This is a genomic window from Paraburkholderia nodosa (assembly GCF_001718195.1).
Classification (GTDB): Bacteria; Pseudomonadota; Gammaproteobacteria; order Burkholderiales; family Burkholderiaceae; genus Paraburkholderia; species Paraburkholderia nodosa_A.
The window spans coordinates 56,554-113,035 of sequence record NZ_MCNV01000007.1 but is presented as its reverse complement, the minus strand read 5'-3'; the positions used below and the strand labels follow the sequence as shown (position 1 = coordinate 113,035).

General features: G+C 64.1%; 54 protein-coding genes and 1 pseudogene (2 of these 55 running past the window's edge). 35 read left to right on the top strand and 20 right to left on the bottom strand.

The annotated features are described in order from the left end of the window. From BFD71_RS39100 to BFD71_RS14675, 6 genes and pseudogenes are all read right to left on the bottom strand, one after another. Positions 1-1,064: the 5' portion of a tyrosine-type recombinase/integrase gene (locus BFD71_RS39100; RefSeq protein ID WP_083245261.1), read on the bottom strand. Its footprint begins 457 nt before the window's first position; the window shows 1,064 of its 1,521 coding nt (coding positions 1-1,064); its start codon is at positions 1,062-1,064; the stop codon falls past the left edge of the window. 2 nt (positions 1,065-1,066) lie between these two features. After that, positions 1,067-1,396 (bottom strand): hypothetical protein, encoded by a 330-nt coding sequence (locus BFD71_RS14690; RefSeq protein WP_069264984.1) that lies wholly within the window; start codon positions 1,394-1,396, stop codon positions 1,067-1,069. Between the two features lie 175 nt (positions 1,397-1,571). Further along, complete coding sequence (locus BFD71_RS40500) at positions 1,572-3,737, bottom strand: hypothetical protein (RefSeq protein ID WP_141710669.1); 2,166 nt, start codon at positions 3,735-3,737, stop codon at positions 1,572-1,574. 45 nt (positions 3,738-3,782) lie between these two features. Continuing rightward, positions 3,783-5,771, bottom strand: coding sequence for a hypothetical protein (locus BFD71_RS14685; protein ID WP_069264982.1), 1,989 nt, complete (start codon positions 5,769-5,771; stop codon positions 3,783-3,785). Between the two features lie 147 nt (positions 5,772-5,918). Beyond that, positions 5,919-6,095 (bottom strand): annotated as a pseudogene (locus BFD71_RS14680) (magnesium chelatase domain-containing protein); the annotation flags it as partial. A gap of 210 nt (positions 6,096-6,305) precedes the next feature. Continuing rightward, a complete protein-coding gene (locus tag BFD71_RS14675) occupies positions 6,306-6,563 on the bottom strand; it encodes an accessory factor UbiK family protein (protein ID WP_069264980.1) in 258 nt (85 codons plus the stop codon). 528 nt (positions 6,564-7,091) lie between these two features. Here BFD71_RS14675 and BFD71_RS14670 point away from each other — a divergent pair. From BFD71_RS14670 to ptsP (BFD71_RS14640), 7 genes are all read left to right on the top strand, one after another. Next, a complete protein-coding gene (locus BFD71_RS14670; RefSeq protein WP_028201804.1) occupies positions 7,092-7,430 on the top strand; it encodes a P-II family nitrogen regulator in 339 nt (112 codons plus the stop codon). 40 nt (positions 7,431-7,470) lie between these two features. Beyond that, a complete protein-coding gene (locus BFD71_RS14665; protein ID WP_069264978.1) occupies positions 7,471-8,988 on the top strand; it encodes an ammonium transporter in 1,518 nt (505 codons plus the stop codon). Positions 8,989-9,371: 383 nt separating this feature from the next. Then, positions 9,372-10,661 (top strand): glutamate--cysteine ligase, encoded by a 1,290-nt coding sequence (gene gshA, locus BFD71_RS14660; RefSeq protein WP_069264972.1) that lies wholly within the window; start codon positions 9,372-9,374, stop codon positions 10,659-10,661. A 135-nt stretch (positions 10,662-10,796) separates the two neighbouring features. After that, positions 10,797-11,750: a glutathione synthase gene (gshB, locus tag BFD71_RS14655; protein ID WP_069264969.1), complete on the top strand. Its 954-nt coding sequence runs from the start codon at positions 10,797-10,799 to the stop codon at positions 11,748-11,750. Positions 11,751-12,178: 428 nt separating this feature from the next. Then, complete coding sequence (locus tag BFD71_RS14650; RefSeq protein ID WP_083245260.1) at positions 12,179-12,760, top strand: PTS sugar transporter subunit IIA; 582 nt, start codon at positions 12,179-12,181, stop codon at positions 12,758-12,760. Between the two features lie 85 nt (positions 12,761-12,845). Further along, complete coding sequence (locus BFD71_RS14645; RefSeq protein WP_042270095.1) at positions 12,846-13,115, top strand: HPr family phosphocarrier protein; 270 nt, start codon at positions 12,846-12,848, stop codon at positions 13,113-13,115. 212 nt (positions 13,116-13,327) lie between these two features. After that, complete coding sequence (gene ptsP / locus BFD71_RS14640) at positions 13,328-15,067, top strand: phosphoenolpyruvate--protein phosphotransferase (RefSeq protein ID WP_069265236.1); 1,740 nt, start codon at positions 13,328-13,330, stop codon at positions 15,065-15,067. A gap of 80 nt (positions 15,068-15,147) precedes the next feature. On the opposite strand, the gene BFD71_RS14635 is transcribed toward ptsP (BFD71_RS14640), so the two are convergent. The 3 genes from BFD71_RS14635 to gpmA all read right to left on the bottom strand — a co-directional run bounded on the left by BFD71_RS14635 (position 15,148) and on the right by gpmA (position 18,814). Then, positions 15,148-15,909 (bottom strand): HesA/MoeB/ThiF family protein, encoded by a 762-nt coding sequence (locus BFD71_RS14635; protein ID WP_069264966.1) that lies wholly within the window; start codon positions 15,907-15,909, stop codon positions 15,148-15,150. Between the two features lie 175 nt (positions 15,910-16,084). Beyond that, complete coding sequence (locus BFD71_RS14630) at positions 16,085-17,668, bottom strand: S41 family peptidase (protein WP_069264963.1); 1,584 nt, start codon at positions 17,666-17,668, stop codon at positions 16,085-16,087. A gap of 396 nt (positions 17,669-18,064) precedes the next feature. After that, entirely contained in the window at positions 18,065-18,814 is a 750-nt protein-coding gene (gene gpmA, locus BFD71_RS14625; protein ID WP_069264960.1) for a 2,3-diphosphoglycerate-dependent phosphoglycerate mutase, read from the bottom strand. 212 nt (positions 18,815-19,026) lie between these two features. On the opposite strand from gpmA, the gene BFD71_RS14620 reads away from it, so the two are divergent. The 5 genes from BFD71_RS14620 to BFD71_RS14600 all read left to right on the top strand — a co-directional run bounded on the left by BFD71_RS14620 (position 19,027) and on the right by BFD71_RS14600 (position 22,049). Next, positions 19,027-19,452 carry a rhodanese-like domain-containing protein gene (locus tag BFD71_RS14620; protein WP_042270087.1) on the top strand — a complete coding sequence of 142 codons (426 nt, stop codon included), beginning with the start codon at positions 19,027-19,029 and terminating at the stop codon, positions 19,450-19,452. Continuing rightward, the gene (gene grxC, locus BFD71_RS14615; protein WP_042270085.1) at positions 19,449-19,709 is read left to right on the top strand and encodes a glutaredoxin 3; all 261 of its coding nucleotides are present in this window, start codon (positions 19,449-19,451) and stop codon (positions 19,707-19,709) included. The genes BFD71_RS14620 and grxC overlap by 4 nt, the downstream gene beginning before the upstream one ends. A gap of 227 nt (positions 19,710-19,936) precedes the next feature. Then, complete coding sequence (gene secB / locus BFD71_RS14610; protein WP_042270084.1) at positions 19,937-20,401, top strand: protein-export chaperone SecB; 465 nt, start codon at positions 19,937-19,939, stop codon at positions 20,399-20,401. A 46-nt stretch (positions 20,402-20,447) separates the two neighbouring features. After that, complete coding sequence (locus tag BFD71_RS14605; RefSeq protein ID WP_069264958.1) at positions 20,448-21,446, top strand: NAD(P)H-dependent glycerol-3-phosphate dehydrogenase; 999 nt, start codon at positions 20,448-20,450, stop codon at positions 21,444-21,446. Between the two features lie 69 nt (positions 21,447-21,515). Continuing rightward, positions 21,516-22,049 carry an O-acetyl-ADP-ribose deacetylase gene (locus tag BFD71_RS14600; protein WP_069264957.1) on the top strand — a complete coding sequence of 178 codons (534 nt, stop codon included), beginning with the start codon at positions 21,516-21,518 and terminating at the stop codon, positions 22,047-22,049. Positions 22,050-22,074: 25 nt separating this feature from the next. Here BFD71_RS14600 and trmL read toward each other — a convergent pair whose 3' ends face one another. Further along, positions 22,075-22,545 (bottom strand): tRNA (uridine(34)/cytosine(34)/5-carboxymethylaminomethyluridine(34)-2'-O)-methyltransferase TrmL, encoded by a 471-nt coding sequence (trmL, locus tag BFD71_RS14595; RefSeq protein ID WP_069264956.1) that lies wholly within the window; start codon positions 22,543-22,545, stop codon positions 22,075-22,077. A 42-nt stretch (positions 22,546-22,587) separates the two neighbouring features. Beyond that, complete coding sequence (locus BFD71_RS14590) at positions 22,588-23,418, bottom strand: ComF family protein (protein ID WP_069264953.1); 831 nt, start codon at positions 23,416-23,418, stop codon at positions 22,588-22,590. Positions 23,419-23,505: 87 nt separating this feature from the next. Here BFD71_RS14590 and BFD71_RS14585 point away from each other — a divergent pair, with 87 nt between their 5' ends. The 8 genes from BFD71_RS14585 to BFD71_RS14555 all read left to right on the top strand — a co-directional run bounded on the left by BFD71_RS14585 (position 23,506) and on the right by BFD71_RS14555 (position 30,855). Continuing rightward, the gene (locus BFD71_RS14585) at positions 23,506-24,495 is read left to right on the top strand and encodes a methyltransferase domain-containing protein (RefSeq protein WP_069264950.1); all 990 of its coding nucleotides are present in this window, start codon (positions 23,506-23,508) and stop codon (positions 24,493-24,495) included. Between the two features lie 267 nt (positions 24,496-24,762). Beyond that, the gene (locus BFD71_RS14580) at positions 24,763-25,239 is read left to right on the top strand and encodes a DUF2244 domain-containing protein (RefSeq protein WP_069264947.1); all 477 of its coding nucleotides are present in this window, start codon (positions 24,763-24,765) and stop codon (positions 25,237-25,239) included. A gap of 89 nt (positions 25,240-25,328) precedes the next feature. Continuing rightward, positions 25,329-26,996 carry a cytochrome c oxidase subunit II gene (coxB, locus tag BFD71_RS14575; RefSeq protein WP_069264945.1) on the top strand — a complete coding sequence of 556 codons (1,668 nt, stop codon included), beginning with the start codon at positions 25,329-25,331 and terminating at the stop codon, positions 26,994-26,996. Between the two features lie 122 nt (positions 26,997-27,118). Next, positions 27,119-28,732: a cytochrome c oxidase subunit I gene (ctaD, locus tag BFD71_RS14570; RefSeq protein WP_069264943.1), complete on the top strand. Its 1,614-nt coding sequence runs from the start codon at positions 27,119-27,121 to the stop codon at positions 28,730-28,732. Positions 28,733-28,869: 137 nt separating this feature from the next. Continuing rightward, entirely contained in the window at positions 28,870-29,010 is a 141-nt protein-coding gene (locus BFD71_RS41440; RefSeq protein ID WP_208867222.1) for a cytochrome oxidase small assembly protein, read from the top strand. A 40-nt stretch (positions 29,011-29,050) separates the two neighbouring features. Continuing rightward, entirely contained in the window at positions 29,051-29,629 is a 579-nt protein-coding gene (locus BFD71_RS14565) for a cytochrome c oxidase assembly protein (protein WP_069264941.1), read from the top strand. 43 nt (positions 29,630-29,672) lie between these two features. After that, a complete protein-coding gene (locus BFD71_RS14560; protein ID WP_069264939.1) occupies positions 29,673-29,894 on the top strand; it encodes a DUF2970 domain-containing protein in 222 nt (73 codons plus the stop codon). Positions 29,895-29,997: 103 nt separating this feature from the next. After that, complete coding sequence (locus BFD71_RS14555) at positions 29,998-30,855, top strand: cytochrome c oxidase subunit 3 (protein WP_069264937.1); 858 nt, start codon at positions 29,998-30,000, stop codon at positions 30,853-30,855. 134 nt (positions 30,856-30,989) lie between these two features. Here BFD71_RS14555 and BFD71_RS14550 read toward each other — a convergent pair whose 3' ends face one another. After that, positions 30,990-31,199, bottom strand: a complete 210-nt coding sequence (locus BFD71_RS14550) for a twin transmembrane helix small protein (RefSeq protein WP_028201826.1) — start codon at positions 31,197-31,199, stop codon at positions 30,990-30,992. A 105-nt stretch (positions 31,200-31,304) separates the two neighbouring features. Between BFD71_RS14550 and BFD71_RS14545 the strand changes: the two genes are divergently transcribed. The 11 genes from BFD71_RS14545 to nagE all read left to right on the top strand — a co-directional run bounded on the left by BFD71_RS14545 (position 31,305) and on the right by nagE (position 44,437). Further along, positions 31,305-32,099, top strand: a complete 795-nt coding sequence (locus tag BFD71_RS14545) for an SURF1 family protein (protein WP_069264935.1) — start codon at positions 31,305-31,307, stop codon at positions 32,097-32,099. A 104-nt stretch (positions 32,100-32,203) separates the two neighbouring features. Next, positions 32,204-32,857 (top strand): SCO family protein, encoded by a 654-nt coding sequence (locus tag BFD71_RS14540; protein WP_069264933.1) that lies wholly within the window; start codon positions 32,204-32,206, stop codon positions 32,855-32,857. Positions 32,858-32,895: 38 nt separating this feature from the next. Next, positions 32,896-34,005, top strand: a complete 1,110-nt coding sequence (locus BFD71_RS14535) for a COX15/CtaA family protein (protein WP_069264931.1) — start codon at positions 32,896-32,898, stop codon at positions 34,003-34,005. A 9-nt stretch (positions 34,006-34,014) separates the two neighbouring features. Beyond that, on the top strand, positions 34,015-34,920 hold the full coding sequence (gene cyoE / locus BFD71_RS14530; protein ID WP_069264928.1) for a heme o synthase: 906 nt from the start codon (positions 34,015-34,017) through the stop codon (positions 34,918-34,920). 4 nt (positions 34,921-34,924) lie between these two features. After that, positions 34,925-35,566 carry an SCO family protein gene (locus BFD71_RS14525; RefSeq protein ID WP_069264925.1) on the top strand — a complete coding sequence of 214 codons (642 nt, stop codon included), beginning with the start codon at positions 34,925-34,927 and terminating at the stop codon, positions 35,564-35,566. Between the two features lie 191 nt (positions 35,567-35,757). Next, positions 35,758-36,570 carry a MetQ/NlpA family ABC transporter substrate-binding protein gene (locus BFD71_RS14520; protein ID WP_069264923.1) on the top strand — a complete coding sequence of 271 codons (813 nt, stop codon included), beginning with the start codon at positions 35,758-35,760 and terminating at the stop codon, positions 36,568-36,570. 464 nt (positions 36,571-37,034) lie between these two features. After that, positions 37,035-37,769 (top strand): GntR family transcriptional regulator, encoded by a 735-nt coding sequence (locus BFD71_RS14515; RefSeq protein WP_069264920.1) that lies wholly within the window; start codon positions 37,035-37,037, stop codon positions 37,767-37,769. 76 nt (positions 37,770-37,845) lie between these two features. Further along, on the top strand, positions 37,846-38,949 hold the full coding sequence (gene nagA / locus BFD71_RS14510; RefSeq protein WP_069264917.1) for an N-acetylglucosamine-6-phosphate deacetylase: 1,104 nt from the start codon (positions 37,846-37,848) through the stop codon (positions 38,947-38,949). Further along, on the top strand, positions 38,942-39,949 hold the full coding sequence (locus BFD71_RS14505) for an SIS domain-containing protein (protein WP_069264913.1): 1,008 nt from the start codon (positions 38,942-38,944) through the stop codon (positions 39,947-39,949). Before nagA ends, BFD71_RS14505 begins: the two co-directional genes overlap by 8 nt. A gap of 12 nt (positions 39,950-39,961) precedes the next feature. Next, on the top strand, positions 39,962-42,556 hold the full coding sequence (gene ptsP, locus BFD71_RS14500) for a phosphoenolpyruvate--protein phosphotransferase (RefSeq protein WP_069264910.1): 2,595 nt from the start codon (positions 39,962-39,964) through the stop codon (positions 42,554-42,556). Between the two features lie 120 nt (positions 42,557-42,676). Continuing rightward, positions 42,677-44,437, top strand: a complete 1,761-nt coding sequence (nagE, locus tag BFD71_RS14495) for an N-acetylglucosamine-specific PTS transporter subunit IIBC (RefSeq protein WP_069264908.1) — start codon at positions 42,677-42,679, stop codon at positions 44,435-44,437. Between the two features lie 83 nt (positions 44,438-44,520). Here nagE and cydB read toward each other — a convergent pair whose 3' ends face one another. The 4 genes from cydB to rpoH form a co-directional block, all read right to left on the bottom strand. Next, entirely contained in the window at positions 44,521-45,657 is a 1,137-nt protein-coding gene (gene cydB / locus BFD71_RS14490) for a cytochrome d ubiquinol oxidase subunit II (RefSeq protein WP_069264907.1), read from the bottom strand. A 37-nt stretch (positions 45,658-45,694) separates the two neighbouring features. Then, entirely contained in the window at positions 45,695-47,281 is a 1,587-nt protein-coding gene (locus BFD71_RS14485) for a cytochrome ubiquinol oxidase subunit I (protein WP_069264906.1), read from the bottom strand. Next, the gene (cydP, locus tag BFD71_RS14480; protein WP_256094718.1) at positions 47,268-47,570 is read right to left on the bottom strand and encodes a cytochrome oxidase putative small subunit CydP; all 303 of its coding nucleotides are present in this window, start codon (positions 47,568-47,570) and stop codon (positions 47,268-47,270) included. Before cydP ends, BFD71_RS14485 begins: the two co-directional genes overlap by 14 nt. Positions 47,571-47,758: 188 nt before the next feature. Then, positions 47,759-48,694: an RNA polymerase sigma factor RpoH gene (rpoH, locus tag BFD71_RS14475; RefSeq protein WP_069264904.1), complete on the bottom strand. Its 936-nt coding sequence runs from the start codon at positions 48,692-48,694 to the stop codon at positions 47,759-47,761. A gap of 574 nt (positions 48,695-49,268) precedes the next feature. Between rpoH and BFD71_RS14470 the strand changes: the two genes are divergently transcribed. Further along, entirely contained in the window at positions 49,269-49,652 is a 384-nt protein-coding gene (locus BFD71_RS14470) for a nuclear transport factor 2 family protein (RefSeq protein WP_028201838.1), read from the top strand. A 150-nt stretch (positions 49,653-49,802) separates the two neighbouring features. On the opposite strand, the gene leuA is transcribed toward BFD71_RS14470, so the two are convergent. The 3 genes from leuA to ybiB form a co-directional block, all read right to left on the bottom strand. Further along, on the bottom strand, positions 49,803-51,449 hold the full coding sequence (gene leuA, locus BFD71_RS14465) for a 2-isopropylmalate synthase (RefSeq protein ID WP_069264902.1): 1,647 nt from the start codon (positions 51,447-51,449) through the stop codon (positions 49,803-49,805). Continuing rightward, a complete protein-coding gene (locus BFD71_RS14460; RefSeq protein WP_069264900.1) occupies positions 51,439-51,642 on the bottom strand; it encodes a hypothetical protein in 204 nt (67 codons plus the stop codon). The genes leuA and BFD71_RS14460 overlap by 11 nt, the downstream gene beginning before the upstream one ends. Before the next feature lie 390 nt (positions 51,643-52,032). After that, the gene (gene ybiB / locus BFD71_RS14455; RefSeq protein ID WP_069264898.1) at positions 52,033-52,995 is read right to left on the bottom strand and encodes a DNA-binding protein YbiB; all 963 of its coding nucleotides are present in this window, start codon (positions 52,993-52,995) and stop codon (positions 52,033-52,035) included. Between the two features lie 235 nt (positions 52,996-53,230). Between ybiB and BFD71_RS14450 the strand changes: the two genes are divergently transcribed. Continuing rightward, a complete protein-coding gene (locus tag BFD71_RS14450) occupies positions 53,231-53,929 on the top strand; it encodes a fumarylacetoacetate hydrolase family protein (protein ID WP_069264895.1) in 699 nt (232 codons plus the stop codon). Between the two features lie 44 nt (positions 53,930-53,973). Beyond that, positions 53,974-54,621: a maleylacetoacetate isomerase gene (gene maiA / locus BFD71_RS14445; protein WP_069264892.1), complete on the top strand. Its 648-nt coding sequence runs from the start codon at positions 53,974-53,976 to the stop codon at positions 54,619-54,621. Positions 54,622-54,718: 97 nt separating this feature from the next. Here maiA and ftsY read toward each other — a convergent pair whose 3' ends face one another. Further along, on the bottom strand, positions 54,719-55,876 hold the full coding sequence (gene ftsY / locus BFD71_RS14440) for a signal recognition particle-docking protein FtsY (protein WP_069264890.1): 1,158 nt from the start codon (positions 55,874-55,876) through the stop codon (positions 54,719-54,721). A 283-nt stretch (positions 55,877-56,159) separates the two neighbouring features. On the opposite strand from ftsY, the gene rsmD reads away from it, so the two are divergent. Beyond that, on the top strand, positions 56,160-56,482 hold the 5' portion of the coding sequence (rsmD, locus tag BFD71_RS14435) for a 16S rRNA (guanine(966)-N(2))-methyltransferase RsmD (protein ID WP_069264887.1). It continues 319 nt past the right edge of the window; only the first 323 of its 642 coding nucleotides appear in the window; the start codon lies at positions 56,160-56,162; its stop codon lies off the right edge, out of view.

The window sequence follows — 56,482 nt, the reverse complement described above, 5'->3', positions numbered from 1 at the left end:
CGTGAGAACTCCCTCTCAAGAGAAGACGCTCTCATTGCTGCACCACGAATATCTATAAACAGAATTTCATGCTCTTCCGCAAGCGCTCTCGGCCTGATAGAGAGACTCCTGAGAAAATTTTCGCGCGCAGTCAGCAATTGTTTAATTGCTGACGCTAATTCGAGACTGCATGGCAGGGTGCGGACAAACGGAGGGCCCTCTCTCCGCTTCAATGTGGGAATGTGAAGATTCCGCGAGGACAAGATGTTGATATGAGGCTGGCATTTCATCAGGCAAAGTTCGCCTGGCCGTAAACCGGTCTCCTCCATTATCATCAAGGTGACTATGCGTCGTCGGTAAAGATATTCTCTCTGAAGATCGCGAGCTGATGTCGCCGAGGATGATTCAGGCAAAATTGAGCGCTTGCACTGGGTTTGCGGTGCGGACGCGGCTTCCCATAGGCGCTTGATATGCTTGTCAGGCAACGGAGACTTCGGCACCGGTGGTTCCGATTGCGGTCGGTCAGGGTAAGCAAGCGCCTCAATCATCCTTCCGGTGAAATGCTTAATCTTTTGGCGCATAAGCAGAATGCGAGCGTCATCGTCGTCGACTGTTCCAACCAGAGGCTGGCTGAGGTCGAACTGCCTCTGGTACCAAAATAGGAAGCGAATTGATACAGAGATGATAGAATTCACAGCATTTGCGCCTCGCGCCGACCAACCGTCACGCCTTGTTCCTCTCTCTATAACGAGGCTATCTGTAAAGGCGGAAAAATCAGCGTCGTTAATCTCTCGAAATCGAATTTTTTCTTGAGCGCAGTACCGAACGATGTGTGATATCGCACTCGCTTCAGCCCTGAGCGACCCGCCTCTATCTGCATCTGATGTCAGTTCCGCCGCGCGGTGATCCAAGTACATTTCGACCGGAACACAAGGTTCCCCTGATGGCCAGTAGAAAGCGAACCGCGTATAACCTGACCGTTTTCGCGCGCACCAATCGTTTGATGAAGGAGCACGCATAGCGTAGCTTGGAAAACTTATGTTCCGGACAAGCTTGAACAACTGACGCGCTTCCTGGCTCTTCATGCTTACTTTGCTCGTCTTAGATCAAAAATATCGGCATATAAAGCGTGAAGACGCTTAATCTTCTCCAAGCGTTCAGGCTTGTCTTCCGCGAATTCCCTAGCAAGCGTGACGGCAGAATTAAATGCGCGGTACAGCACCGCTCGAGTTTGGAACTGTTCGTCGTTCCGACCGTCAGCGTCGGCTGCGTGTTGTCGCGCGGCGGCCAAGGGGGATTGTGGCAGCTTCACCGCCGGAGCGGATTTCAGCACCAAAATCCGGAGAGCATCAATTTTCTTCCAACCTCCTGTCCCGAAACAATCTTCGGCGGTCCGCTTCAACGTATTCAAAGACATTGGAATGATGCCGTACGTTGATAGGTTGAACTTGGCTAGTGTCGATTGGCGATTGCAGGCTTCCAACAGAGCTTTGGAGGGCGGGTTAGATTCCGTTGTCTTTTGAAGCAGTCTATATAGACTGAGGACGCTTTCCTGTCTGGCTTGTGAGGAGCATCGCGTAGTCCTTCTCGGTTTAGTGGTCGGTTTCATCGCCGTCTCCAATTACGAAAGCTACGAACTCGCCGACGGCACCGTCATTGGATGCGACTTCAAGCGCGTAAATGTTGCCCTGAAAAGCTTCTGTCAACCAATTGTCAAGATCGGATCGAGGAATGGCGCTAATGCTACGAACGCCAAATCTTCGGCATACGTTCAAGTAAAGATCCTCTGCATTTTGGACAGTAACATCTGATTTTCTTTCGACCCGCCAAAGTTCAGCAGATGCAAGCTGGGCCTCCATGGCAAGGAATCGGTCTCGTGGAGTGTTTTTCTTAAGGTAGACAAATATACTGTGGAGCGACTTGTGTCCGGCCATCCACCTCGCTACATCTAATGCGGAAAAGCCTGCACAAGAAAAGAACGTTACGAGGCATGACTTTCTGGATTCGTGTGGCCGTACATACCAGCGACGACCGTATTCGTCGACAGGAAGTGCGACGTAGTCGCAGAATGTTTCCATGCTACGAATCAGGCTCAGACGATTCAGTGGGGCTGCGATGAGCCCCGCGTTGTGTGCAGAGTCGGGCACATAAAATAGTGCGCTTGCTATGAATGGGTCGGCTTTGGGCTTCAGCGTCAAGATGCCATCCCTCAGTCGCCTAATTGCGAGAAGCGCTCGTGCAACGATGTCAGGGCAAGGCCGCGTCTTTTGCGCGAGTTCGTCAAGGACATGTTGCTTCTCTTGGCCGCGTTGGATCCAATATCCGTCTCGTTCCTTGATGCGAAGGGAGTCGATCTTAAGCAGCCGGACTTCACCTTCTCTCAAGTCGCAAGTTTCGATTAGGATGTACAGCACCGCACCTATCAACACATCAATTAGATCGTGTAATCCTGGCCCCTTGCGCAAATGTTCGTGCGGATTCGGCATACTGTCGTGATGAAATACAGTTCCCCATCGACTGATATTGAGCGTAGCTAGATCTGCGGGGATATTTTCGCGAATCCATTTGTTTCGCTTCTCTCGTTTCTCTGTTTTCCCGGTGTCGTTTGGTTTATGGTTGATAATTCCTGCCTCAACAAAATGACGAGCAGCTTTCAGATAGAAATCAATTAGCGGGTCTGCGTACTTAACGATCCAGCGAATTGATTCTGCCGCGTAGGGAATTGCCACTTCGATTGGCATTAACGGCGTGTTCTCGTCCGGGGAGCCCTCGGTATCCGAGAGTTTGTGATACTTGGAGCAATCTACTCGATTACGGGGGCAGCCATGATTGATTTTTGAGTTCGAGCGGGTAACTACGCCAAGCGTGTAGACCAGATTGTGCAGTTTTCCTGCCGAGCACTTCGAATTTCGAGCGTCTTCCAAGAGTACGGTTTTGTGTGAAAAATATTCAGTTCTGGGTTTGTTGACAGGGATCAGAAGCTTTCCACCTGCCTCAAGCAGTTCGGGTTCGAACTGTCTCAAAAATGCGTTGCATTTTTGAGACGTGAGTTGCTTGTAATCGAATGAAATCAGTTCGCAAAGCCGGCTCCGGTTAAGCGAAACGATGGTTTCGCCCCGTATGGGCGTGCTATCGTAAAAGTCGTTGTCACGGAGCCAGTAGATGATAGGCTTAGTTATCGATTCATGAAGCCTGAAAATGTCCTCAATTTCCGATGTGTTGACTGAAGGATCAGGCGGCGCCAAAGAGCAAAGAGTATGCAGAATTCTCCGAGGGAAATGAAGAGCCATCATGCTTCCCCCCTCGATATACTCATAAAACATTGCGTCGAGGCCAACTTCATCAAGTAGCTCGAATGCATGCTCAGCTGGCTTGTAGATTTCCTCATACTCGAAGAGCCATCGAATGACGAAGTGAAGGTTTGTTATGAAAGTCTTGTGGCTCGAATTTGCCCTCACACCCCATGATGGCAATTGGCGGACGAGAAACGCTATTTTTTGAGACGTTTGTTGAATAAGGGCATTTACTGGCGAATCGAGACTGGACCCATTTGGAAGTATGAAGTCCCAACGAATGGTATCGTTGCCGACGGACTGATCGTCCACTTCGCGGGAACGCCGTGTTTTGATTGTCCATGTGGGTACCCCGATGGCCGGGCCTACCAGCCACGCCGCGTGCCACGGCCCCGCATATTCCCCCATATGCTGGAGTGCAGTCGCCACTAGGCGAGCCGCAGCAAGTTCATCAGAGGTTTTCATCGAGACCGGCATAGTTTCCTCAGAAGAAGGAACACGTGGTGAGCGTTACTGTTTCTTTGCTCGCATCATGAGATCACGCCACTGATATGTTTTTTTTAACTCCCTACATCTTTTCAGCCCTTTGACGTGAGCGTCCCTCATCCGAGGATCGCGATCTTCTGGCAACCGGAACCTCGCCAGCTCGGCAAGTGATATGAGGTCGTCTGGGGTGATTCCGCGCAGCCTGCGAGCGACATGTTCGGAGATGGTACTGTTGTTGAATCCAACTTCCATCGCGCATTCTTGGTAGAGGAATAGTGCCGCCATCGCGTTTTCGGATACTGGCAAAATCAATTCGTCAGATGACTCATTAGCCGTAATCTTGTTTGACGAGGAAACCTTGTCTTTTAAGGCCTTTCCGAGCGGAGAGGAGCGGAAGGGCTCGATTTTCAGATTGGATTCGATGAAATCGTGAATCTCGTCGATGGATTTGAACTCGAGTACTTCTGAAAGAGAAATATCGGGTGGTGTGGCAGTCGCGAGGAACAAAATATGATAACGTCGGATCTGACGAGCATAGAAGGACGCCAGCAGTTCTCCAGGCAAATAATGCTCGATAAATATCTGTTTTGAGTTTCCAAGACGACGCGTTGCCGCAAGAAGAGATCCTGTCCTGAGCCATTCGAGTACTCCCTCGGTAGCGCGAACTTTTCTCATATTTATTGTTGTTCCAGCGAACTCCTTGGCAACTGATGGAAAATAATTTCCGATCCACGCACCACCTTCCCTCAGAATTCGCGTGGTATTGACGTATTCCGGTCTCTCAATGAGCACAAGGCGATTCGACGCTGCCGGATCCGTTTTTTGTCGTCTTTCCCTGACCTCGGCTGTCATGTCTATGAGCATACTCAGACACTTTACTGAGGGCTCGTCGAGTTCTGCATATTTCATTGCGTGTGCCCGATTCTTGAGAAGGCTCACAGTAGCGCTGCTATCACCCAGCGCTACTAGGCGTTCACCTTGTCGACTAATGATCTTGGCGTCGTAAAAGGCGGAGCCGAAGAAAATCGGGTGATGAAGAGTGAGAAAGAGATGTGCGTAGCTATAGTCCATTGGTGTTAGGACACCTAACATCCATCGAATTCGCTGGGACTTTGTAATTTTGGGGCTTACGACAGAAGGGGCGGTAACGGGAAAGCCAAGCGTCGGATATGAGGGCAGAAAATCGCTCTCGCTACCTTCGAAGAGAGCTTTCCTCACATTCCCACTGTGACGGAGAAGTCCCAGCAAGACCCCGAGCGATTGTTCGCTCCTGCCGTTCGCTTTGTGAGCACCATTGTTGTCCCAATCACGCCAGAAGCCTGGGTCATCTAGATGAGGCCTTAACTCTGTTTCGTAATCGATCAAGGACATCAACCGTTGGCCGTAGCGAAAATGGGTGTCAATCATGTCAACCCAGCAACAGGCAGCCACCTCCAGTTCTGCGCGTCGCCTTGAAAGTGTTGAACGTATTTCATCCATATACTCTGGATCACTTCGCACGAGGCTGATATCGACCAAAACTTTTTGATGCCGATCGCCAACTGCCCTGATAGGGGCTTCGCCAAGCAGGCGCGGGGCTGGCTCGTCGTCAAGGCGTACTCTGTTGTTATCGTCAAAAGGAATATCAACGCCGGGCGGGATAACTCGTCTGCTATCGCGCAGGAGGGTGAACCAGAACGCAATCTGTTGCCAAGTTCTGATGCGCGTTGCAAGACTGCTCTCATTCTGCTCAAACCACACTTTGAACAGCGCAATAAGATACTGCTGCCATTCGTCGGCGTCAGCGGGGAGCCCGGCGCACAAACCACGCGATCGCATCGCCAATCGCTCCAGTTGATGCCCTAGGTTGCACTGAGATCCGTACGAAAGCTTGTTGTAATGATGAATAAGTGGCCTGACGAGCTTTTCGGTGTCGTCACGGAAAACTTCGATCACTCTCGGGATGTGACATGTCTTCGAGCGTCCGTCGAGTGAGGTGGCCACCAAAGAAGGTATACCGGCCAGAACGGTCATAACTATCACGACTACTCCTTGATAGTAATTGGCCGTTGTCAGAGTGACGTTGTCAATTTTTTTGGGGCTGGAACGGCGAGCCAAGTCGCATGGCTATCCCTAGTAAAGGCGATTTCTGACGAAAAATATAGTCGGGAAAAAATCGATAATGCGCCTCACCGGGAAATCGAAGCCGCAGTTCGAGAGCGCGGCGCGCACGCGCTCGCGGCTTTCGCGCACTTCGAGGTCGGGCAGCCCGACGATGGAAAACGATGGCAGACCGTTGGCGAGATGGACTTCGACGGTGACTTCGGGCGCGCGGCTGCGCACCACGGCAAGCGACATGGGATTCTCCGGAAGGCTCGCATGCAGAAGTGGCGCGCGGTGTACGAAGCTTCGGACCGGGCTTCGTATGTGTTTCGCGCGCCGTGCATGCGCCAGGCTGGTGAGGCGTATGCCCCTTTACGGTTCCATTGCGACCACGCTACGGATCGCTTGCGGCGGGGCGGCAGGGGTGCTGCACTCAATTGCGCACAGGAGTGCGCAAGGAAATGATCAGGAGGACTGGCTAGTCACCGGCAGCTTCTGCTCGAGCTCGGCCACGCGGCGCTCAAGTTCTTCGAGGCGCTGGCGCGTGCGCACGAGCACCTGCGTTTGCGCGTCGAATTCCTCGCGCGTGACGAGGTCCAGCTTCGAAAAGCCTTGCGACAACATTGCGCGAACATTGCGTTCGACATCGCGCGCCGGCGAGTTCTTGAGCAGATCGCTCATGCGCGACTGCAGATCATTGAATACATCGTTAGGTTGCTTCATTCGATTCCCCTTCGCTGCACAAAAGATGTGCAAGTTTTGTTTCGCCTGTGCCCCGCGGCGGACCGTGATCGATCTTGGTGCGAACTCGCAGGGCCACGGCCAGTGTGCGCGCAAGTGGTGCGCACCGCGAGCCCGTGTGCTTCGCGCTGTGGCGCGGCGGGCCATTTCCAGCCGCCATGCGGTGCCCGGCGCGGCAACAATGCCTGAGAACACTGTAGCAACGTTCCCCCCGCCACGCCACCGCGCGCGCGCCACGCTGGCCGTTCGGCCAGGGCCTTGCGCGCCGCGCCCCTCAAGGCGCGGACCGCATTGTCCACGGCTTTGAGCGCGCTTGCATCGAAGTCCATCACACCGCCTTTACGCACGGAGTGCAGCAAATTGGCACGGGTGTTGCTAATACTGCCCCGCGCACCGAACGACAGGTTGGCTCACGGTGTGCCAGCGACGCGGCGAAGCATCACGCGCCGTTCGCCGGGCGCCCGTTGCAGAAGCAGACAAAGGAATGAAGCAAACCACAGCGAGGACTACATGAAACTCATTACAGCAATCATCAAGCCGTTCAAGCTCGATGAGGCGCGCGAAGCCCTTTCGGCGATCGGCGTTTCGGGGATCACGGTGACGGAGGTGAAAGGCTTCGGTCGCCAGAAGGGGCACACCGAGCTGTACCGCGGCGCGGAGTATGTCGTCGACTTCCTGCCGAAGGTGAAGATCGAAGCCGCCGTGGCCGACGATATCGTCGAGCAGGCCATCGAGGCAGTCGAACGCGCGGCCCGCACGGGCAAGATCGGCGACGGCAAGATTTTCGTCACCCCGATCGAACAAGTGATCCGCATCCGCACCGGCGAGACCGGCGCCGACGCGCTGTAAAGCCTAAAGAGACCGAGACAAGAGGAAAGAGGAAACCGAGATGCGCAAACTTTTTATGTCCCTGATGATGGCCGGCTCGCTGCTGGCCGGCGGCGTCGGCGCCGCGCTGGCGGACGACGCATCCGCGCCCGCCGCGGCCTCCGCGCCGGCCACCACCGCTTCGGCGCCCGATGCGTCCGCGGCCGCCCCGGCTTCGGCGCCCGCAGCCGACGCGGCTTCGGCCCCGGCAGCAGCAGCCAGCGCCCCGGCCGCCGCCGCCAGCGCCCCGGCCGACGCATCGGCCGCTGCCGCAGCTGCGGCGCCCGCCGCACCGACCGCGCCGTTCTCGGTCGATTCGTCGAAGATCAACTCCGGCGACACCGCGTGGATGCTGACCTCCACCGCGCTCGTGCTGTTCATGACGATCCCGGGCCTCGCGCTCTTCTACGGCGGCATGGTCCGCAAGAAGAACGTGCTCTCGACGCTCATGCAGAGCTTCGCGATCACCTGCGTCGTCACGGTGATCTGGACGGTGGTCGGCTACTCGATCGCGTTCACGCCGGGCGGCTCGTTCATCGGCGGCTTCTCGCGCATCTTCCTTGAGGGCATGAACTACATCAAGGGCGACAAGGCGACGACGCTTACCGTGAGCCACCTCGCGCCGACCATCCCCGAGACCGTGTACTTCGTCTATCAGATGACGTTCGCGATCATCACGCCGGCGCTCATCACCGGTGCGTTTGCCGATCGCATGAAGTTCTCGGCGATGCTCGTGTTCATGTCGCTGTGGTCGGTCATCGTCTACTCGCCGATCGCGCACATGGTGTGGGAGCCGACGGGCTGGCTCGCCAGCGCCGGCATCCTCGACTTCGCGGGCGGCACGGTCGTGCACATCAACGCCGGTATCGCGGGTCTCGTGTGCTGTCTCGTGCTCGGCAAGCGGGTTGGCTATGGCCGCGAAGTGATGGCTCCGCACAACCTCACGCTCACGCTGATGGGTGCGGCCATGCTGTGGGTGGGCTGGTTCGGCTTCAACGCGGGTTCGGCAGTCGCGGCTGACGGCCGTGCCGGCTTCGCGATGCTCACGACGCAAATCGCTACCGCCTGCGCCGCGCTCGGCTGGATGTTCGCGGAGTGGATCGCGAAGGGCAAGCCGTCGGTGCTCGGTATCGCTTCGGGCGCCGTTGCAGGTCTCGTGGCCATTACGCCGGCTTCGGGTTTCGTCGGCGTGCTGGGCGCAATCGTGATCGGTGTGGTGGCGGGCGTGGTCTGCTTCTGGTCGGCGACGTGGCTCAAGCACAAGTTCAACTATGACGACTCGCTCGACGCGTTCGGCGTGCACGGCATCGGCGGCATCATCGGTGCGCTGCTGACCGGCGTGTTCGCGGTGAAGGATATCGGCGGCGCGGATGGCAGCCTCATCCTGCAAGCCAAGGGCGTGCTCACGACCCTCATCTATAGCGGCGTGGTGAGCTTCGTCCTGCTGAAGGTGATCGACATGGTGATGGGCCTGCGCGTTTCGGAAGAAGAAGAGCGCGAAGGTCTCGACGTGGTGCTGCATGGCGAACGCGTGGAATAAGCGCGCCGCGTTAGACGGTTTGATCTAGCAGGGCAGTAAGCAGCGACCTGGGCCCGCCTTTTCGGCGGGCCCTTTTCTTTTGCGCGCTGCGGCGCCGGGTGTGGGCTTTGCTCCCGCGAGAGGGGAATAAGCGCCGCGCCCGCGTGTTCGCATAGTGCCCCTTCAATCCGTGTGCCCAATTGCGCCGGGCGGCGCGGGCGGTCCAGAATGGATATCCGGCTTGAATATCCGCGCGCGCGAAACGCTCGATTGACCCTACCGCGCCCAGGGAATTCATGACGGGGATTCACGAGGGCAATCCCGTCTTGCAACTGGCGCAATCGTCCCCAGATAAACGATCGGTTTCCCTACAATCAAAGCATTTCGTCCGCGAGTCACCCCTTATGGTCCCGCATCTGGTTACGGCGTTGAATGGCCCGCTCCTCGAACTGGAGCAGCGCATCCTCGACGCGACGCCGGCCATCGAGCGCTGGTTCCGCCTCGAATGGCAGGAGCACACGCCGCCGTTCTACGCCTCGGTCGACCTGCGCAACGCCGGCTTCAAGCTCGCGCCCGTCGACACCAACCTTTTTCCCGGCGCTTTCCACTGCCTGCCGCAGGAAGTGCTGCCGCTCGCCGTGCAGGCGGCCATGGCCGCCATCGAAAAGATCTGCCCGGACGCCAAGAACCTGCTGGTGATTCCGGAGATGCACACGCGCAACGCGTTTTATCTGGAGAATGTCGCGCGGCTCGCCACGATCATGCGCCAGGCGGGCCTGAACGTGCGTTTCGGCACCCTCGACGACACGATCGCCGGGCCGGTCACGATCTCGCTCGCGGACGGCCAGAAGATCGTGCTCGAACCGCTCGAGCGCTCGCAGCGGCGCCTCGGCCTGAAGAACTTCGACCCGTGCTCGATCCTGCTGAACAACGATCTTTCGGCCGGCATTCCGCCCGTGCTCGAAAACCTGCACGAGCAGTACGTGCTGCCGCCGCTGCACGCCGCCTGGGCGGTGCGCCGCAAGTCCACGCACTTCTCCTGCTATGACGACGTGGCGAAGAAGTTCGCGAAGATGGTGGGCGTGGACCCGTGGATGATCAATCCGTACTTCGCGCACGTGGAAGGCGTGGACTTCGAGGCGCGCACGGGCGAGGAGCCGCTCGCGACCGCCATCGACGCCGTGCTCAAGAAGATCGCGAAGAAGTACCGCGAGTACGGCATCACCGAAAAGCCCTATGTCGTCATCAAGTCCGATGCCGGCACGGACGGCCGCGGTGTGATGACGGTGCACGATGCCTCGGAGGTCGCCGCACTCACGAAGCGCGAACGTGCGAAGATGTCGGCCACGAAGGACGGGCTGGAAGTGCACGACGTGATCGTGCAGGAAGGCGTCTATACGTTCGAGCATATCGGCGACGAAGTGGCCGAGCCGGTCGTGTACATGATCGACCGTTATGTGGTGGGCGGCTTCTACCGCGCGCACGGCAGCCGCGAGCGCGACCAGAACCTGAACGCGCCGGGCATGCATTTCGTGCCGCTCGGCTTCGAGCACACGGCGCTGCCCGACACGCGCGCGAAAGCGGGGGCGGCGCCGCCGAACCGCTTTTACATGTACGGCGTGGTGGCGCGGCTCGGCTTGCTGGCGGCCTCGGTCGAGCTGGAGAAGACCGACCCCGAAGCGATCCAGGTCTGATCCAGCCGTCATCCTTCACACAATCGAACGCAGCGCCCGCCACCGTGCGGGCGTTGCCGTCATGAAAGCAGGCACCACACCAGGCGCCATGCCAGGCGTCAAGCAGCGACAGGACAGGGACAAGGCAGAGACGATATGGACATTCTCTTCATCGCCGATCCGCTCGAGCGGTTCAAGATCTACAAGGACTCGACCTACGCGATGATGGCCGAGGCCGCGAAGCGCGGCCACCGGCTCTTCGCGTGCGAGCCTCGGCACCTCGCATGGGTGAACGGCCAGGTGGAGGCCGACGTGCGGCGCTTCACGATCATCGGCGATACGGCGGACCTGCATCGCGAAACGTGGTTCGAAGCCACGGCCGATGCGCGCGCGCTCACCGGCTTCGACGCCGTCGTCATGCGCAAGGACCCGCCGTTCGACATGGAGTACGTCACGTCGACGTGGCTGCTGGAGATCGCCGAGCGCGCGGGCGCGAAGATCTTCAACAAGCCGCAGTCGATTCGCGATCACTCGGAGAAGCTCGCCATCGGCGAATTTGCGCAGTTCGTCGCGCCGACGCTCGTCACGCGCAGCGCGGCGCGCATGCGCAAGTTCCATGAGGAGCACCAGGACGTGATCCTCAAGCCGCTCGACGGCATGGGCGGCATGGGCGTGTTCCGCGTGAAGGCGGACGGCATGAACCTCGGCTCGATCATCGAGATGCTGAGTCACGACGGGGCGCGCAGCGTGATGGCGCAGAAGTTCATCCCCGAAATCAAGGCCGGCGACAAGCGTATCCTGCTGATCGGCGGTGAGCCGGTGCCGTTTTCGCTCGCGCGTATTCCTCAGGGCAATGAAGTGCGCGGCAATCTGGCGGCGGGTGGGCTCGGCGTCGCGCAGCCGCTCACCGGGCGCGACATGGAGATCGCGAAAGCGCTCGGCCCGACGCTCGCGGCACGCGGCCTGCTGCTTGTCGGGCTCGACGCCATCGGCGACTGGCTCACCGAGGTCAATGTCACGAGCCCGACGTGTTTCCGCGAAATCATGGAGCAGACGGGCTTCGACGTGGCCGCGATGTTCATCGACGCGCTGGAGCGCGCGGCGGCCTGAATCTGCTTTCGAAACGGGGACCGGGCGCATTTGAGGCCCGCACCTGGAGCGCGGACTTGAAAGCCTCGCGTATGGCTGCATTTGCCGATTGTGGACGCCTTGCAGGGCAGGCGCCCCCTCCAGACCTTGACTGGCGGGCAGTTTTGGACCACGAAAGGTCGAGCGCGTACGCGGAGCCTGTGAATCGCGCGCGATATCTGTCGCCGCTGTGAGCAGAACCGCCTCGCGTGCGCGAAAATGACCCTGCTACAATGCCGCGAGCCCGCGTTCCGGGCTGGCAAGCGGGCGTCGACGAGACGCTTTGGCTGCCGCGCGGCGCGTGTTCCGACCCTGCGAGCTCACGGCTGGCTGCGGGGTTGGCGCTGCAGGACGCGATCTACGGGGTCGTCCGAGCATCAACCGGAGCCGTTTTTTGCAGTCAAGCTGACATGGCAGGGATTCTGATCATTGCGCACGCACCGCTCGCCACCGCGCTACGCGAGTGCATCGCGCATATCTATGGCGGTTGTCCGGCGCGCATCGGCGCGCTCGACGTGCTCCCCGACAGCGACCCGGCTGAAGTGGTCGCCAAGGCGAATTCGGAGATCGAGCGCCTGCGCGAAGAAAACGGCGCGCTCGTGTTGACCGACATGTTCGGCGCCACGCCTTCGAACATCGCGGCGCGCCTCGCCACGGTGCCCGAGGTGCGCGTGCTGGCCGGCGTGAATCTGCCGATGCTGGTGCGTGCCGTGTGCTACCGGGCAACGCCGCTCGACACGCTGGTCGAAAAGGCGCTGGCCGGCGCGAGCAAGGGCGTGCAGACCATCGGCCCGACCATGCCGCCCGTTGCTCCTGCGAGCGAATGCGCTTGCCCGCCCACGCCCTGCACCGAAACAACTGCCGACGCGACAAAGCAGGCCGCGAATCCGGTAGCCGGCCAGAGCGCGAGCCAGCCAGCAGCCGCGACGCGCGGCGCGGCTTGCACCGGCGGCGTTGCGGCGGGCGTGTTCAGGCCGGCTGGCAGCACCTGAGCCGGCGGCGCGCCAGCGAAAGCCAACAACAAGGCACAGCGAAACAACCCAGTCTCACTTCCACACACCGCGTCCGGATCGACCTATGCTGCAACAAGAAACGACCATCGTGAACAAACTCGGCCTGCACGCGCGGGCGTCGGCGAAGCTGACGCAGCTCGCAGGCAACTATCAGTCGGAAATCTGGATGAGCCGCAACGGCCGCCGCATCAACGCCAAGAGCATCATGGGGGTCATGATGCTGGCGGCGGGCATCGGCAGCACGGTGATGATCGAAACCGAAGGCCCGGACGAGGCCGACGCCATGAGCGCGCTGCTCAAGCTGATCGCCGATAAGTTTGGCGAAGGCCAGTAAGACGCGCGTGGTCATTGCGCCTTGCTCGGAACGCCGCGGTTTGCCGCGGCGTTTTTGTTTGCGGGCGGCGACTGCTGCACAACGCCGCAGTCATGCGCGCACAGGTGCGCATGGCCACATTCCGCCGCGCTGGAATTTATAATCATCGCCGGGGTCTGAGAGAGCGCATTGCAGCGGTTTGCCGCAGCATCAAATAACCAGAGGAGGTGCGCGTGCCGTTCACGCTGCATGGAATTCCCGTATCACGCGGTATAGCCATCGGGCGAGCGTACCTGATCGCTCCGGCTGCGCTCGACGTCGACCATTACCTCATCGAGCACGCGCAGATCGAAGACGAAATCGTGCGCTTTCGCGCGGCGCTGCAGGCCGTGGAGCACGAACTCGACACGCTGCGCGCCGATCTCGCCGCCGACGCCCCTTCCGAAATGGGCGCATTTATCGGTGTGCACCTCATGATCCTGAACGACGTGATGCTCGTACAGGAGACCATCGATCTCATCCGCACGCGCCGCTTCAATGTGGAGTGGGCGCTTACCGAACAGCTCGAACGCCTCTCGCGTCACTTCGACGACGTGGAGGACGAGTACCTGCGCGAGCGCAAGGCCGATATCGAGCAAGTCGTGGAGCGCGTACTGAAGTCGCTCGCCGGCGCCATGCCGCCTTCGCTGCACGGCGGCTGCGACGAGATGATCGTCGTCGCGCACGACATCGCGCCGGCCGACATGCTGCAGTTCAAGGGGCAAACCTTCCAGGGGTTCGTCACCGATCTGGGCGGCCGCACCTCGCACACGGCGATCGTCGCGCGCAGCCTCGGCATCCCGGCCGCGGTGGGCGTGCAGCAGGCGAGCGCGCTGATCCGCCAGGACGATCTCATCATCGTCGACGGCGACCACGGCATCGTGATCGTCGATCCCGCGCCGATCGTGCTCGAGGAGTACACCTACCGTCAAAGCGAGATGGCGCTCGAGCGGCGCAAGCTGCAGCGCCTGAAGTTCTCGCCGACGCAAACGCTATGCGGCGCGAAGATCCAGCTGTACGCGAACATCGAGCTGCCCGACGACGCGCAGGCCGCGCTCGACTCGGGCGCGACGGGCGTGGGCCTCTTTCGCACTGAGTTCCTGTTCATGAACCACAAGAACCACTTGCCGGAGGAGGACGAGCAGTTCGCCGCCTACCGCCGCGCGGTGGAGCTCATGAACGGGCTGCCCGTGACGATCCGTACGATCGACGTGGGCGCGGACAAGCCGCTCGACGCCATGAATGCGGGCGACGGTTACGAGACGGCTGCGAACCCGGCGCTCGGCCTGCGCGCGATCCGCTGGAGCCTGTCCGAGCCGCAGATGTTCCTCACGCAGTTGCGGGCGATCCTGCGCGCCTCGGCGTTCGGTTCGGTCAAGATCCTGATTCCGATGCTCGCGCACGCGCAGCAGATCGACCAGACGCTCGACCTGATCCGCGAGGCCAGGCGCCAGCTCGACGACGCCGGCCTCGCCTACGATCCCAACATCCAGGTCGGCGCGATGATCGAGATTCCGGCGGCCGCGCTCGCGCTGCCGATGTTCCTGCGCCGTCTCGACTTCCTCTCGATCGGCACCAACGACCTGATCCAGTACGCGCTCGCCATCGACCGCGCCGACAACGCGGTGGCCGACCTGTACGATCCGCTGCATCCGGCCGTGCTGCAGCTGATCGCGCATACGCTGCGCGAGGCGAAGCGCGCGGGCGTGCCCGTTTCGGTATGCGGGGAGATGGCGGGCGACCCGTCGTTCACGCGTTTGCTGCTCGGCATGGGGCTTACCGAGTTTTCGATGCACCCGAGCCAGTTGCTCGTGGTGAAGCAGGAGATCCTGCGCTCGCAGCTCAAGACGCTGGAAAAACCGGTGGCGGAGGTGCTGGCCGCTTACGAGCCCGAGGAACTGCAGGCCGCGCTGCAGCGTGTGGCCCAGGCCTGAGCGTGCACCTGCTGATACGCGAAAATGCGAAAAGCCCCGGCATGTCCGGGGCTTTTTTCTTGCCTTGGCTCGCGCGGGCCTCAGGCGTGCCGGTGACGCTCGCCGCACACCGGGCAATCCGGCTGCCGTGCCACGCGCATCGTGCTCCACTCCATGCGCAGCGAGTCGAGCATCATGAGCCGCCCGACGAGCGGCGTACCGATGCCGCCGATCACGCGCAGCGCCTCGGCCGCCTGCATCGCGCCGATGATGCCAACCGTTGGCGCGAATACGCCCATCGTCGAGCACGCCACTTCCTCAAATGGCTGATCTTCCGGGAACACGCAGGCGTAGCACGGCGAGGCGTCGTCGCGGAAGTCGAACGTGCTGATCTGTCCGTCGAAGCGCAACGCCGCGCCCGAGACGAGCGGCACGCGGTGCTTCACGCACGCGCGGTTGATGGCGTGGCGCGTGGCGAAGTTGTCGGTGCAGTCGAGCACGACCGTCGCGCCCGGCACCTGCGCGTCGAGCCACGCATCGTCGATGCGTGTTTGCAGCGCGTTCACCTTCACATCGGGATTCAGGCGCGCGATGGCGTCGCGGCCCGACTCGACCTTCGCGCGGCCGACCGAAGCCGTCTCGTGCATGATCTGCCGCTGCAGGTTGGTGAGGTCGACGGTGTCGTTGTCGACGAGCGTGAGCGTGCCCACGCCCGAGGCCGCGAGATACATCGCCGCGGGCGACCCTAGGCCGCCCGCGCCCACGACGATCGCATGCGCGTCGAGAAAGCGCTGCTGCGCCTCGATGCCGATCTCGTCGACGAGGATATGGCGGGAATAGCGAAGGAGTTGGTCGTCGTTCATCGCGATGCGCTGGTTCGATGGCGCTGCGATGGACTCGAGAGCCTGAATGGCCCTGAATGGGGGAGCGCGCGCCGGGGAAATACCGTGCCGTTATTGTAACGACGCCAGCGGCTGGAGGAGGGGCGGCCTCGCGACCGGCGCACGAGGCGCACGGGTCGCGAGGCGGTACGGCGTGTTACTTCGTCGGCGCGGGAGCGGAGGCCGGCGCGGCGGCGGAGCCCGGAGCCGGCGCCATGATGAGCGCGCCCGGCTTCACGGCGATCGGCGCGGAAGCCGAGGTCGGCGGCTTCTGCTGCGCGAGGCGGCGCTCCATCGGCGACTTCGATTCGGCCACCGGCTTGCCCTGGAGCTTGTTCAGCGCCTGCTGGAGCATGTAGTCGTCGGTAGAACCGAACTCGACCGGCTTGCGCTCGCGATCCTTCTGGCGCTGATCCGGCGTCTTCTTGTCGTTCTGCTCTTCGAGCTGGCGCAGCATGTCCATGCGCTCCTGCTCGCGCACTTCCTGCTCCTTCTTCTCGTCCGGATCCTGCGTGTTGGCGAGGTGGTTCTGGTAGTCCACTTCGCGCGTGACGAGTGCGTCGTCCGGATCGCCGTCTGCGTACTGGTCGACCGCGATATCAGGACGGATGCCCTTGTTCTGGATCGAGCGGCCGCTCGGCGTGTAGTAGTACGCCGTGGTGAGACGCAGCGCCGTGTCGGCCGTCATCGGGCGCACGGTCTGCACCGAGCCCTTGCCGAACGTCGTCTTGCCGACGATCAGCGCGCGCTTCGAGTCCTGCAGCGCGCCCGCCACGATTTCCGAGGCCGACGCCGAGTAGGCATTGGTCAGCACGACCATCGGCACGGTCTTGAACTCGGCCGCCTCGCCCTTGAGCGGGTCGCCGTCGAACGACGGCAGGCGGTAGTTCTCGTAGGTGTCGCGGTAGACCTGCTTCGAGTCCGGGATCTGGCCGTTCGTCGAGACGACGACCGAATCCGGCGGCAGGAACGCGCCCGCAACGCCGACGGCGCTTTGCAGCAGGCCGCCGCCGTTGTTGCGCAGGTCGAGGATGATGCCCTTGAGGTTCGGCTCCTGGCGCGCGATATCTTGCAGCTTCTGGGCGAGGTCGGGGACCGTGCGCTCCTGGAAGCTCGTGATGCGGATATACGCGTAGCCCGGCTGCACGATCTTCGACTTCACGCTCTGGACCTTGATGATGGCGCGCGTGATGGTGAGCGGGAAGGTGCGGTCGTCGGTCTTGCGGAAGATCGTGAGCGTGACCTTCGTGCCCGGGTCGCCGCGCATCTGCTTGACGGCCTGGTCGAGCGTCATGCCGCGCACCGGCTTGTCGTTGATGCGCGTGATGAGGTCGCCCGGACGGATGCCGGCGCGGTAGGCGGGCGTGTCTTCGATCGGCGAGATGACCTTGATCAGGCCGTCTTCCGACGAGATTTCGATGCCGAGGCCCGCGAAGCGACCCTTGGTCTGCTCCTGGAGTTCCTGGTAATCGGTCTTGTCGAGATACGACGAGTGCGGGTCGAGGCTCGACACCATGCCCTTGATGGCGGCGGTGAGGAGCTTCTTGTCGTCCACCGGCACGACATACTCATGCTTGATTTGACCAAAGACTTCGGCGAAGAGCCTCAGCTGGTCGAGCGGCAGCGGTTCTACGACCGTCTGCTGGGTTTGCTGCGCCTCGGCGGAAATCTGCAGGGTGGCAAATACGCCGGTCGCGAGGCCAGCGGCGATCAGGCCGATGTTTTTCAGGTTCTTTCGCATAGAGTATGTTGCGTGCGGTCGAAAAGGCGCGTGGCAGCGTCTATTGGAAAAGCGACGGACAAGTATAACTGCACACCCGCCGTGGCTGTGTATATGGCGCGTACGATGGGGACTAAGACAGTGCTGCAGCCGGCAGGTTCGCAAACCGTGTGCCGCAATTTTGCTTCTGGCACGGTGCTGGCAGTGCGCTGGCAATCCTGCCAGCCAGGCCCGGAAAGAGACAGAAAAGGGGAATGTGCAACGAATTCCAGCGCGGCCAGAGTGCCGGGGCGAAGCCGCGCGGCGCTTCGCGTGGCGGGAGGGCATGACCTGCGGACAGGCCGCCGGCCCGACGGACCGGCGGCCGAATCAACGAGGCATGGCCAGGATGCGGCCGACGAGGGGAAGCACCAAGCCTCAGCCCGCCTTCTTGCCCTGGTTCGCCACGGCGGCCTGCGCCTTCGCGATGGCTTCGGCGTCGCCCAGATAGTAGTGCTTGATGGGCTTGAGGCTCTCGTCCAGCTCGTAGACGAGCGGCACGCCGTTCGGGATGTTCAGGCCGACGATGTCGTCATCCGAAATGTTGTCGAGGTACTTCACGAGCGCGCGGATCGAGTTGCCGTGCGCGGCGATTACCACCTTCTTGCCCGCCTTGATGGCCGGCGCGATCGACTCGTTCCAGATCGGCATCACGCGCGCGACCGTGTCCTTCAGGCACTCGGTGAGCGGCAGTTCCTCGCGCGGCACCTTGGCGTAACGCGGGTCGTTGTACGACGTGCGCGAGTCGGACGGCTCGAGCGCCGGCGGCGGCGTGTCGTAGCTGCGGCGCCAGACCAGCACCTGCTCGTCGCCGAATTTGGCTGCCGTTTCGGCCTTGTTCAGGCCCGAAAGCGCACCGTAGTGACGCTCGTTCAGGCGCCACGAGTGGACCACGGGCAGGTACATCTGGTCCATCTGGTCCTGCACGTGCCAGAGCGTGCGGATCGCGCGCTTGAGCACGGAGGTGTAGGCGATGTCGAACGTGTAGCCGGACTCCTTGAGCAGCTGGCCTGCCTGCTGCGCTTCGCGGTTGCCCTGCTCGGTGAGGTCGACGTCCACCCAGCCGGTGAAGCGGTTTTCCTTGTTCCAGGTCGATTCGCCGTGGCGGATGAGTACGAGTTTGTACATGAGGATGCCGGTCGGTAGTGAAGGAAGCGGTAATCGGGGACGGAAGACGCAACACGGCAGCAGCGCCATGGCGGCGGTCCAGGTCCGGCGGGTGGCACGCCCCGGCTGGGGGGCGGTAACCCTGCGACAAACGGTTATTTTATAATGAGCGGATTGTCCGAATCCGATTTCGCACGATTTCTCCGACTTTCCCTTTTTCCGGCGGCCCCTCCGTGACGTTCTTCACCAATTACATCAACCTTGTACTCATCGCGATCGTCCTCATCTCAGGAGGGTTGCTCCTGTGGCCGACGCTCAAGCGCGGCGGCCGCGGCGGGGTTTCCACCGCCGAGGCGACGCAGCTCATCAACCGCCGCAACGCGGTGGTGGTCGACCTGCGTCCCGCGGGTGAGTTCGCGAAGGGTCATCTGCCCTCGGCGCGCCAGGTTGAATTCGGCGAACTCGAGACGAAGATCGGCCAGCTCGTGAAGAACAAGAGCAACCCGGTGTTGCTGGTCTGCCAGACGGGCCAGCAGTCGCACAAGGCGCTGCGCCTCGTGAAGGACGCCGGTTTTGCCGAAGTCCACGTGCTGGACGGCGGCGTGAACGCCTGGCAGCAGGCCGGTATGCCGGTCGTGAAACAAGGAGGTTCGAAGTGAGCAAAGTGGTCATGTACAGCACCCAGGTGTGCCCGTATTGCCAGATGGCCGAGCGTCTTTTAAAGTCGCGCGGCGTCGAACACATCGAGAAAGTGCTGATCGACCGGGACCCGGCGCGGCGCGAAGAGATGATGACGCGCACCGGCCGGCGTACCGTGCCGCAGGTTTTCATCGGCGAGACGCACGTGGGCGGTTACGATGACCTCTCCGCGCTCGACCGTGCGGGCGGCTTGATGCCGCTGCTCGAAGCCGCCTGAGGTTACGGGCGGATTCAAGGCCTGATTCGCAGCCCGATAGCCTTGCGGCCTCGGTCCGCAGGCGGGCTGCGCAGCGTGACGTAGCGACGCAGGGTTTCGGCCCGCGCGAGCCAGTGAGGCTTGCGCGGGCCTGTTGCCGTTCATTGCCGTAGCGCGGCGCATTTTCGGGACGCTGAGATGTCACGAGGATGCCGCCGCGATCCATTCAATCAGGGAAGCCATACACCATGTCTGACGAGAACAACCAGCCGTTCTTCAATATCCAGCGCATTTACCTCAAGGACATGTCGCTCGAGCAGCCGAATTCGCCGGCCATCTTCCTTGAGCAGGACATGCCTTCGGTCGAAGTGGAAGTCGACGTCAAGGCCGAGCGCCTCGCCGAATCGGTGTTCGAGATCATCGTCACCGGCACCGTCACGGCCAAGGTCAAGGACAAGGTTGCGTTCCTGATCGAAGCCAAGCAAGCCGGCATTTTCGACATCCGCAACATCCCGGCCGAACAGGTCGATCCGCTCGTCGGCATCGCATGCCCGACTATCCTGTTCCCGTACCTGCGCTCGAATATCGCCGACGCGATCACGCGCGCGGGCTTCCCGCCGATCCACCTGGCCGAGATCAACTTCCAGGCGCTCTACGAGCAACGCCTGCAGCAACTCGCCCAGCAAGACGGCGCAAGCAGCGCAACGCACTAAAGCGTACGTTGATCGTTTCCACGAACTACCGGTGCGGAGTATCGGAATGAACATCGCCGTTCTCGGCGCCGGAGCGTGGGGCACCGCGCTGGCAGGGCATCTCGCCCAGGCGCATCACACGCTGTTGTGGGCGCGCGATGGCGCGCTCGTCGACACCTTGCGCAAGACGCACGAAAACGCCCGCTACCTCGCGGGCGTCGCGCTGCCCAGCAATCTCGAATACGAAACGGATCTCGCCGCCGCGCTCGACCATGCGTCGGGCGAGGCGGATCTCGTCGTGCTCGCGACGCCCGTGGCCGGCCTGCGCGGCATGCTTTGCACACTGCGCGACATGGGCCGCGTGCCGGCGCACTTCGTCTGGCTCTGCAAGGGCTTCGAAGCGCAAACGCAATTGATGCCGCATCAGGTCGTGGCGGCCGAGCTGCCGGGCCATGCGAGCAACGGCGTGCTTTCGGGGCCGAGCTTCGCGCGCGAAGTCGGCGAGGGCCTGCCTGTCGCGTTGACGGTGGCGAGCGCCTCCGCCGATTGTCGCGAGCGCACGCTCGCTGCGTTCCATCACCGCGCGATGCGCATCTATACCGGCGACGACGTGGTCGGCGTGGAGGTGGGCGGCGCGGTCAAGAACGTGCTCGCGATCGCGACCGGCATTGCCGATGGTCTGGGCCTCGGCCTGAACGCACGCGCGGCGCTCATCACGCGCGGTCTCGCCGAGATGACGCGCCTTGGCGTCACGCTCGGCGGGCGTGCCGAGACCTTCACGGGGCTGACCGGCCTCGGCGACCTCATCCTCACCGCCACGGGCGACCTCTCGCGCAACCGCACCGTGGGCAAGCAGCTCGCGAGCGGCCGCACGCTCGACGATATCCTCGCCGCACTCGGTCACGTGGCCGAAGGCGTGCGCTGCGCGCAGGCCGTGCTGGCACTCGCGCGCGCGCACGGCATCGACATGCCGATCACCCAGGCGGTATGCGCCGTGCTGTTCGACGGTGTCACGCCGCGCGACGCCGTGAGCGCGCTGCTGCGGCGCGACGCGAAGGCGGAGTAGGGCGCTTCGGTCCTGCTGCGCCAGGTGTTGAGCACGCTTTGCGTGGGCCGGATCGCAAAGGAGGACCGTATGCTGACCATCGGAAACTGCCACATCGAAGCGCAGGCCGTCGACATCACCACGTTGAAGGTCGATGCGATCGTCAACGCCGCGAACGAATCGCTGCTCGGCGGCGGCGGCGTGGACGGCGCGATTCATCGCGCCGCCGGGCCGGACCTGCTGCGCGAATGCGAGACGCTGAACGGCTGCCCGACCGGCGACGCCAAAATCACCGGCGGCTATCGCCTTCCCGCCAAACACGTCATCCACACCGTGGGCCCCGTCTGGTACGGCGGCGGCCGTGACGAAGCGCATCTGCTCGCGTCCTGCTACCGGCGCTCACTCGAGTGCGCGCGCGAGGCCGGCGTGACGAGCATCGCGTTTCCGGCAATCAGTTGCGGCGTCTACCGTTTTCCTGCCGACGAGGCCGTGGCGATTGCGGTATCGACCGTGATCGACGAGCTATCGAAATATCCGACGCTCGAACACGTGATCTTCGCGTGCTTCGACAATGCGATGCTCACGCGCTACGAGCGTGAGCTTGCGGCGCGCGGCAGGGCGTAGGGCGACGCGGTACAACGTACCCGCGTCATTCGCCGCCTTCGAATCCCGCTTGACGCCACGCTTCGAACACCACGACCGCAACTGTGTTCGAGAGATTCAGGCTGCGATTGCCGGGTCGCATCGGCAGGCGCACGCGCTGTGGCGTCGCAAAGCGCTCTAGCACCGCGTCGGGCAGGCCGCGCGTTTCCGCGCCGAACACGAACCAGTCGCCCGGCTGGAACGCATGCGCATGAAAGCGGCCCGATCCGCGCGTCGTGAACGCGAACATGCGCGACGGGTCCGGCGCTTCCTTGGCGATGAAGGCATCCCAGTCGGCGTGCACGTGCATCTGCGCGTACTCGTGGTAATCGAGGCCCGCGCGGCGCATTTTCGCGTCGTCGAGGGGAAAGCCGAGCGGTTCGATCAGATGAAGCCGCGCACCGGTGTTCGCGCACAGGCGGATCACGTTGCCCGTGTTCGGCGGAATTTCGGGTTCGACGAGAACGACGTTGAACATGACGATGAAACTCTCTCGATGTCTTGAATAGTGTGAGGCCGATCAGTCTTTCGGCGTGCGTAGCGCGACGAAATTCGTCACTCGCCGTGCGCCCGCGGCCTTGAGCGTATGCGCGAGCGCGTCGAGCGTGGCGCCCGAGGTCATCACGTCGTCGACGACGCCCACGTGCAGGCCGGCAAGCGGCCGCGCGAGCGCGAAGGCCCGGCCGACGTTGCGGCGGCGCGTCTCGCGATCGAGCTTCGATTGCGGCGCCGTATGCAGGATGCGTCGTACGAGCGTGGCGTCCGCGGGCGTGCCCAACCGGCGCGCGAGCGGCCGCGCGATCTGCCAGGCATGGTTGTAGCCGCGCTCGATCAGACGTTCGCGCGAGAGCGGCACCGGCACGACGATCTCGGGCATATCGTGCTCTTCGCACATATCGTGTGCGGCCAGCGCCAGGCGTCGCGCAAATTCCTCGCCGAGTGCGAGGCGCGCGCGAAACTTCAGGCCACGCGCGAGCAGGTCGAGCGGCGCGCGATAATCGGCGAGCGCGAGCGTGGCGTCGAACGCAGGCGGTGCGTCGGTGCAGGCCTCGCAGCGGTAGCGTGCGCGTCCCGCCGAACCGCGCCTGTGCGCGAGCGGCATCGCACAGACCGTGCAGCGCAGGCGCGGCTCATTCCAGTACGCGGCATCGCAGCACACACAGAGCGTGGCTCGCGTCAAATTGCCGCATAATGGGCACAGATTGGGCAGCACGAAGTGGGCAAGCTGTGACGGCAGCGCCCGCGCTTTTCGACAGACGCGCGCAACGCCCGCAAGACGAGTGCGGTGCGAAGCGGGCGGTGTGACGCCCGCTGCATTGCGTGCATCACGTGAAGAAGAGCGCGGCGGCATCGAAGGACGGCCCGGGCAGCGGGCTCGCGTGACTGAAAGGAAAGGAGTGAGCGAGTATACTTCGCAGACTTCGCCAATACGACCGACATGTCCCCGTCTCCCGCAAGAACTGGCCGTCCGGACTATGACACCCGGCACCTGCGGCGCATCTTCGATCGCCGTGCGGCGACTTTCGACGACGTTGCCTTCCTGCCGCGTGAAATCGCGCAACGCATGCGCGAGCGCCTCGAGTACATCAAGGTGAAACCTGCGGCCGTGCTCGACATCGCGTGCGGCCAGGGCGACGACCTGCCCGGCTTGCGCGAGCGCTTTCCCGAAGCGCCCGTGTTCGGCACCGATCTCTCCCTCGCCATGCTGCGCCGTGCCCGCGAGCACGACGCCCCCGACACGAGCTGGCGGCGTTTCCTGCCTGCATCGGTTGGACGCGCGCTCGGCTCGCGCGGTCCGCGGGTTGCGCAGGCCGACTTCGCCGAACTGCCGTTCGCGCACGGTGCGTTCGAGCTGCTGTGGTCGAATCTCGCACTGCATTGGCATCCGCGCCCCGACCTCGTGTTCGGCGAGTGGCAGCGCGTGCTTAAGGTCAACGGCTTGCTCATGTTCAGCACGCTCGGCCCCGACACGCTCAAGGAGTTGCGCGGCGCGTTCGCCGAAGTCGAAGCCGCGCACGGCGTGCCGACGCGCGCGCACGTCATCGATTTCGTCGACATGCACGATCTCGGCGACATGCTCGTCGAGAACGGTTTCGAGATTCCGGTCATGGACCAGGAAACGCTCACCATCACCTACAAGACGCCGGAGAAGCTGCTCGCCGACGTGCGCCGCTGGGGCGCGTATCCGTTCGAGCGCAACGGCGATGGCGACAGTGAGAACGGTGGCACCGCGCGGCGCCTGCACCGTGCGCTGGTGGCGGCGCTCGAGGCGCGCCGCTGCACGGACGGTCCGCACGCGGGCACGATCCCGCTGACCTTCGAGATCATCTACGGCCACGCGTGGAAGGCCGTGCCGCGCACGACCGCCGAAGGCCATGGCATCGTGCGCATCGAAGACATCGGCCGGGGTCCTGCAAGGAATCGGTAACGTGGTAAGGGGGCTTTCGTTATGCCTGAAATTAGCGCCGGAAAAGCCCTGGGGAAATGCTTGAAAAATCGCTGTAAAGCCCGTCTGGTATGGGTTAGCGGGCGATTGGGCCTTGCTTGTGAGGGCTGGGGATCGCGCCTATAATGCGTCAGTTTGCTGCGCGGAAGGGTCCCCAAATTCCGTTGTGGCAAGTCCAGATGTTCCCGTAGTTGTGCGAGGCGCGACGCGGCGATAGTCTGGCGAAGTTGCAAGTGGGGGAAGCGAGCGATGCAGGCGTCTGATCTGCTGGCGAGTCCGGAACCGGTCCTGAAAGACTGGATCATGAAGCGCAACTGTTCGGTTTCGCCCAGGCAATTCGTGTTCTTCTATGTTTCGCTGGCGCTGGTTTCCATCGCGATCGCCGTTCTGTTGTTGATCCACGGCGCCTGGCTGGTTTTGCCGTTTACCGGTATCGATCTGTTGGTAGTAGGCGGCGCTTTTGTCATCTATGCGCGCCATGCTGTCGATTACGAACGTATCAGGCTTTATCCGAACCGGCTGGTGATCGAACAGATGAGCGCCGACGCGCTCACGCAGTTCGAATTCAATCCCCGCTGGGTCCGGGTCGAGCCGGGCGCGACCCCACGCGACCCGGTGCGTCTCGTGTCCCGCGGTCAGGCGGTCGCTGTCGGGTTGCATCTGCCGCAATATCGGCGTGCGCAGTTCGCGCGGGAACTGCGTGCCTGGCTTGCGCGCGCGCCTTGATGCGCGGCGCGTGAGCTTGCCGGTTGGCGGTACGAGCGTCCCAGGGGGCGCCCTGGTTGCAAAACCTTCCTGCGGGGTCGAGGGTTTGAATGGAAATTATGGGTAAGGAAGCTATGAAAACAATCAAGCGAGCCCTCCAGGGCGTGCTGGCGTGCAGCGGATTCCTCGTCGCCGGCGCGGCACTCGCAGTCGGAGACAGCCCAGGCGGCCCTGCGGTCAACGAGATCAATTTCCAGCCGCCCGTCACGCGCATCGCCGAAGAGCTTTACAGCCTCCACATGATGATGCTGCTCTTGTGCGTCGTGATTTTCGTCGGCGTGTTCGGCGTCATGTTCTATTCGATCTACGCGCACCGTAAGGCGAAGGGCCACAAGGCCGCTCACTTTCATGAGAGCACCACGGTCGAAATCATCTGGACGGTGGTGCCGTTCATCATCGTCGTGCTGATGGCGCTGCCCGCCACCAAGGCCGTCGTCGCGATGAAGGACACCTCCAACGCCGACCTCACCGTAAAGGTCACGGGCTACCAGTGGAAATGGGGCTACGACTACGTGAAGGGGCCGGGCGAAGGCATCAACTTCCTCTCCACGCTCAGCACGCCGCGCTCCGAGGTGAACAACCGCGTGCCGATCACCGATACGTACCTGCAGGAAGTCGACAATCCGCTCGTCGTGCCGGTCAACAAGAAAATCCGCGTCATCACCACGGCCAACGACGTCGTGCACTCGTGGTACGTGCCCGCGTTCGGCGTGAAGCAGGACGCGATTCCGGGCTTCGTGCGCGACACGTGGTTCAGGGCCGACAAGGTCGGCACCTATCGCGGCTTCTGTACCGAGCTGTGCGGCAAGGAGCACGCGTTCATGCCGGTCGTCGTCGAGGTGCTCTCCGACGAGGACTACGCGAAGTGGGTCGATACGCAAAAGGCAAAGATGGCCTCTGCCAACGACGACCCGAACAAGACCTACACGCTGGCCGAGCTCAAGGAGCGCGGCGAAAAGATCTACAACTCGAACTGCGCGGTGTGCCACCAGCCCACCGGCAAGGGCGCGGGCGCGTTCCCGGCGCTCGACGGCAGCAAGGTCGTTCAGGGTCCGCTCGCGGAGCACGTGAGCATCGTCCTGCACGGCAAGAACGCCATGCCATCATGGGCGCCGACGCTCAACGACGTCGAGATCGCATCGGTCATCACGTTCGAGCGTAACTCGTGGGGCAACCACACCGGCGACATTCTGCAGCCGCGTCAGGTGGCCGACGCGCGTAACGGCAAGATGCCCGAGGGCGGCGGCACGACGGCGGCAGCGGGCGAGGGCGGTGCGAGCGGCGCGGCCGCGGCAAGCGGCGCGGAAGCCGCCAGCGGGGCGGCCGAAGCGAGCGCGGCGAGCGGCGCGGCCCCCGCAAGCGGCGCGGATCAGGCGTCGGCCGCAGCGGCGCCGAGCGCAGCCGCGTTGCCGGCGAGCGTCTACTTCGAAGTGGGCAAGAGCACGCTGCCCGCCGACGCGAAGGACGCCATCCAGGCGGCAGCCGACTACGCGAAGGCGCATCCGGACGCGAAGTTCACGCTGTCGGGCTACACCGATTCGAGCGGCAACGCCAGCACGAACGCCGACCTCGCAAAGCGCCGCGCGCAAGCGGTGCGCGACGCGATGAAGGCGGCAGGCATTGCGGAAGACCACATCATTCTGAAGAAGCCGGAAACGATCACGGGCGGCGCGAACGCGAAAGAAGCGCGTCGGGTGGAGATCAGCGCGGCGGCCTGAACGGGCCCGCGCCATAAGAACAAGCAGCAAGAGACGCAAAAGCAATTCGCTTCAGCATTTCAATTGCATGGGGCTGGAGTCAGGCGCCAAAGCGCCAACTTCGGACCGACAGGAGATAAGACATGTCTAGCATCGGACACGATGTAGCTGGCGGGCACGGTCACGTGCACGGCGACCACGCGCACGCCACGCCCCACGGCTGGCGCCGCTGGCTGCTCGCGACGAATCACAAGGACATCGGAACGCTATATCTGCTCTTCTCGTTCGTGATGTTCCTCTCGGGCGGCGTCATGGCGCTCGCCATTCGTGCGGAGCTGTTCGAGCCGGGCATGCAGATCATGCGCCCCGAGTTCTTCAACCAGCTCACCACGATGCACGGTCTCATCATGGTGTTCGGCGCGATCATGCCGGCGTTCGTGGGCTTCGCGAACTGGATGATTCCGCTGCAGATCGGCGCCTCGGACATGGCGTTCGCGCGCATGAACAACTTCAGCTTCTGGCTGCTGCCCGCCGCCGGCTGCCTGCTGGTCGGCTCGTTCTTCTCGCCGGGCGGCGCGACCGCCGCGGGCTGGACGCTCTACGCGCCGCTTTCCACGCAGATGGGCCCGGGCATGGACTTCGCGATCTTCGCGCTGCACATGATGGGCGCCTCGTCGATCATGGGCGGTATCAACATCGTCGTGACGATCCTGAATCTGCGCGCCCCCGGCATGACGCTCATGAAGATGCCGATGTTCGTGTGGACGTGGCTCATCACCGCCTACCTGCTGATCGCCGTGATGCCGGTGCTCGCGGGCGCCATCACGATGCTGCTGTTCGACCGCCACTTCGGCACGAGCTTCTTCAACGCGGCCGGCGGCGGCGACCCGGTGATGTACCAGCACATCTTCTGGTTCTTCGGGCACCCCGAGGTCTACATCATGATCTTGCCGGCGTTCGGGATCGTTTCGCAGGTGATTCCGGCGTTCTCGCGCAAGCCGCTGTTCGGCTATAGCTCGATGGTGTACGCCACGGCGTCGATCGCGATTCTCTCGTTCATGGTCTGGGCGCACCACATGTTCGCCACCGGCATGCCGGTCACGGGCCAGCTCTTCTTCATGTACGCGACGATGCTGATCGCCGTGCCGACGGGCGTGAAAGTGTTCAACTGGGTCGCCACGATGTGGCGCGGCTCGCTCTCGTTCGAAACGCCGATGCTGTGGGCCGTGGGCTTCCTGATCGTGTTCACGTTCGGCGGTCTCTCGGGCCTGATGCTCGCCATGGCGCCGCTCGACATCCAGTATCACGGCACTTACTTCGTGGTGGCGCACTTCCACTACGTGCTGGTGGCGGGGTCATTATTCGCGTTGTTCTCAGGGTGGTACTACTGGGCGCCAAAATGGACCGGCTGGATGTACAACGAGACGCGCGGCAAGATCCACTTCTGGTGCTCGCTCATCTTCTTCAACCTCGCGTTCCTGCCGATGCACTTCGTCGGCCTGGCCGGCATGCCGCGACGCTATGCCGACTATCCGGCCCAGTTCACCGACTGGAACCAGGTGATCACGATCGGCGCCTTCGGCTTCGGGCTTTCTCAGGTGTACTTCCTGTTCTTTGTCGCGCTGCCCGCGTATCGCGGCGGCGGCGAGCTGGAACAGGCCGGCGACAAGCCGTGGGACGGCGCAACGGGCCTCGAGTGGACCGTGCCGAGCCCGGCGCCGTTCCACACGTTCGAGAACCCGCCGACGGTCGAGTAACCCGTTGAGTGGGTGGCGTCCGGCTGTGCGCAGCCGGACGCGAACGAAGCACGCGGTCTTCACGCAGTCTTCATCGGAGCACGTACGAGAGGCGATTCACGATGCAAGGAGAAGCCGCGGCCAACCGCGCTGAACGCATGACCCGGGATCCACAAAAAAGACGCACGCCCGAGCAGATCCGCGCGGGCAATCTGCGGCTCGGCCTCATCTTGCTGGCTGTCGTAGTCGGTTTCTTTGTGGCGGCCGTCGTCAAGCAGGTGTATTTCCCCGGCCACTGACGCGCAGGGCGTTTGCCGGAAGATCGTTCGAGGAAGTTCGATGTCCACGCAAGCTGGAAATGATCGCGCATTCAACCGGTCGATGCTCATCAAGCTCGCCGTGGTGGCGCTGCTGATGTTCGGTTTCGGTTTTGCGCTGGTGCCGATGTATCGAGCGATCTGCCAGGTCACAGGCATCAACAACCTGGTGCAGCGCGACGCCACGGAGCGCGAGGCGCGCAACACGCAGGTGGACATGACGCGCACGATCTCGGTCGAGTTCGACGCGAACGCACGCGGGCTGCTCGGCTTCAAGCCGGAGCAGACGAGCCTCGACGTGCATCCGGGCGAAGTCATGACGGTGATGTACGACATTTCGAACAACGAAGGACGCACGATCGACGCGCAGGCCATTCCGAGCTACGCGCCGAAGCAGGCGACGGAGTACTTCCGCAAGATCGAATGCTTCTGCTTCACGCAGCAGGTCCTGAAGGCGAACGAGACCAAGCGCATGCCGGTGGTGTTCGTGATCGACCCGAAGCTGCCGAAAGACGTGAAGACGATCACGCTGTCGTACACGTTCTTCGAGCTGAACAAGCCGGCTGTGCCGCCGCCGCCGAAGCAATCGGCGGGCGCGTGAGCCTTCAGCGCCGAAGTCAACGATGCCAGGAGGCGAAAGGCGCATGAGTGACGAACATGGCGGAGCGGGGCCGGCGAAGAAGAAGGGCGGCATCCTGCAGTTGATGAAAGCGGTGGCGTGGTCCTTTCTCGGCGTGCGCAAGCGCGCCGACCTCGAAGACGACGCGGCGAACCTGCACCCCGTGCAGTTGATCATCGCGGGCATCATCGGCGCAGTGCTGTTCATCGTCGTGCTGCTGTTGATCGTGCACGCGGTGGTGGGATGAGCGAGTGCGCGCAACGCTGCGCACGAAGCAGTGAATAACGAGGACACACTCGGACAAATGCAGCCGGCGATGTCCGGTGCAACTGGAAACTGGAGAAACAGGCATGAGCGGCCAAAACGATAGCCCGTACTACTTCGTACCGCACCCGTCGCGGCATCCGATCAGCGCGTCCATTGGGCTTGTGGTCATGCTCGGGTCGCTCGCCTCGTGGATCAACGGCGAGTCGTGGGGGCCGATCGGTGTGCTCGTCGGCCTGCTGTGGCTGCTCTTCACGCTGTGGCACTGGTTCGGCGACGCCATCGCCGAGTCCGAAGGCGGCATGTACGGCAAGCGCGTCGATGTGTCGTACCGGTGGAGCATGAGCTGGTTCATCTTCTCCGAAGTGATGTTCTTCGGCGCGTTCTTCGGTGCGCTTTTCTACGCGCGCGCGATCGCCCTGCATCAGCTCGGCAGCCTCGACTACAGGCTGATCTGGCCGGACTTCTCCGCGGTGTGGCCGAACAACGGTCCCGCAGCGCTGGTCTCGCACTTCCGCTCGATGACGCCGTGGCCCGTGCCGACCATCAACACGGCGCTGCTCCTTTCCTCGGGCGCGACGCTCACCGTTTCGCACCACGCGCTGCGCGACAACCATCGCTCGAAGGCCATCGCCTGGCTCGCCGCGACGATCGTGCTGGGCGTGTGCTTCCTCTTCCTGCAGGCGTTCGAGTACATCCACGCGTACGGCGAGCTGAATCTCACGCTCGCTTCGGGCATCTACGGTTCGACCTTCTTCCTGCTCACGGGCTTCCACGGCTTCCACGTGTTCCTGGGCGGCACCATGCTGACCGTCGTGATGATCCGGCTCATTCGCGGCCACTTCACCGCGGAGCATCACTTCGCCTTCGAAGGCGCGGCATGGTACTGGCACTTCGTCGATGTGGTGTGGCTCGGCCTCTACGTCGTCGTGTACTGGCTGTGATGCGGGGTGCGCCGCGCAGGCCGCGGCGCGCGAGCCGGGAACGAAACAAGGCGCCCCCCGACCTCGTCGGCGCGGCGCCTTGTGTTTTCCGGAATGCGGTTTGCGCGGCGGTGTTCGGTGACGGTCAGCGGTGCTCAGCGACCGTAGGGAATCCCGGTGGACTGAATCCAGCCCATCCAGTGCGCGAACAGGATGAACAGAAAGAGCGAGATGGAAAGGCCCACGCGCGTGGCGAGCGACCAGACCATCCGCTTGGTGCGGCCCCGGTCGTGCATCATGAAGTAGAGCGCGGAGATCATGCTCGCGATGATCAGCGCGAACGCAACGGGGACGAGTATGTGCATGAAGTTCACGGAATTTGGCATGCCTGAAAACGTCTGTCTCATTATCGCACCACGCTGCGTGGCGCGGGGTTCGATCACCGGTATCTCACGCATCGGACGTGCCCAATGAAAATCCGGCTCGTCCCCACGCTGCTCATCCTGATCGTGATGGCCGTGACGATCCGGCTCGGCTTCTGGCAGCGCGACCGCGCGCATCAGAAGGAGGCGCTGCAGGCGCAAATCACGCAGTACGAATCGTCTGCGCCGCAACCAGTGGGCGCCGCGCCGCTCCCGCTGAAGGACATCGAGTTCCATCGCGTGCGGGCGACGGGCACCTTCCTGGCCGAGCGCGTGGTGTATCTCGACAATCGTCCGTATAACGACCAGCCGGGTTTTTATGTCGTGATGCCGCTTAAACTCGAAGGCGGCGGCTACGTGCTGGTCAATCGCGGCTGGCTGCCGCGCAACGTCGCGGACCGCACCGCGATCGCGCCCTATGTCACGCCGCCTGGGCCGGTCGTAGTCGAAGGCATTGCGCGCGCAAACGCCTCGCGTGCGTTCGAACTCGGTGCGGGTGGCTCTGCAGCGCATCAGAAGATACGGCAGAATCTCGGCGTCGCTTCCTACGCAGCGGAAACCGGGTTGCCGCTGCAATCGTTCGTGATCCAGCAAACCGGCTTCGTGCCGGCCTTCAAGGACGGGCTCGTGCGCGACTGGCCGGTGCCGGATACCGATGTCGAGCGCAACTACGGCTACATGCTCCAGTGGTGGGGCATGGCGCTCGCGGCCCTCGGTTTCGGTCTGTTTGCGGCCCGTAAAGCTGCGAAAAGCGCTGCGACAAAAGCGCGCACCGAAGGCGAAGCCGGGCGGCACGCCGAAGAGCCCGCAGGGCAAGACGCAGGCAGCGCGAAGGACGCCTGATGATCCGTCGGACGAATCGATTCGATCCCGACATGATCCGGACAATGGCGCTGCGCGTGCAGCACATGGACAACTGAAAGCGACAGAAGCGAGGTTCCACGAGAGTGTCGACGCAATCCCCCCGTTCCGCCCAGGCCAGACAAGCCGCACAGCCGGCCGCCACGTCCGCGCAGAATCACGCGAAGCGGCGTGGCCGCTGGACGCTGCTCATCATCATGCTCATCTGCGGCGCGCCGATCGCGATTTCGTACTTCTCGTACTACGTGATCAAGCCGAAGGGCGGCTCGACGAGCTATGGCACGCTCATCGAGCCGCAGCGGCCCATTCCCGGCGCGCTCATGGTGACGGGCGACGACGGCCATGAAGTGCCGCTCGCCTCGCTCAAGGGCCGCTGGCTGATGATCTCGGTGAATGGCGGCGCCTGCGACGAAGCCTGCGCCACGAAGCTCTATTTCATGCGCCAGGTGCGCGCGACGCAGGGCCAGGAGCGCGAGCGCATCGTCACGGTCTGGCTGCGCACCGACGACACGAGCGTCCCCGCGAAAGTGAAGGGCGCCTACGCGGACACGCGCGTGTTGCGCGCCGATCCGGTCGCCGTCGCGGCGTGGCTGCCCGCGACGCAGACGACGAACGACACCGACCACATCTATCTGGTCGATCCGAACGGCAACCTGATGATGCGATTCCCGGCGCAAGCCGATCCGTCGAAAATCAAACAAGACGTCACTAAACTGCTCAAGTGGTCCCGCATCGGTTAAGGTGCGCAGCGCGAGTCTGACAGAGAAGAGTAAGAGAGATGTTTATCCTGGAGCTGGGCCTGATCGGCCTGTGCATCGCGTTGCTGCCGCTCTCGTGGGTCTGGGTCAAGGCCGACGACAACAAGTTTCGCAAGCTCGTGTGGCTCACGACGTTCATGACGCTCGACCTCGTGATGTTCGGCGGCTTTACGCGCCTGACCGACTCGGGTCTCGGCTGTCCTGACTGGCCGGGCTGCTACGGCACGTCGTCGCCGTTCATCGCGCACGTGCAGATTGCCGCGGCGCATCTGGCCATGCCGAGCGGCCCCGTGAGCATGACGAAGGCATGGATCGAGATGATCCACCGCTATTTCGCCATGGCGATCGGTGTGCTGATCATCGCGCAGATGGCGATTGCCTGGCGCGCGCGCATCAAGCGCCTGCCGCTGCATGTGTCGCCGTGGTGGCCCACGGCGCTGCTCGGGCTGATCCTCGTGCAGGGCGTGTTCGGCGCGTGGACGGTGACGATGAAGCTGCAACCCATCATCGTCACGACGCACCTGCTGCTCGGCCTCACGCTGCTCGGCTCGCTCGCCTGGCTCGCCGCGCGCATGACGCCGCTGCCCGCGTACGAGCCGGACGCCGCGCGCTGGCGCATGGCCGCGCTGGCGGCGCTCGTGCTGCTCGTTTTGCAGATCGCGCTGGGCGGCTGGGTGAGCACGAACTACGCGGTGCTGGCCTGCACCGACTTCCCGACCTGCAACGGCGCGTGGATTCCGCCGATGGATTTCCATCACGGCTTCCACCTGTGGCGCGCGCTCGGCATGGACGGCAACGGCGACGTGATCACGCAGGACGCGCTAGTCGCGATCCACTGGACGCACCGCACCTTCGCGTTCGTCGTGATCGCTTATCTGGTATGGTTCGCCCTCAAGTTGCGACGCTATGCCTCGCTGCGACGCCCGGCAAACTGGATCATGATCGTGATCTTTATCCAATTTCTGACAGGGCTATCCAACATCGTGCTGCAGTGGCCGCTGCCCGTGGCAGTGGCGCACAACGGTGGCGCGGCGATCCTGCTGCTTTTGGTCGTCGTGCTAAACTTTCGAATTGCTTGTAGCCGCCCCGGCCGCGCCGTTCTCCCAGCGCGCGACACCGCTGCGGTGTGATCCCGCCCTATGGAAAGTACAACCCTATCCCAGACGCCCGGTAGCCGGATTTCCCAATATCTCGCGCTCACCAAGCCGCGCGTCACGCAACTCGCCGTGTTTTGCGCCGTCATCGGCATGTTCCTCGCCGTGCCCGGCATGGTGCCCTGGAAGCAGCTGATCGGCGGCACCGTCGGCATCTGGCTCACAGCCGGTGCGGCCTTCGCGATCAACTGTCTCGTCGAGCAAAAGGTCGATGCGCGCATGCGTCGGACTGCCTGGCGTCCTTCGGCGCGCGGCGAGATCACGAGCACGCAGATCCTGATCTTCTCGGCGGTGATCGGCGGCCTGGGCATGTGGGTGCTGTACACGTTCACCAATGCGCTCACCATGTGGCTCACGGTCGCGACCTTCATCGGCTACGCGATCATCTACACGCTGCTGCTCAAGCCGGCCACGCCGCAGAACATCGTGATCGGCGGCGCCTCGGGCGCCATGCCGCCTGCACTCGGCTGGGCCGCGGTGACGGGCCACGTGCCCGGCGACGCCTGGATTCTCGTGCTGATCATTTTCGTGTGGACGCCGCCGCACTTCTGGGCGCTCGCGCTCTACCGCCGCAAGGACTACGAAAACGCCGGCCTGCCGATGCTGCCCAACACGCACGGCGAGAAGTACACGCGTCTGCACATCCTGCTCTACACCGTGATCCTGTTCGCGGTCACGCTCATGCCGTACATCTCGGGCATGAGCGGCGTGCTGTATCTGGCTTCGGCCGTGCTGCTCGGCGCCGTATTCCTCGCCTACGCGTGGAAGATCTACGTCGAATATTCCGACGCACTGGCGCGCAAGACTTTCCGCTATTCGATCGTCTACCTCTCGTTGCTGTTCATGGCGTTGCTCGTCGACCATTACGTGCATGCGCTCATCGCGGCGTAACGACATGGCCCACCGCACGCTTGCGCGCTTCGTGCGCGCCACGGTCGTCGCGCTTGCCGCTGCAGGCGCACTCGGCGGCACGCTGGTTCTCGAGGGCTGCGGCCAGCAGCCGCCCGCGTTCTCGAACCTCGACATCACCGGCAATACCCAGTTCGGCAAGGACTTCGCGTTGCCCGACACCAGCGGCAAGATGCGCACGCTCGCCGACTTCAAGGACAAGGTGGTCGTGCTGTTCTTCGGCTACACGCACTGTCCGGACGTTTGCCCGACCACCATGGCCGAGCTTTCGCAGGCGCTCCAGCAGCTCGGGCCCGATGCGGCGAAGCGCGTGCAGGTGCTGTTCGTCACCGTCGACCCCGAACGCGACACGCCGCAGATCCTGGGCCAGTACGCGGCCGCGTTCAATCCGACCTTCATCGGGCTGCGCCCGGCCAACGAGGACCAGCTCAAGCAGGTGGCGAAGGATTTCCGCGTGTACTACGCGAAGGTGCCCGGCAACACGCCGGATAGCTACACGATGGATCACACCGCCGCGAGCTACGTGTTCGACACGACCGGCAAGCTGCGCCTCTTTGCGCGCGACGGGCAGGGCGTCACGCCCTGGCTGCACGATCTGAAGATCCTTCTCGGCTCGAATCCCGACTAAGGGAAGCGCGGCGTGTTCGCCTCGAGAGGCGAACGCGCGCCGCACGCCTCAGGGCTGCGCGCGCATACCAGTATGCGAATTCATTATTTCCCGCAACCGGTTCCATATGAGACGATTTATATCGTCCGGCAGATGGCGCTCAACGCCACGGAACTGGAGCAATACCAAAACCACGCAGGAACATCGTCTTCATGCAGCGCAGAAATCTGATTAAAGCACTCCTCGCCGGCATCGCCGCCACCACGCTCGCAGCCAGCTTCGGCGCACGCGCCGACGACCAGGTCATCAAGGTCGGTACCGTTTCGGGTCCGGACGCGCAAGTCTGGGCCGTCGTCCAGAAGGTCGCCAAGCGCGAAGGCCTGAACGTCAAGGTCGTCGAATTCAACGACTACGTGCAGCCGAACGCCGCGCTCGACGCCGGCGAGCTCGACGCCAACAGCTTCCAGACCGGCCCGTATCTCGACAGCCAGATCAAGCAGCGCGGCTACAAGCTCGTGAACGCGGGCCTCACGTACATCTCGCCCATCGGCGTGTACTCGAAGAAGCTCAAATCGCTGAACGATCTGCCGCAAGGCGCGAAGGTCGCCGTGCCGAATGACCCGTCGAACGAAAACCGCGCGCTGCTGCTCCTGCAAAGCAAGGGCCTGATCAAGCTGCGCGCTGGCGCGGGCGTCAACGGCAACAACGCGACGCCGCTCGACCTCGCCGAAAACCGAAAGAAGATCAAGCTCGTCGAACTGGACGCCGCGCAGCTTCCGCGTGCGCTCGGCGACGTGGACGCCGCCGTGATCAACACGAACTACGCGCTCGCGGCCGGCCTGCAGCCGACCAAAGACGCGATCGCCATCGAGGACATCCACAGCCCGTACGCGAACCTGATCGCCGTTCGCACCCAGGACAAGGACAAGCCTTGGGTGAAAAAGCTGGTCGCCGCGTACCAGTCGGAAGACGTGCGCCAGTTCATCAAGAACGAGTTCAAGGGCTCGATGGTTCCGTCGTTCTAAGGGACCTTCGAGCAGCGGCTGCCTGCGTCCAATCGACGCGGGAGCTCAGCAGGACCCGAACGCCGTGGCGACCGCCACGGCGTTTTTTATTGCGCGTGCACGATCGCGGTCTGCGCGACGGATCCTGCTGCAGTCGCATCCTGGTCCTACGGCGGTACTACGGTGGGCCTATGTCAGCTAACCTGTTGATGCCACCCTGGTCCCATTGTGGCGCCCCCAGGATACCGCTCCAGGGTAAATCCTGATGTCGAACTGCACCCCGCTGGAGCCTTGTGAATTCGTTTAATGCATTGATTTTTAACGATATTCTTAGATCACCTGCGGCGCGATGGCCTCTGTTGACTGGTCTTATTGTGGTTATATAATGGGCTCGCTTTCACACCGGACCAATCTGCACCACCGGCACTGCGACGCAGCGTGCCCGTCCGGCCCCCCACGAACGTCCCACCGCTGGCGCCAAGTCCATGGAAACCCGTTGGTCTGCCCTGATGCCCGATGCGCGCAATGTGACGCCGCTCTATCTGCAGCTGGCGCGCAACCTTGCCACGGCCATTCACTGCGGCGTGTGGTCGGCCGGCGAAGCGCTGCCTTCGGAGCGCACGCTGTCGGACGCCATCGGCGTGTCGCGCATCACCGCGCGCAAGGCGATCGAGCTGCTCGTGGAGCAGGGGCTGATCCGGCGCGCACGCGGTGCGGGCAGCTTCATCACGCCGCGCGTGGAAGACCCGCTTTCGCGCCTCACGGGCTTCACGAAGAAAATGGAACAGCGCGGCTTCACGCCCGACTCGGTGTGGCTCGCGCGCGAGGTCCGGCCCGCGCACCGCGAGGAGATCGTGCAGCTCGGCCTCTCTCCGGGCGCCTCGGTCGCGAGCCTGCGCCGCTTGCGCCGCGCCGACGGCACCGTGATGGCCGTCGAGCATTCGGCGCTGCCCGTGTCGATCGTGCCCGACCCGGAAGCCATCGAGGGCTCGCTGTATGCGTATCTCGAGCAGCACCGCGTGCCCGTGGTACGCGCCCTGCAGCACTTTCGCGCGGTCAACGCGACGGGCGAAATCGCCGCGCTGATGGGCGTCGAGCCGCGCGCGGCGCTGCTCGTCATCACGCGCGTGGGCTTTTGCGCCGATCAGCGCGCCATCGAGCTGACCGACACCTATTGCCGCGACGGCTATTACGACTTCGTTGCGGAGCTGCGCCAGTGAGCGCCGCCGCAGTCTCTCTCATGCACGTCACCGAAACGTCCTACCGCGCTTCGATGCGCCTCATCGGAAAACTCTCATGCTGAGCGGAAACATACTCACCCCTGAAGGCTGGATCCACGGCACGCTGTCGTTCGAGAACGGACGCATCACCGCGATCACGGGCGAGGCCACCGATCCGGCGAACAACGACGCGCCCTACATCCTGCCGGGCTTCATCGACCTGCACGTGCACGGCGGCGGCGGCGCCGACGTGATGGAAGCCGGCGACGCGATCGAAACCATCGCGCGCACCCACGCCCGCTACGGCACCACGAGCCTGCTCGCCACCACCATGACCGCCCCGCGCGACGAGCTGATGAACGTGGTCGCGGGCCTCGGCAACGTTACGCGCAACCGTACGGTGGGTGGCGCGCGCGTGCTGGGCGTGCACCTCGAAGGGCCGTACATCAATCCGGGCAAGCTCGGCGCGCAGCCCGACGCCGCCGTTTCGGCGGTGCTCGACGAAGTGCTCAAGTACCTCTCGATCGCGCCGATTCGCGTGGTGACCGTGGCGCCCGAGATCGCGGGCCATATCGAGATCATCGGCGAGATGGCGGCGCGCGGCGTGCGCGTGCAGATCGGCCACTCGCTCGCGACCTACGACGACGCCGTGGCCGCGCTCAAACACGGCGCCTGCGGCTTCACGCACCTTTTCAACGCGATGTCGCCGCTGCACCATCGCAACCCGGGCGTAGTCGGCGCGGCGCTCGCGCATGCCGAGTACGCGGAGATCATTCCCGACCTGCTGCACGTGCATCCGGGCGCGATCCGCGCCGCGCTGCGCGCCATTCCGCGCCTTTATGTGGTGACCGACAGCACCTCGGCCACCGGCATGCCCGACGGCGAATACCGCCTCGGTAGCCAGCACGTGACGAAGTGCCTTGGCGGCGTGCGCCTCGCCGACGGCACGCTCGCGGGCAGCACCCTCACCATGGACCAGGCGCTGCGCAACCTCGTCTCGATCGGCTTGCCGATCGCAGACGTGTCCGCGCGCCTGTCGCGCTATGCCGCCGATTACCTCGGCATCGAAGACCGTGGCCGCCTCGCGCGCGGCGCATGGGCCGATGTCAACGTGTTCGATCGCGAGCTGGCGCTCACCGCGACCTACGTCGAAGGAGAATCGATTGTCGAATATGCTTAAGGAAGCGCTGGCCTCGGCCAGCGTTGTCGCCGCGCAACTCGCGGACACCGCGCGCGTCGAGGCGCTCGCCCGCGCGCTCGAGGCCGAACCGCGCCATGTCGCGCTCACCGTTGCGCGCGGCAGTTCGGACCACGCGGCGAGCTACTTCGCTGCGCTCACCATGAGCCGCATCGGCATACCGGTCGCCACGCTGCCGATGTCGATCGCAACGCTCCAGCAGGCGCCCTTACGTGTGCGCAGCCAGTTTGCCCTCGCTTTCTCCCAATCAGGTAGGAGTCCTGATCTGGTTGCGACGATCAAGGCGCTGCGCGAAGCCGGCGCGCTGACGGCGGCGATGGTCAACGTCGCGGGCTCGCCGCTCGCCGAGGCCGCCGGCATGGAGCTGCCGCTGCTCGCCGGTCCCGAGCTGAGCGTGGCGGCCACCAAGAGCTATATCGCGATGCTCGCGATGTCGGCGCAACTCGTCGGCTTCTGGCAGCGCGACGCCGCGTTCCTCGACGCCGTGCGCGCGCTGCCCGACGCGCTCGATCGCGCGGGCACGCTCGACTGGTCGAAGGCCGTCGAAGAATTGCGCGACGTGAAACAGATGATTGTGATCGGCCGCGGTCCGGGCCTCGCCGTTGCGCAGGAGGCTGCGCTCAAGCTCAAGGAAACCTCGGGCATTCAGGCCGAAGCGTTTTCGAGCGCCGAGGTGCGCCACGGCCCGATGGAGCTGATCGACCGCGATTACCCGCTGCTCGTGTTCGCCCCGCGCGGGCCGGAGCAGGCGGGCCTGATCGAGTTCGCCCGCGACATGGAAAAGCGCGGTGCGCGCGTGCTGCTCGCGGCGCCCGCCGACGTGGCTGGCGCTGCGCTGCCGCTCGAAACGGCTGCCGACGCGGCACTCGATCCCATCGCGGCCATTTTGTCGTTCTACGTGATGGCGGCGGGCCTTGCCGCCGCGCGCGGCCGCAATCCTGACGAGCCGCGTTACCTGAACAAAGTCACCGAAACACACTAGATTGGAAAGCGAATGGAACGCATCGAGGAGTCTCGCCTGATGGATCCGCATACTCGCGCCGAGGGGCACATCGTACTGGTCTCTCCGCTCACCGGCCCGGTTGTGCCGCTCGCGTCGGTGCCCGATCCGGTGTTCTCGGAAGGGTTGTTCGGCGACGGCATCGGCGTCGATCCGCTCGTCGGCCGCGTCGTCGCGCCGTGCGACGGCATCGTCGTGCATCTCGCACGCACCGGCCACGCGGTCACGCTGCAATCGGCGGAAGGCGCACAGGTGCTCGTGCACGTCGGCATCGACACCGTCGAGCTGAACGGCAAGGGCTTCACGCCGAAGGTCGCGCAGGGCGCTCAGGTGCGGCTCGGCGACACCTTGATCGAGTTCGATCTCGACGTGGTGGCGTGCAATGCACCGAGCCTCGTTTCGGTCGTCGCGATCGCCAATTCGGATGCATTCGAAGTGATCGAGCGCGCGGGCGCGGGTCACGTCGAAGCGGGCAAGTCCGCGCTGCTCGTGCTGCGCGTGCGTGACGGCGCGGAGATCGCAGCCGCCCATGAATTGATCGCAAACGAAGTGCGCCGCAGCGTCACACTTACGCATGCGGGCGGCCTCCATGCGCGGCCCGCGGCGCGGGCGCGCGAAGCGGTGCGCGGCATCGACGCGCGCGTCGAGGTGCGCTTCGGCGAGCGCAAGTCCGCCATCGAGAGCGTCGTCGGCCTGCTCGCCCTCGGCGCGGGCGAGGGCGCGACCATCGAACTCGTCGGCATCGGCCTGGAGGCGCAGCGCGCCGTGGACGCCGTAGCGAACGAGCTCCTGCGCGAAGCGCCCGGCGAGCACGGCGAAGCGCCGGCGCGGCAGCAGTCGCCCGCGCCCGTGATGCAGGAAGCCGCGGCCGCCGTGGCGTCCTCCGCCGAGCCGGGCGTGCTCGCGGGCGTGTGCGCCGCGCCGGGCGTCGCGGTCGGCAAGCTGGTGCGCTGGGACGAAGCCGAACTGACGCCGCCCGAACTCGCGAGCGGTACGTCGGCCGCGGAAAGCCGCGCGCTCGACAAGGCGATCGCCGCTGTCGACGCCGAGCTGAACCAGAGCGTGCGCACGGCGTCGCAGCGCGGCGCGATCGGCGAGGCGGGCATCTTCACGATGCACCGCGTGCTGCTCGAAGACCCGACGCTCGTCGACGCCGCGCGCGACGCGATCAGCCTCGGCAAGAGCGCCGGCTACGCGTGGCGCGAAGCGATTCGCGCGCAGATTGCGGTGCTCGGCAAGGTGGACGATCCGCTGCTCGCGGAGCGCGCCGCCGACCTGCGCGACCTCGAAAAGCGCGTGCTGCGCGCGCTCGGTCTGTCGAACGCGGCCGCGCGTACGCTGCCCGAAGAAGCCGTGCTCGCCGCCGACGAATTCACGCCTTCCGATCTTGCCTCGCTCGACCGCAAGCGTGTGATGGCGCTGGTGATGGCGCGCGGCGGCGCGACCTCGCACGCCGCGATCATCGCGCGCCAGGCCGGCATTCCGGCGCTCGTCGCGCTCGGCGACGCGCTGCATGCGGTGCCCGAGGGCACCGAAGTCGTCATCGATGCGAGCGCCGGCCGCTTTGCGTACACGCCGAGCGCGCTCGACATCGAACGCGCGCGCAGCGAAAAGCAGCGCCTGGCCGGCGTGCGCGAAGCGAACCGCCGCACGTCGCACGAGGCCGCAGCCACACGCGACGGCCACGCGGTGGAAGTCGCCGCGAACATCGCGACGCTGGAGGATGCCAACACGGCGGTGGATAACGGCGCGGACGCCGTGGGGCTGCTGCGCACGGAGCTGCTCTTCATCCATCGCCAGGCCGCGCCCACGGTGGACGAACATCTTCAGAGCTACCAGGCCATCACGGACGCACTGGCGGGCCGCACGGCGATCATCCGCACGCTCGACGTGGGCGCGGACAAGGAAGTCGACTATCTCACGCTGCCGCCCGAGCCGAATCCGGCGCTGGGTCTGCGCGGCATCCGCCTCGCGCAGGTGCGGCCCGATCTGCTCGACGATCAGCTGCGCGGACTCGTTGCCGTGAAGCCCGCGGGCAAGGTGCGCATCCTGCTGCCAATGGTGACCGACGTGGGCGAACTCGTGCGTCTGCGCGAGCGCATCGACACCTTCGCACGCGAAGCGGGCCGCACGGAGCCGGTCGAAGTGGGCGTGATGATCGAGGTGCCCTCGGCGGCGCTGCTCGCGGACCAGCTCGCGCGCCACGCCGATTTCCTCTCGATCGGCACCAACGATCTCACGCAGTACACGCTCGCGATGGACCGTTGCCAGCCTGACCTCGCGGCGCAAGCCGACGGGCTGCACCCGGCCGTGCTGCGTCTCGTGGCAGCGACGGTCGAAGGCGCGAACAAGCACGGCAAGTGGGTCGGCGTGTGCGGTGCGCTGGCGGGCGATCCGCTCGCGGTGCCGCTGCTCGTCGGCCTCGGCGTGACGGAGCTTTCCGTCGATCCGGTTTCGGTGCCGTCGATCAAGGCGCGCGTGCGCAAGCTCGACTACAACGACTGCCGCCAGCGTGCGCAGAACGCCCTCGCACTCGAATCGGCGCAAGCCGTGCGTGCGGCAAGCCGCGAAAGCTGGCCGCTCGATTGATGATTTCTGTTTCACCCACCCTAAGTAATCCTTAGAAACATGCCGGCCTGCGCAGTGATCGCGCGCCGGCTTCTCTCACCCACACACGTCAAGCAAGAGATAGAGACTGGAGGCAGTTCAATGGATGGCAATCCGTTTCTCAAGATTCAAAGCCTCGGCCGCGCGCTGATGCTTCCCATCGCAGTGCTGCCGGTCGCCGGCATCCTGCTTCGTTTCGGCCAGGCCGACATGCTCAACATCAAGATCATCGCCGACGCGGGCGGCGCGATCTTCGATAACCTGCCGTTGCTGTTTGCGATCGGCATTGCGGTGGGCTTTGCGAAAGACAACAACGGCGTCGCCGGCCTCGCTGGTGCGCTGGGCTATCTGGTCCAGACCGCCGTGATGAAGGACATCAACGACAAGCTCAACATGGGCGTGCTGTCGGGCGTGGTGGCCGGCGTCGTCGCGGGCATGCTGTACAACCGCTTCAAGGACATCAAGCTGCCCGAGTTCCTCGCGTTCTTCGGCGGCAAACGCTTTGTGCCGATCGTCACAGGGCTCACGTGTCTCGCGCTGGGTATCGCGTTCGGCTACGTCTGGGGACCGGTGCAGGGCGTGATCGACACCGCCGGCCACTGGCTCACCACGGCGGGCGCGATCGGCACCTTCGTGTACGGCTTGCTCAACCGGCTCCTGCTCGTCACGGGTCTGCACCACATCCTCAACTCGCTCGTGTGGTTCGTGTTCGGCTCGTTCACGCCGGCAGCCGGCGGTGCGGCGGTCACGGGCGACCTGCACCGCTTCTTCGCGGGCGACCCCACGGCGGGCAGCTTCATGGCCGGCTTCTTCCCGGTGATGATGTTCGGCCTGCCGGCAGCGTGTCTCGCGATGCTGCACGAAGCGCCGAAGGACAAGCGCGCGATGGTGGGCGGCCTGCTGTTTTCGATGGCGCTGACCTCGTTCCTCACGGGCGTGACCGAACCGATCGAGTTCACGTTCATGTTCCTCGCTCCCGTGCTCTACGCGATCCACGCGGTGCTCACGGGGCTGTCGCTCGCGATCTGCTCGCTGCTTGGCATCAAGCTCGGCTTCACCTTCTCGGCCGGCGCGATCGACTACGTGCTGAACTACGGGCTCTCCACGCACGGCTGGTATGCAATTGCGCTCGGCGTGGTCTATGCGGTCGTGTACTACGTGCTGTTCCGCTTCTTCATCCGCCGCTTCAATCTGCCCACGCCGGGCCGTGAAGCTTCGGCGGGCGATACGGCAATCGCCTCGTCGATGTCGGGCGTTGCGGTGGCAGCCGGCGGCGCGGCGGCGGCATCGCTCTCGCGTGCGGCGCGTTACATCGATGCGCTGGGCGGCGCGGCCAACCTCAAGGTGGTCGATGCCTGCACGACGCGTCTGCGTCTCACGGTGGCCGATCCGGCACATGTTTCCGAGCCGGCCTTGAAGGCGATCGGCGCGCGCGGCGTGCTCAAGCGTGGCGGCGAAAGCGTGCAGGTCGTCATCGGGCCGGAAGCGGACATCATCGCCGATGAGATTCGCGGTGAGATCGCCCGCGGCGGTTCCGCGGCTGGCAAGGCGGCTCCCGCGGCGCAGCCTGCGGCTCAGGCTGTTCTGGCTGCTCAGGCGAGCGCGAGCGCGGATATCGCGCATGGCCCGCTCGATCCGAATCCGTCGCGCTGGCTCGCGGTGTTCGGCGGCGTTGCCAATATCGTTTCGCTCGACGCGGTGGCGGCCACGCGCCTGCGCGTGATCGTGCGCGACCCGGCGGCCGTGGATCGCGAGAAGCTCGGCGCGCTCGACGCGGTGTGGACTTCGGCGGATACGCTGCACATCGTGGTCGGCGACGCCGCGCCGCGTTATGCACGCGAGCTGGCGCTCCAGCCGGCGTAATCGATTCGCTGTATGCCTGTGAAAGACGCCGCGGCACCCGCCGCGGCGTTTTCGTTTCCAGCGCCGCTCAGTCGCCTGGGCGCTCAGTACAGCGTATGGTGGTTGTCCTGTATCGCGCTGGCGGTGATCTTGCCGCGCATCACGCGATAGACCCACGCCGTGTAGGCGAGCACGATCGGCAGAAAAATGATGACGGCCACCAGCATGATCTCGAGCGTCATCTTGCTCGAGGTTGCGTCCCAGACGGTGAGGCTCGAACGCGGGTCGAGCGAGGAGGGCATGATGAATGGGAACATCGAGAAGCCCGCAGTCAGAATCACGCCGACGATCTGCAGCCCCGTGCTCAAGAACGCGAGCCGCTCGAAGCGCGAGCCCGCAAGTGCGAACGCGAGCACGCCGCCGAGCACGCCCAGGGCGGGGGCGAGCGCCATCCACGGATAGAGCCCGTAATTCGCGAGCCAGAGCCCGGGCCCCGAATCGACGCTTTTCAGGAGTGGATTGGCCACCGTGTCCAAAGGCGCCGGCGACGTGATCGTATAGCCGCCGATGAGTGTCGCCACGAGCGCGCCCGCCACGAGGAACAACACGATCGTGAGCGCCGAGAAAAGCCGCAGCGCCTTCGAAGCGCGCATGGCGACGACGCCATCGGTCTTCCTCTTCAGGAACGCCGCGCCGTGGGCGGTGAGCATGCAGAGGCTCACCAGTCCGCAGATCAGCGCGAACGGATTGAGGAGTGCGAAGAAGCTGCCGTGATACGTCACGCGCAGATCCGTGTCGTAGGCGAACGGCACGCCCTGGAGCAGATTGCCGAACGCCACGCCGAACACGAGCGCGGGCACGAAGCCGCCGATGAAAAGACCGCAGTCCCAGCCCTGGCGCCATCTCACATCGACGCGCTTGCCGCGATAGTCGAAGCCCACGGGACGGAAAAACAGCGAGAACAGCACGAGCAGCATCGCGAAGTAGAAGCCCGAGAACGACGCCGCATAGGCGAGCGGCCACGCGGCGAACATCGCGCCGCCCGCCGTGATGAACCACACCTGGTTGCCTTCCCACGTCGCGCCGACCGCGTTGATGACGATGCGGCGCTCCTCATCGGTCTTGCCGACGAAGGGCAGCAGCACGGCCGCACCCATGTCGAAGCCGTCGGTGAGCGCGAAGCCGATCAGCAGCACGCCGATCAGCACCCACCAGATCAACTTGAGCGTCGCGTAGTCCATGGCGTGTTTCCTCGCGTCTTTCGGTGTCTTGCAGCGATCACGAGACCTTGCCGCTGGTGGCCAGCGCGGCCGTCTGCTCGTGGAAGTAGCGACCGGTATGCAGCGACGAAGGCCCGAGGCGCGCGTACTTGAACATCAGCGTGATCTCGATGATGAAGAGCAGCGTGTAGAAGATCACGAAGCCCGCGATGCTCAGCATCACGTCGCCGGGTGCGAGGCTCGAAGCCGAAAGACGCGTGGGCAGCACTTCCGCGATGGTCCACGGCTGGCGGCCGGTTTCCGCGACGACCCAGCCGAACTCGGCGGCGAGCCACGGCAGCGGAATCGCCACCAGCGCCCAGCCGAGGAACCAGCGGCGGCTGTCCTTGAGCAGCGAGCGCTGCGCACAGAACCAGAAGGCGAGTACGAAGGTCACGAGAAAGAGGATGCCGAGGCCCACCATCACGCGAAACGACCAGAACACCGGCGCGACGGCCGGAATCGCCGTTCGCGACGCGGCCCTGATCTGGCCGGAAGTCGCGTCGACCACGTTCGGCGTGAACCGCTTCAAGAGCAGGCCGTAGCCGAGATCGGCCTTGTGCGCCTCGAACACGTCGCGCGTTTCGGTGTCGGCGGTGCCTTCCTTCATCTTTTGCAGCGCGGCATAGGCGAGCATGCCATTGCGGATGCGCACTTCGGCGCGGCCCATCAGGTCTTTCAGGCCGATCACGGGCGTGTCGATCGAGCGCGTGGCGATGATGCCCATCAGCCAGGGAATGCGGATCGCGTAGTCGGTGCGCTCTTCCTTCTGGTTAGGCAAACCGAATAGCGTGAACGGCGCGGGGGCGGGCGCGGTTTCCCATTCGGCCTCGATGGCGGCGAGCTTGACCTGCTGCACCACGCCGTCGGTGTAGCCCGATTCGTCGCCGAGGATCAGCACGCATAGCGTGGACGCAAGGCCGAAGCCCGCGGCGATCGCGTACGAGCGCAGCGCGAACTCGACGTCGCGCCGGCGCAGCAGGTACCACGACGAAATGCCGAGCACGAACATCGACGCCGTCACATAGCCGGCCGAAACCGTGTGCACGAACTTCACCTGCGCGACGGGGTTGAAGATCACCGCGAACAGGCTGGTGAGTTCCATGCGCATGGTTTCGTAGTTGAACGACGCACCCACGGGGTTCTGCATCCAGCCGTTGGCGATGAGAATCCACAGCGCCGAGAGGTTCGAGCCGAGCGCGACGAGAAACGTGGTGAAGAGGTGTGCGCCTTTCGACAGGCGATTCCAGCCGAAGAAGAACACCCCGACAAAGGTCGATTCGAGGAAGAACGCCGCGAGCCCTTCCACGGCGAGCGGCACGCCGAAAATGTCGCCCACGTAGTGCGAGTAGTACGACCAGTTGGTGCCGAACTGGAACTCCATCGTGAGGCCGGTGGTGACGCCCATCGCGAAGTTGATGGCGAAGAGCTTGCCCCAGAACTGCGTCATGTCCTTGTAGATCTCCTTGCCGGTCATCACATAGACGGACTCCATGATGACGAGCAGCCACGAGAGGCCGAGCGTGAGGGGCACGAACAGGAAGTGGTAGAGCGCGGTGATGGCGAACTGAAGACGCGAGAGTTCCACCGATTCAATCGTGGGCATGACGGTCTCCTCGCGGGGGCGGCATGGTCTGGGATGGGGACACTGACGGCTTGAGCGCCGTAGACTCGGGCACGGCCAGGATGGCCTGCGCGACAGCGGCAGGCGGCATGTTCATGTCTTCTGCCTGCGGATGATTGAAGAATGCGTATTTGAGCGCCATCAAGAGGATGAGCTTGACGGCAAGAACGAGGGCAATATCGCGCGCGAAGGTGGGGCCGCGCATCCACTGGAGGATGCGCGTGCGCAGCAGCGACGATGTGCGCTGGCGTTGACCGGATGCCGGGATCATGGCGACGGGTGCCCTCGAACGCGTTACGAGGCCAGACCGCGGCGCGGCCTCTGGCTCACCACCTCGAAATCATCTTAGGGTGGAATCAGCGAGGCCGGTGCGAAGGTGCGCAGCGTGTGGTGCGCGCAAAAGAAAAACCCCGTTCGCGGGAACGGGGTTTTCGGTGTGCCGGTGAGACCTGGCGACGCTTACGCGTAGTCGGCGAGGGCGGTGCGCATCTTCTTCATGGCGCTCGCCTCGATCTGGCGAATGCGCTCGGCCGAAACGCCGAACTCGTCGGCCAGCTCGTGCAGGGTCGAGCCGCCCGAACCATCGTCGTCCACGTTGAGCCAGCGCGCCTCGATGATGCGGCGGCTGCGTGCGTCGAGCGCTTCCAGCGCGCTCGCAATGCCGTCCGACTGCAGGCGGTCGCGCGAACGTGCGGCGAGCACGGCGCTCGGCTCGCTGTGCGAGTCGGCGAGCCAGGCGATCGGGGCGAACGACTCCTCGCCGTCTTCGGTCTGGCCTTCGAGCGCGATGTCGGCGCCCGACAGGCGCGTTTCCATCTCCACGACCTCTTCGCGCTTCACGTTCAGTTCCTGCGCGAGGCCGTCGATTTCTTCCGGCGTGAACGACTGCAGGCCCTGCTTGTGGCTGCGCAGGTTGAAGAACAGCTTGCGCTGCGCCTTGGTCGTGGCGACCTTCACCATGCGCCAGTTGCGCAGGATGTATTCGTGGATCTCAGCCTTGATCCAGTGCATGGCGTACGACACCAGGCGCACGTTCTGCTCGGGGTCGAAGCGCTTCACGGCCTTCATCAGGCCGATGTTGCCTTCCTGGATCAGGTCGGCGTGCGGCAGGCCATAGCCGAGATAATTACGCGCGATCGACACCACGAGGCGCAGGTGCGACAGCACCAGGCGGCGCGCGCCTTCAAGATTGTTCTGCTCGCGAAACTCGGTCGCGAACTGACGCTCTTCTTGTGGCGTCAGCATCGGGATCCGGTTCACGGCCTGAATATAAGCGTCGATGTTGCCCAGCTGGCCGGGCAACAGGGAAGCATTCGCGAGCGCCAATGAGCCCCCGGCCTTGGCCGACGACGGGCTCAGCGTACTCGGAAGGGTCATGGTCATTGCGTTGCTCACGTAGCGAACTCCTCAGGAATCTTGCGAAAGTCAGACACCGACTCCACGGTGGATGTTAGCACTCTGAATCCCCGAGTGCTAATACTTGGAGTCTGTAGGGGCTTCAAGGTTCCTTGATTCCTATCGAAATGGTTGTATCGATAGATTACACTAAACGCCGGCAATCAAGCAGGGCGGGGCCCGGCGCCCGGCGCAGGCCTGCGCAAGGGGCAGGCCGAAGGAACACTCTAGAACGGGACAGCGTCCGGCGCGAAGTGCGCGGGAAATAAGGGGTGAAATCAGCGACGTTCGACGGGCCGCGCAGCGCCAGGACCTTGCCACAGAATCTGAGAAATAGACATCGGATAAAGCGGAAAGTGCTGCGCTGCGACATCCGGGCGCGGCCGCCGAGATGTCGCTACGCCAGGCGCAGTTCTCACCGGGCGCGTGGCGTATCCACCATAGATGGAGGCGATGTCTTTGATCGCAAGTATCCTTGCGCCAAAACCTGGTATAAATTTCAGCCAGACGTATGCAGAAATCTTCGGCGGAGATCTGCGCTCAGGCGCGGGCCAACGCGCAAGGGGCTCAAGCGATGGCGGCAAAACTGATCGATGCGATTCGCGGACTTGAGCGCGAGCGCTTTCGCGCGATGGTCGACGGCGACGGCACGTCGCTGGACCAGTTGCTGTCCGATCACGCGACCTTCGTCCACACCAACGGCAAACGCGAGACCAAGCAGCAGTTCATCGACGCGATCACGGCCGGCCGCCGCCGCTACCGCCAGATCGAGATCCAGTCGCAGGACGTGCTGCACGCGGGCAACGAGGCCTGCGTGGTCTCCGGCCGCGTGTTGATCGAGATGGAAGCGAACAACGGTGCGCTGCTCTTTCCGATTGCCTATACGGCGATCCAGACGCAGGAAGGGGGCCACTGGCGTCTGCTCGCATGGCAGGCGACGCGTTGCGCGATCGAGTGATGACCGGTAAGTCCACTCGCTGAAACGCCGTGTAGGCGCTTCAGGCGCACGCCGGCGGCCCGTTTTGCCGCCGGCGCTCAACAATGCCGCCGATTTCCCTGCTGAAACCCAAACTGCTTCGCGCACAGCGCGCGACACGCGCGAAAGGCGTCAGGCCGCCGCGCGCCGATCCACTTGCGGCCAGGCCGCGCGGTTCACCGCGCTGACCACTGCCGCGACGCACGCATGGACCGCGTCTTCGCCCACGCCGACGCCGTGGCGCAGCGGCTGGCCGCCCACGCGCGCGCCGACGAACACGGCCGTACCGCCCTGCGAGGTGCGCTCAGTCTCGAACGACGTGATTTCAATGTGCTCGCCGGCGAGTGCCGCGATGGCGGCGGCCACAGCTTGCGCATGTGCCTCATCGCTGCTCGTGACAGCCGGCATGGCCACATCACGGCCTTCCCAGCGCACGCGGCCCGAACCGGCGTTGGCAACCGGCCCGCGCGTTTCGAAGTACTCACGCGCGAACAGTGCGCAGACCGCCTCGCCCGTGATCTCTTCGCCAGACGTATCGGCGACGGTCTGCACGGCGTGGCTGAACTCGATCTGCACGCGGCGCGGCGGCGTGAAGCCCATGCCGCGCTCGAGCAGATAAGTCGCGCCACCCTTGCCCGACTGGCTGTTCACGCGGATCACCGCGTCATAGCTGCGGCCGAGGTCGGCGGGATCGATCGGGAGATACGGCACTTCCCAGACGGCGTCGGGCTGCTGCTGCGCGAAGCCCTTGCGGATCGCGTCCTGGTGCGAGCCCGAGAACGCCGTGAACACGAGGTCGCCCGCATACGGATGACGCGGATGCACGGGCAACTGGTTGCAGCGCTCGACCACGCGGCGCACGGCGTCGATGTCCGAGAAGTCGAGGCCCGGGTCGATGCCCTGGGTGTAGAGGTTCATCGCGAGCGTGACGAGATCGACGTTGCCGGTGCGCTCGCCGTTGCCGAACAGGCAGCCTTCGATCCGGTCCGCGCCCGCGAGCAGCGCCAACTCGGCGGCGGCCACCGCCGTGCCGCGGTCATTGTGCGGATGCACCGACAGCACGATGCTGTCGCGGTACGCGAGATTGCGGTCCATCCACTCGATCTGGTCGGCGTAGACGTTGGGCATCGCCGCTTCGACGGTCGCCGGAAGATTCACGATCATCTTGTGATCGCGCGTCGGGCGCCACGTCTGGGCCACCGCGTCGCAGACTTCGCGCGCGAAGGTCAGCTCGGTCATGCTGAAGGTTTCGGGCGAATACTGGTAAATCCAGTGCGTTTGCGGGTTCTTGTCGGCGTGTGCGCGGATGATGCGCGTGCCTTCGACCGCGAGCGCTTTCACTTCCTCCTTCGACTGGCCGAACACGATCTTGCGGAACGACGGGCAGATCGCGTTGTAGAGGTGGACGATGGCGCGCGGCACGCCTTCGAGCGCTTCGAACGTGCGTGCAATCAATTCTTCGCGCGCCTGCACGAGCACTTCGATCGTCACATCGTCGGGAATGCGTTTTTCGTCGATCAGCTTGCGCACGAAATCGAAGTCGGTCTGCGAAGCGGACGGAAAGCCGACTTCGATTTCCTTGAAGCCGATCGCGACGAGCATTTCGAAGAATTCGGTCTTCTGCTCGATGCTCATCGGCTCGATCAGCGACTGGTTGCCGTCGCGCAGGTCGGTGCTCATCCAGATCGGCGCGCGCTCGACGGCGCGCGTGGGCCATTTGCGGCCGTTCAATCGGATGGCGGGGAAGGGGCGGTACTTCTCGGCGGGATTACGCAACATGACGAGCCTCGTTCTTCATGGTGTCGTTTGCGATGGTGGTCGGCAGCGGGCGGTTGGCGGGCTGGCGACGGAGCACGATGCGCGAAACCTCACGCGTACGGGCGGAAACCTCGGACGCGAAGAAGACGGCCACGGTGACGGCGGTAACCGGCGCGGCGAAAGCGGACGTGAACGATGCCCATGCAACGTGCATTTTGACCTCGCGACTCGTCCGAACGGTAAGCGGACGAATGCAGACGACAAGTTGTAGAGATACAGCGGATTTGGGGTACTGCGAGAACTGCTTTGGGAGGACCGCGGTGACCGGAGGAGGGGTCGTTGCGGCGCTACACCAGCTTTAGGCCAGGCGTAGCGATAGGGCCGATAGTCGGCCGAAGGTAATTCGGAGGGTGTTCGGGTAGGAACGCATCCGTCCAATGTAAATCAGGGCGGATGCGCGTGTCAACTGCGAATTTGCTGGTTGGCTGCGTGAAGAAGCGTGAAGATGGCCGATGAAGCGCGCCGATACGCTTGCGGCGGAACACGCGCGTCGCCCCCCGCGCGGCCCTCGGCGGCTTGAGCGCCGGGTTTTCGGGTTCGATCGTCAGCGCTTCGCGATGCGTTTGATCGTCTCGATCTGGCGCGAGAGCGCATCCGGCACCGGCGCTTCGCCGCGCTGCACGGCATCGATCCAGGCGGCTGTAGTCGGTGCATCGCGGCCTTCGGGGAGATCGATTTCGGGCGCGCCGGGCGACGAGCGCTCCGGTTCGACCAGCGTTTCGCAGATGCCGTCGTGCAGCCAGTCGACCTGCACCTGGCGGCGGGTATCGGCGACGGCTTCGCCCTCAGTGCCGCGCGCGAGCAACGCGCCGCCCACCGCCGCTTCCGGATGCGCCGCGAAGAGGGCGCTGAGGCTTTCGCGGTACGGCGGGTGCGTGTAGTTCACGAGACGCAGGCCCGGCTCCGCGAACGGCTGCAGCAGCTTCACGAGCGTATGCGTGGAGTTGCGCACGCCCATGCGCCGGCGCATCGAGAGCAGGCGAGCGAGTTTGGGCGCGAGCGTGTCGATCGACGAAAACGCCACGCGGCCCGACGCCAGTTGCGCCTCGATTTCGGCGTGATCGCGTGCTTCGGGACGATTCAGCGCCGCGAAGATTTCCGCGCTCGTGACACGACCCGGATCGGTCACGACGCCGTGCACGAGCGTCGGCACACCTTCGCGCGCGAGCAGCAAGGCGAGCAGCGGCACGAGATTCGGCTGCTTGCGCGCGCCGTTGTAGCTTGGGATCGACACAGGCCGATAGTCGCCTCGCGGCACCGCGAGCGGCGCGAACGAGGCGTGCGCCGCGCAGAGCATGGCGGCCAGCTCATCCGCGGTTTCGCCCTTGAGGCGGTAGGCGAGCAGCACCGCGCCTAGCTCCAGCTCGGGCACGCGGCCGTCGAGCATGGCGGCGTAAAGGGCGTGCGTGTCTTCGGACGAGAGCGAGCGAGCGCCGTGCGGTCCGCGGCCGATCTCCTTGATGAAGCGGGCGCACGGGAAGATGTCGGTGGAGTCGGCGGTGGTCATGGGCGCGGTTCGTTCGACGGCGTGCCGAGGGCCGCCGTCGTATTGAAATGGGGATGCGGGAAGTATCGCACGAGCACGCGGTGCCTCGCCGGCCGCGCCCGGCCGGCCGCGTGAAGACGCCGCCGCGCACGCCCACCGCCGCGCGTTACACTCGCGATTGTTCTGACGGCGCAAGCCGCGCGATCGACAGGCACGCGTGCTTCGTGCACGCGCCATCACAAAGACGGAGAACTCCATGACGTACGTATTCGAACCGGCGGCACTCGCCTCGGTGCCGGTGGCAGGCACCGACACGCGTTTCCCGGTGCGGCGCATCTATTGCGTTGGCCGCAACTACGAAGCGCATGCGCGCGAGATGGGCCACGATCCGAACCGTGAACCGCCGTTCTTCTTCTCCAAGCCCGCCGACGCCGTGCTCTACGTTGCACCGGGCTCGACCGCCGAATTTCCGTACCCCGCGCAATCGCAGAACGTGCACTTCGAGATGGAACTCGTCGCGGCAATCGGCAAAGGCGGCAAGGACATTCCGGTCGCGAGCGCGCTCGACCACGTGTTTGGCTACGCGCTCGGCCTCGATATGACACGCCGCGACTTGCAGGGCGAGGCGAAGAAGCTCGGTCGTCCGTGGGATACGGCCAAGGGCTTCGACCATTCGGCGCCGATCGGCCCGATCCATCCGGTTTCAAAGATCGGCCCGCTCGAGAAGGGCGAAATCTGGCTCGCAGTCAACGGCGAGGAGAAACAGCGCTCGGATATCTCGCAGATGATCTGGCCGGTTGCCGACACGATCGCGTTCCTTTCGACGCTGTTCGAACTCAAGGCCGGCGACCTGATCTACACGGGCACGCCCGAAGGCGTGGGCGCCGTGGTCAAGGGCGATCTGATGACGGGCGGTGTGGCAGGAATCGGCGAATTCGCCGTGCGGGTCGTCTGAGCGGCGCGCGCCGCAGCACGATTCAAGAGGAGCAAGAGAGGAGCATGAAGCTTTACAGCTATTTCCGCAGTTCGGCATCGTATCGGGTGCGAATTGCGCTGAATCTGAAGAACCTGTCGTACGAGTACGTCCCGGTTCACCTCGTGCGCGACGGCGGCGAGCAGCTCAAGCCCGCCTATCGCCAGGTGAATCCCGATGCGATCGTGCCGTCGTTCGTCGACGACGAAGGGCACACGCTTCAGCAGTCGCTCGCGATCATCGAATATCTGGAAGAGACGCATCCCGAGCCGCCGCTGCTGCCGAAGTCGCCCATCGATCGCGCTCATGTGCGCTCGCTCGCGCTGCAGGTGGCGTGCGAGATTCATCCGGTGGACAACCTGCGCGTGCTCAAGTACCTCAAGCACACCGTAGGCGCCGACGACGCGACGAAAGACGCGTGGTACCGCCACTGGATCGAGGCGGGCTTCGCGACGCTCGAACAGCGGCTCGCCAGCGATCCGCGCACCGGCAAGCTCGCTTTCGGCGACACGCCGACCGTCGCCGATCTTTGCATCGTGCCGCAGGTCTACAACGCGAACCGCTTCAAGATCGACACGACGCGTTACCCGACCATTCAGCGCATCAACGACTACGCGCTCACGCTCGACGCGTTCGCGCGCGCCGCGCCGGGCGTGCAGCCGGACTCGGAATAAGCGTCTGACCGGTTTGCACTGGCCGCGACAATGAAAAAGGGCGTCGTTCGTGAGAACGACGCCCTTCGTACATTCAAAGCCGGGTAATTGCGCGCTATCAGCTGCCAAGCAGCGCGTCGGCGAATTCTTCGGCCACGAACGGCTGCAGATCTTCGACCTTTTCGCCCACGCCGATGAAATACACGGGGATCGGGCGTTGCCGCGCGATCGCGGCGAGGATGCCGCCCTTGGCGGTGCCGTCGAGCTTCGTGACGATGAGGCCGGTGAGGCCGAGCGCGTCGTCGAAGGCCTTGACCTGTGCGAGCGCGTTCTGGCCCGTGTTCGCGTCGATCACGAGCACCACCTCGTGCGGTGCGCCGTCGAATGCCTTGCCGATCACGCGCTTGACCTTCTTCAGCTCGTCCATCAGATGCAATTGCGTGGGCAGGCGGCCAGCGGTGTCGGCCATCACCACGTCGATGCGGCGCGCTCGCGCGGCGCTTACGGCGTCGAAGATCACCGCTGCCGGGTCGCCGCTTTCCTGCTGCACGACCGTCACGTTGTTGCGCTGGCCCCAGATGGCGAGCTGTTCGCGCGCGGCGGCGCGGAACGTGTCGCCGGCGGCGAGCAGCACGCTCTGGTCGAAGCTTTGCAGATGCTTGGCGAGCTTGCCGATGCTGGTGGTCTTGCCGGCGCCGTTCACGCCCGCGATCATCATCACGAGCGGCTGTGCACGGCCGAGCATGAGCGACTTCTCGAGCGGCTTGAGCAGGCCGATGAGCAGCTCGCGCAGGGCGTTCTTCACCTGCTGTGCGTCGGTCAGGCGCTCGGCGCGTACCTTCTGGCGCAGCGTTTCGAGCAGATATTCGGTCGCGTCGACGCCCGCATCCGACATCAGCAGCGCGGTTTCGAGCTCTTCGTAGAGATCGTCGTCGATCTTCGCGTTGACGAAGATGCTCTGGATGTTCGAGCCGGTTTTTGAGAGCCCCGACCTCAGGCGCTTGAGCCACGATTGCCTGGCTTCGGGCTCGAGCGCGGGCGGCGGGACAATCTCGACGGTTTCCGGTTCGTCGTCATTGTCGACGGCTTGCTGCGGCTCGACCGGAGCGGTCACGGCCGGTGGAGCGGAGGGCGCGGGCGGCGTTTGGTGCGGCGCGCTGGCGGCCTGATCAACGGCCTCGTCCGGCGCCTCGAGGGCGGCTTCGTCCTGCGCATTCTCGGCCGGCGCGTTCTCGGCGTCCTTCGAGCCGCGGAATCGTTTGAAGAAACTGAACATGGTCTGGGGTGGGTCAGGCGCGCTGCGGGTCGGACCGAGGGGCGGTCAGCGACAGCATGGAAGAGGTAACGCGCGGAAAACATGGCATTTTATCAGGCGCGTTAGCTGGAGTCGCTGCGGCATCGCCGTGGGAGCGTTGCGGCGCGCACGCGGCACCTGCGCGCCCCTGTGGTAACGTGCGCGCATTGGAGGGCGCGATGCGAAAGCGTCGAACCCCACAGTCGAGTTCCGCCGGCAAGTTGACTGCCAGCGGTCAAATGCACGCAGCGGTACGACCCAACGCATGACCCGTTCCTCACCTTCACGTGGCCAAGGCGGCCGCACCCATCAGCCCGATCCCCGCGCACGTGGCGGCGGCGGTGCGCACACGATCCGCATCATCGGCGGCGACTGGAAGCGCACGCCGCTGCCGGTGCTCGACCTCGACGGTTTGCGTCCGACCCCCGATCGCGTGCGCGAGACGGTCTTCAACTGGCTTGGCCAGCGTCTCGACGGTCTGCGTTGCCTCGACCTTTTCGCGGGCAGCGGCGGCCTCGGCTTCGAGGCGGCCTCGCGGGGCGCCGCGCGCGTCGTGATGGTGGAGCGCAGCGCGCGCGCCGCCGCGCA

Excerpts from the sequence above, each read along its gene's own strand:
- gshB (WP_069264969.1), top strand. The coding sequence starts at position 10,797 with ATGGACATTCTCTTCATCGCCGATCCGCTCGAGCGGTTCAAGATCTAC.
- ptsP (WP_069264910.1), top strand. The coding sequence starts at position 39,962 with ATGGAACGCATCGAGGAGTCTCGCCTGATGGATCCGCATACTCGCGCC.
- BFD71_RS14630 (WP_069264963.1), bottom strand. The coding sequence starts at position 17,668 with ATGCGAAAGAACCTGAAAAACATCGGCCTGATCGCCGCTGGCCTCGCG.
- BFD71_RS14675 (WP_069264980.1), bottom strand. The coding sequence starts at position 6,563 with ATGAAGCAACCTAACGATGTATTCAATGATCTGCAGTCGCGCATGAGC.
- BFD71_RS14590 (WP_069264953.1), bottom strand. The coding sequence starts at position 23,418 with ATGCCGCCGCGCTCTTCTTCACGTGATGCACGCAATGCAGCGGGCGTC.
- BFD71_RS14535 (WP_069264931.1), top strand. The coding sequence starts at position 32,896 with ATGTTTATCCTGGAGCTGGGCCTGATCGGCCTGTGCATCGCGTTGCTG.
- BFD71_RS14555 (WP_069264937.1), top strand. The coding sequence starts at position 29,998 with ATGAGCGGCCAAAACGATAGCCCGTACTACTTCGTACCGCACCCGTCG.
- nagE (WP_069264908.1), top strand. The coding sequence starts at position 42,677 with ATGGATGGCAATCCGTTTCTCAAGATTCAAAGCCTCGGCCGCGCGCTG.
- BFD71_RS40500 (WP_141710669.1), bottom strand. The coding sequence starts at position 3,737 with ATGAAAACCTCTGATGAACTTGCTGCGGCTCGCCTAGTGGCGACTGCA.
- cydP (WP_256094718.1), bottom strand. The coding sequence starts at position 47,570 with ATGATCCCGGCATCCGGTCAACGCCAGCGCACATCGTCGCTGCTGCGC.
- gpmA (WP_069264960.1), bottom strand. The coding sequence starts at position 18,814 with ATGTACAAACTCGTACTCATCCGCCACGGCGAATCGACCTGGAACAAG.
- BFD71_RS14565 (WP_069264941.1), top strand. The coding sequence starts at position 29,051 with ATGTCCACGCAAGCTGGAAATGATCGCGCATTCAACCGGTCGATGCTC.
- BFD71_RS14600 (WP_069264957.1), top strand. The coding sequence starts at position 21,516 with ATGCTGACCATCGGAAACTGCCACATCGAAGCGCAGGCCGTCGACATC.
- BFD71_RS14520 (WP_069264923.1), top strand. The coding sequence starts at position 35,758 with ATGCAGCGCAGAAATCTGATTAAAGCACTCCTCGCCGGCATCGCCGCC.
- BFD71_RS14605 (WP_069264958.1), top strand. The coding sequence starts at position 20,448 with ATGAACATCGCCGTTCTCGGCGCCGGAGCGTGGGGCACCGCGCTGGCA.
- BFD71_RS14545 (WP_069264935.1), top strand. The coding sequence starts at position 31,305 with ATGAAAATCCGGCTCGTCCCCACGCTGCTCATCCTGATCGTGATGGCC.
- BFD71_RS14670 (WP_028201804.1), top strand. The coding sequence starts at position 7,092 with ATGAAACTCATTACAGCAATCATCAAGCCGTTCAAGCTCGATGAGGCG.
- BFD71_RS14560 (WP_069264939.1), top strand. The coding sequence starts at position 29,673 with ATGAGTGACGAACATGGCGGAGCGGGGCCGGCGAAGAAGAAGGGCGGC.
- BFD71_RS14585 (WP_069264950.1), top strand. The coding sequence starts at position 23,506 with ATGTCCCCGTCTCCCGCAAGAACTGGCCGTCCGGACTATGACACCCGG.
- gshA (WP_069264972.1), top strand. The coding sequence starts at position 9,372 with ATGGTCCCGCATCTGGTTACGGCGTTGAATGGCCCGCTCCTCGAACTG.
- BFD71_RS14470 (WP_028201838.1), top strand. The coding sequence starts at position 49,269 with ATGGCGGCAAAACTGATCGATGCGATTCGCGGACTTGAGCGCGAGCGC.
- leuA (WP_069264902.1), bottom strand. The coding sequence starts at position 51,449 with ATGTTGCGTAATCCCGCCGAGAAGTACCGCCCCTTCCCCGCCATCCGA.
- BFD71_RS14580 (WP_069264947.1), top strand. The coding sequence starts at position 24,763 with ATGCAGGCGTCTGATCTGCTGGCGAGTCCGGAACCGGTCCTGAAAGAC.
- nagA (WP_069264917.1), top strand. The coding sequence starts at position 37,846 with ATGCTGAGCGGAAACATACTCACCCCTGAAGGCTGGATCCACGGCACG.
- cyoE (WP_069264928.1), top strand. The coding sequence starts at position 34,015 with ATGGAAAGTACAACCCTATCCCAGACGCCCGGTAGCCGGATTTCCCAA.
- BFD71_RS14665 (WP_069264978.1), top strand. The coding sequence starts at position 7,471 with ATGCGCAAACTTTTTATGTCCCTGATGATGGCCGGCTCGCTGCTGGCC.
- ybiB (WP_069264898.1), bottom strand. The coding sequence starts at position 52,995 with ATGACCACCGCCGACTCCACCGACATCTTCCCGTGCGCCCGCTTCATC.
- BFD71_RS14525 (WP_069264925.1), top strand. The coding sequence starts at position 34,925 with ATGGCCCACCGCACGCTTGCGCGCTTCGTGCGCGCCACGGTCGTCGCG.
- trmL (WP_069264956.1), bottom strand. The coding sequence starts at position 22,545 with ATGTTCAACGTCGTTCTCGTCGAACCCGAAATTCCGCCGAACACGGGC.
- BFD71_RS41440 (WP_208867222.1), top strand. The coding sequence starts at position 28,870 with ATGACCCGGGATCCACAAAAAAGACGCACGCCCGAGCAGATCCGCGCG.
- secB (WP_042270084.1), top strand. The coding sequence starts at position 19,937 with ATGTCTGACGAGAACAACCAGCCGTTCTTCAATATCCAGCGCATTTAC.
- BFD71_RS14550 (WP_028201826.1), bottom strand. The coding sequence starts at position 31,199 with ATGCACATACTCGTCCCCGTTGCGTTCGCGCTGATCATCGCGAGCATG.
- BFD71_RS14685 (WP_069264982.1), bottom strand. The coding sequence starts at position 5,771 with ATGACCGTTCTGGCCGGTATACCTTCTTTGGTGGCCACCTCACTCGAC.
- BFD71_RS14635 (WP_069264966.1), bottom strand. The coding sequence starts at position 15,909 with ATGAACGACGACCAACTCCTTCGCTATTCCCGCCATATCCTCGTCGAC.
- BFD71_RS14485 (WP_069264906.1), bottom strand. The coding sequence starts at position 47,281 with ATGCCCACGATTGAATCGGTGGAACTCTCGCGTCTTCAGTTCGCCATC.
- ftsY (WP_069264890.1), bottom strand. The coding sequence starts at position 55,876 with ATGTTCAGTTTCTTCAAACGATTCCGCGGCTCGAAGGACGCCGAGAAC.
- cydB (WP_069264907.1), bottom strand. The coding sequence starts at position 45,657 with ATGGACTACGCGACGCTCAAGTTGATCTGGTGGGTGCTGATCGGCGTG.
- maiA (WP_069264892.1), top strand. The coding sequence starts at position 53,974 with ATGAAGCTTTACAGCTATTTCCGCAGTTCGGCATCGTATCGGGTGCGA.
- BFD71_RS14690 (WP_069264984.1), bottom strand. The coding sequence starts at position 1,396 with ATGTCTTTGAATACGTTGAAGCGGACCGCCGAAGATTGTTTCGGGACA.
- BFD71_RS14460 (WP_069264900.1), bottom strand. The coding sequence starts at position 51,642 with ATGCACGTTGCATGGGCATCGTTCACGTCCGCTTTCGCCGCGCCGGTT.
- BFD71_RS14650 (WP_083245260.1), top strand. The coding sequence starts at position 12,179 with ATGGCAGGGATTCTGATCATTGCGCACGCACCGCTCGCCACCGCGCTA.
- BFD71_RS14450 (WP_069264895.1), top strand. The coding sequence starts at position 53,231 with ATGACGTACGTATTCGAACCGGCGGCACTCGCCTCGGTGCCGGTGGCA.
- BFD71_RS14645 (WP_042270095.1), top strand. The coding sequence starts at position 12,846 with ATGCTGCAACAAGAAACGACCATCGTGAACAAACTCGGCCTGCACGCG.
- ctaD (WP_069264943.1), top strand. The coding sequence starts at position 27,119 with ATGTCTAGCATCGGACACGATGTAGCTGGCGGGCACGGTCACGTGCAC.
- coxB (WP_069264945.1), top strand. The coding sequence starts at position 25,329 with ATGGAAATTATGGGTAAGGAAGCTATGAAAACAATCAAGCGAGCCCTC.
- BFD71_RS14515 (WP_069264920.1), top strand. The coding sequence starts at position 37,035 with ATGGAAACCCGTTGGTCTGCCCTGATGCCCGATGCGCGCAATGTGACG.
- BFD71_RS14505 (WP_069264913.1), top strand. The coding sequence starts at position 38,942 with ATGCTTAAGGAAGCGCTGGCCTCGGCCAGCGTTGTCGCCGCGCAACTC.